At 66.3% G+C, this 55633-nt stretch carries 58 protein-coding genes, 1 tRNA gene and 1 pseudogene (2 of these 60 running past the window's edge); 27 read left to right on the top strand and 33 right to left on the bottom strand.

Features of this window, described 5'->3' with window-relative positions:
* Positions 1-84 carry the 3' portion of an SMP-30/gluconolactonase/LRE family protein gene (locus tag NYR55_RS07670; protein ID WP_260020608.1) on the top strand. Its footprint begins 939 nt before the window's first position, so the window shows 84 of its 1023 coding nt (coding positions 940-1023); its start codon lies off the left edge, out of view; its stop codon occupies positions 82-84.
* A gap of 13 nt (positions 85-97) precedes the next feature.
* Here NYR55_RS07670 and NYR55_RS07665 read toward each other — a convergent pair whose 3' ends face one another.
* The 17 genes and pseudogenes from NYR55_RS07665 to NYR55_RS07585 form a co-directional block, all read right to left on the bottom strand.
* Positions 98-2653, bottom strand: a complete 2556-nt coding sequence (locus tag NYR55_RS07665; RefSeq protein ID WP_260020607.1) for a glycoside hydrolase family 3 protein — start codon at positions 2651-2653, stop codon at positions 98-100.
* Between the two features lie 109 nt (positions 2654-2762).
* Positions 2763-4016, bottom strand: a complete 1254-nt coding sequence (locus NYR55_RS07660) for an MFS transporter (protein ID WP_260020606.1) — start codon at positions 4014-4016, stop codon at positions 2763-2765.
* Positions 4017-4026: 10 nt separating this feature from the next.
* Positions 4027-5046, bottom strand: coding sequence for a LacI family DNA-binding transcriptional regulator (locus NYR55_RS07655; RefSeq protein WP_260020605.1), 1020 nt, complete (start codon positions 5044-5046; stop codon positions 4027-4029).
* Between the two features lie 36 nt (positions 5047-5082).
* Complete coding sequence (locus NYR55_RS07650; protein WP_260020604.1) at positions 5083-6498, bottom strand: UdgX family uracil-DNA binding protein; 1416 nt, start codon at positions 6496-6498, stop codon at positions 5083-5085.
* Positions 6495-7742, bottom strand: coding sequence for a putative DNA modification/repair radical SAM protein (locus tag NYR55_RS07645; RefSeq protein WP_260020603.1), 1248 nt, complete (start codon positions 7740-7742; stop codon positions 6495-6497). The genes NYR55_RS07650 and NYR55_RS07645 overlap by 4 nt, the downstream gene beginning before the upstream one ends.
* Before the next feature lie 56 nt (positions 7743-7798).
* Positions 7799-8200 (bottom strand): hypothetical protein, encoded by a 402-nt coding sequence (locus NYR55_RS07640; RefSeq protein WP_260020601.1) that lies wholly within the window; start codon positions 8198-8200, stop codon positions 7799-7801.
* 52 nt (positions 8201-8252) lie between these two features.
* Positions 8253-8786: a demethoxyubiquinone hydroxylase family protein gene (locus NYR55_RS07635; protein WP_260020600.1), complete on the bottom strand. Its 534-nt coding sequence runs from the start codon at positions 8784-8786 to the stop codon at positions 8253-8255.
* Complete coding sequence (locus tag NYR55_RS07630) at positions 8783-9256, bottom strand: disulfide bond formation protein B (protein ID WP_260020599.1); 474 nt, start codon at positions 9254-9256, stop codon at positions 8783-8785. The genes NYR55_RS07635 and NYR55_RS07630 overlap by 4 nt, the downstream gene beginning before the upstream one ends.
* A 19-nt stretch (positions 9257-9275) precedes the next feature.
* Positions 9276-10664: a S41 family peptidase gene (locus NYR55_RS07625; protein WP_260020598.1), complete on the bottom strand. Its 1389-nt coding sequence runs from the start codon at positions 10662-10664 to the stop codon at positions 9276-9278.
* Between the two features lie 96 nt (positions 10665-10760).
* Positions 10761-11174 carry a DUF3035 domain-containing protein gene (locus NYR55_RS07620; protein WP_260020597.1) on the bottom strand — a complete coding sequence of 138 codons (414 nt, stop codon included), beginning with the start codon at positions 11172-11174 and terminating at the stop codon, positions 10761-10763.
* The gene (gene lspA / locus NYR55_RS07615; protein ID WP_260020596.1) at positions 11167-11700 is read right to left on the bottom strand and encodes a signal peptidase II; all 534 of its coding nucleotides are present in this window, start codon (positions 11698-11700) and stop codon (positions 11167-11169) included. Before lspA ends, NYR55_RS07620 begins: the two co-directional genes overlap by 8 nt.
* A complete protein-coding gene (ileS, locus tag NYR55_RS07610) occupies positions 11697-14663 on the bottom strand; it encodes an isoleucine--tRNA ligase (protein WP_260020595.1) in 2967 nt (988 codons plus the stop codon). The genes lspA and ileS overlap by 4 nt, the downstream gene beginning before the upstream one ends.
* 209 nt (positions 14664-14872) lie before the next feature.
* A complete protein-coding gene (locus NYR55_RS07605) occupies positions 14873-15799 on the bottom strand; it encodes a bifunctional riboflavin kinase/FAD synthetase (protein WP_260020594.1) in 927 nt (308 codons plus the stop codon).
* An 84-nt stretch (positions 15800-15883) separates the two neighbouring features.
* Entirely contained in the window at positions 15884-16576 is a 693-nt protein-coding gene (locus tag NYR55_RS07600; protein ID WP_260020592.1) for a hypothetical protein, read from the bottom strand.
* Positions 16545-16799: a helix-turn-helix transcriptional regulator gene (locus NYR55_RS07595; protein ID WP_347709659.1), complete on the bottom strand. Its 255-nt coding sequence runs from the start codon at positions 16797-16799 to the stop codon at positions 16545-16547. Before NYR55_RS07595 ends, NYR55_RS07600 begins: the two co-directional genes overlap by 32 nt.
* A gap of 340 nt (positions 16800-17139) precedes the next feature.
* Positions 17140-17904 (bottom strand): DUF3800 domain-containing protein, encoded by a 765-nt coding sequence (locus NYR55_RS07590; protein ID WP_260021595.1) that lies wholly within the window; start codon positions 17902-17904, stop codon positions 17140-17142.
* A 199-nt stretch (positions 17905-18103) separates the two neighbouring features.
* Positions 18104-18262: pseudogene (locus NYR55_RS07585) on the bottom strand (IS1595 family transposase); the annotation flags it as partial.
* A gap of 165 nt (positions 18263-18427) precedes the next feature.
* Between NYR55_RS07585 and NYR55_RS07580 the strand changes: the two are divergent.
* The 3 genes from NYR55_RS07580 (at position 18428) to map (ending at position 20289) form a co-directional block, all read left to right on the top strand.
* Positions 18428-19234 carry a Coq4 family protein gene (locus tag NYR55_RS07580; RefSeq protein WP_347709658.1) on the top strand — a complete coding sequence of 269 codons (807 nt, stop codon included), beginning with the start codon at positions 18428-18430 and terminating at the stop codon, positions 19232-19234.
* Positions 19235-19304: 70 nt separating this feature from the next.
* Positions 19305-19511, top strand: coding sequence for a ParD-like family protein (locus NYR55_RS07575; RefSeq protein WP_260020591.1), 207 nt, complete (start codon positions 19305-19307; stop codon positions 19509-19511).
* Position 19512: 1 nt separating this feature from the next.
* Entirely contained in the window at positions 19513-20289 is a 777-nt protein-coding gene (map, locus tag NYR55_RS07570) for a type I methionyl aminopeptidase (protein WP_260021593.1), read from the top strand.
* Between the two features lie 13 nt (positions 20290-20302).
* Here map and NYR55_RS07565 read toward each other — a convergent pair whose 3' ends face one another.
* Positions 20303-20641 carry a hypothetical protein gene (locus tag NYR55_RS07565; RefSeq protein WP_260020590.1) on the bottom strand — a complete coding sequence of 113 codons (339 nt, stop codon included), beginning with the start codon at positions 20639-20641 and terminating at the stop codon, positions 20303-20305.
* Positions 20642-20750: 109 nt separating this feature from the next.
* On the opposite strand from NYR55_RS07565, the gene recF reads away from it, so the two are divergent.
* A complete protein-coding gene (gene recF / locus NYR55_RS07560; RefSeq protein WP_260020589.1) occupies positions 20751-21797 on the top strand; it encodes a DNA replication/repair protein RecF in 1047 nt (348 codons plus the stop codon).
* A complete protein-coding gene (locus tag NYR55_RS07555; protein WP_260020588.1) occupies positions 21794-23011 on the top strand; it encodes a phosphatidylserine/phosphatidylglycerophosphate/cardiolipin synthase family protein in 1218 nt (405 codons plus the stop codon). Before recF ends, NYR55_RS07555 begins: the two co-directional genes overlap by 4 nt.
* Here the strand turns inward: NYR55_RS07555 and NYR55_RS07550 are convergent.
* Positions 22973-23698, bottom strand: coding sequence for a cytochrome c biogenesis protein CcdA (locus NYR55_RS07550; protein ID WP_260020587.1), 726 nt, complete (start codon positions 23696-23698; stop codon positions 22973-22975). The genes NYR55_RS07555 and NYR55_RS07550 overlap by 39 nt on opposite strands.
* A 3-nt stretch (positions 23699-23701) precedes the next feature.
* The gene (locus NYR55_RS07545) at positions 23702-24118 is read right to left on the bottom strand and encodes a thioredoxin family protein (protein WP_260020586.1); all 417 of its coding nucleotides are present in this window, start codon (positions 24116-24118) and stop codon (positions 23702-23704) included.
* 181 nt (positions 24119-24299) lie between these two features.
* Between NYR55_RS07545 and NYR55_RS07540 the strand changes: the two genes are divergently transcribed.
* Both NYR55_RS07540 and NYR55_RS07535 read left to right on the top strand, forming a co-directional pair.
* Positions 24300-24824 carry a sigma-70 family RNA polymerase sigma factor gene (locus NYR55_RS07540; protein WP_260020585.1) on the top strand — a complete coding sequence of 175 codons (525 nt, stop codon included), beginning with the start codon at positions 24300-24302 and terminating at the stop codon, positions 24822-24824.
* A 2-nt stretch (positions 24825-24826) separates the two neighbouring features.
* Positions 24827-25465 carry a DUF1109 domain-containing protein gene (locus NYR55_RS07535; protein WP_260021592.1) on the top strand — a complete coding sequence of 213 codons (639 nt, stop codon included), beginning with the start codon at positions 24827-24829 and terminating at the stop codon, positions 25463-25465.
* A gap of 6 nt (positions 25466-25471) precedes the next feature.
* Here NYR55_RS07535 and NYR55_RS07530 read toward each other — a convergent pair whose 3' ends face one another.
* On the bottom strand, positions 25472-25906 hold the full coding sequence (locus tag NYR55_RS07530) for a CoA-binding protein (RefSeq protein WP_260020584.1): 435 nt from the start codon (positions 25904-25906) through the stop codon (positions 25472-25474).
* A gap of 3 nt (positions 25907-25909) precedes the next feature.
* Entirely contained in the window at positions 25910-26899 is a 990-nt protein-coding gene (locus tag NYR55_RS07525; RefSeq protein ID WP_260020583.1) for an Mrp/NBP35 family ATP-binding protein, read from the bottom strand.
* Between the two features lie 48 nt (positions 26900-26947).
* Between NYR55_RS07525 and NYR55_RS07520 the strand changes: the two genes are divergently transcribed.
* The 5 genes from NYR55_RS07520 to NYR55_RS07500 all read left to right on the top strand — a co-directional run bounded on the left by NYR55_RS07520 (position 26948) and on the right by NYR55_RS07500 (position 32782).
* The gene (locus tag NYR55_RS07520; RefSeq protein ID WP_260020582.1) at positions 26948-28075 is read left to right on the top strand and encodes a protease modulator HflK; all 1128 of its coding nucleotides are present in this window, start codon (positions 26948-26950) and stop codon (positions 28073-28075) included.
* Complete coding sequence (locus NYR55_RS07515) at positions 28072-28935, top strand: protease modulator HflC (protein WP_260020581.1); 864 nt, start codon at positions 28072-28074, stop codon at positions 28933-28935. Before NYR55_RS07520 ends, NYR55_RS07515 begins: the two co-directional genes overlap by 4 nt.
* Before the next feature lie 96 nt (positions 28936-29031).
* Complete coding sequence (locus NYR55_RS07510) at positions 29032-30549, top strand: Do family serine endopeptidase (protein WP_260020580.1); 1518 nt, start codon at positions 29032-29034, stop codon at positions 30547-30549.
* A 58-nt stretch (positions 30550-30607) separates the two neighbouring features.
* Entirely contained in the window at positions 30608-32251 is a 1644-nt protein-coding gene (locus NYR55_RS07505) for a DUF853 domain-containing protein (protein WP_260020578.1), read from the top strand.
* Between the two features lie 213 nt (positions 32252-32464).
* Entirely contained in the window at positions 32465-32782 is a 318-nt protein-coding gene (locus tag NYR55_RS07500; protein ID WP_260020576.1) for a hypothetical protein, read from the top strand.
* 114 nt (positions 32783-32896) lie between these two features.
* Here NYR55_RS07500 and NYR55_RS07495 read toward each other — a convergent pair whose 3' ends face one another.
* Together NYR55_RS07495 and NYR55_RS07490 are read right to left on the bottom strand one after the other, a co-directional pair.
* Positions 32897-34276, bottom strand: coding sequence for a PhoX family protein (locus NYR55_RS07495; RefSeq protein WP_260020574.1), 1380 nt, complete (start codon positions 34274-34276; stop codon positions 32897-32899).
* Positions 34277-34426: 150 nt separating this feature from the next.
* Positions 34427-36484: a S9 family peptidase gene (locus tag NYR55_RS07490; protein WP_260021591.1), complete on the bottom strand. Its 2058-nt coding sequence runs from the start codon at positions 36482-36484 to the stop codon at positions 34427-34429.
* Positions 36485-36638: 154 nt separating this feature from the next.
* Between NYR55_RS07490 and NYR55_RS07485 the strand changes: the two genes are divergently transcribed.
* Entirely contained in the window at positions 36639-38432 is a 1794-nt protein-coding gene (locus NYR55_RS07485; protein ID WP_260020572.1) for an aminopeptidase P family protein, read from the top strand.
* 78 nt (positions 38433-38510) lie between these two features.
* Here the strand turns inward: NYR55_RS07485 and NYR55_RS07480 are convergent, their stop codons facing one another.
* The 4 genes from NYR55_RS07480 to NYR55_RS07465 all read right to left on the bottom strand — a co-directional run bounded on the left by NYR55_RS07480 (position 38511) and on the right by NYR55_RS07465 (position 41010).
* Entirely contained in the window at positions 38511-39350 is an 840-nt protein-coding gene (locus NYR55_RS07480) for a TorF family putative porin (RefSeq protein WP_260020570.1), read from the bottom strand.
* 255 nt (positions 39351-39605) lie between these two features.
* Entirely contained in the window at positions 39606-40076 is a 471-nt protein-coding gene (locus tag NYR55_RS07475; protein WP_260020568.1) for a RidA family protein, read from the bottom strand.
* Positions 40077-40108: 32 nt separating this feature from the next.
* A complete protein-coding gene (locus tag NYR55_RS07470; protein WP_260020567.1) occupies positions 40109-40735 on the bottom strand; it encodes an HAD family hydrolase in 627 nt (208 codons plus the stop codon).
* On the bottom strand, positions 40732-41010 hold the full coding sequence (locus tag NYR55_RS07465) for a DUF3572 domain-containing protein (RefSeq protein ID WP_260020566.1): 279 nt from the start codon (positions 41008-41010) through the stop codon (positions 40732-40734). Before NYR55_RS07465 ends, NYR55_RS07470 begins: the two co-directional genes overlap by 4 nt.
* Before the next feature lie 41 nt (positions 41011-41051).
* Between NYR55_RS07465 and NYR55_RS07460 the strand changes: the two genes are divergently transcribed.
* On the top strand, positions 41052-41417 hold the full coding sequence (locus tag NYR55_RS07460; RefSeq protein WP_260020565.1) for a response regulator: 366 nt from the start codon (positions 41052-41054) through the stop codon (positions 41415-41417).
* A gap of 120 nt (positions 41418-41537) precedes the next feature.
* Here NYR55_RS07460 and rpmG read toward each other — a convergent pair whose 3' ends face one another.
* On the bottom strand, positions 41538-41705 hold the full coding sequence (gene rpmG / locus NYR55_RS07455; protein WP_066483558.1) for a 50S ribosomal protein L33: 168 nt from the start codon (positions 41703-41705) through the stop codon (positions 41538-41540).
* Between the two features lie 181 nt (positions 41706-41886).
* Between rpmG and NYR55_RS07450 the strand changes: the two genes are divergently transcribed.
* The 4 genes from NYR55_RS07450 (at position 41887) to NYR55_RS07435 (ending at position 43752) form a co-directional block, all read left to right on the top strand.
* Complete coding sequence (locus tag NYR55_RS07450) at positions 41887-42228, top strand: hypothetical protein (protein ID WP_260020563.1); 342 nt, start codon at positions 41887-41889, stop codon at positions 42226-42228.
* 10 nt (positions 42229-42238) lie between these two features.
* Positions 42239-42802, top strand: a complete 564-nt coding sequence (locus NYR55_RS07445; RefSeq protein ID WP_260020561.1) for a hypothetical protein — start codon at positions 42239-42241, stop codon at positions 42800-42802.
* A 128-nt stretch (positions 42803-42930) separates the two neighbouring features.
* Complete coding sequence (locus NYR55_RS07440; RefSeq protein ID WP_260020560.1) at positions 42931-43428, top strand: DNA starvation/stationary phase protection protein; 498 nt, start codon at positions 42931-42933, stop codon at positions 43426-43428.
* Between the two features lie 144 nt (positions 43429-43572).
* Positions 43573-43752 carry a DUF1328 domain-containing protein gene (locus NYR55_RS07435; protein ID WP_260020559.1) on the top strand — a complete coding sequence of 60 codons (180 nt, stop codon included), beginning with the start codon at positions 43573-43575 and terminating at the stop codon, positions 43750-43752.
* Between the two features lie 2 nt (positions 43753-43754).
* On the opposite strand, the gene NYR55_RS07430 is transcribed toward NYR55_RS07435, so the two are convergent.
* Positions 43755-44582, bottom strand: a complete 828-nt coding sequence (locus tag NYR55_RS07430; protein WP_260020558.1) for a metallophosphoesterase — start codon at positions 44580-44582, stop codon at positions 43755-43757.
* 47 nt (positions 44583-44629) lie between these two features.
* Between NYR55_RS07430 and NYR55_RS07425 the strand changes: the two genes are divergently transcribed.
* Positions 44630-46207, top strand: a complete 1578-nt coding sequence (locus NYR55_RS07425; RefSeq protein ID WP_260020557.1) for a cisplatin damage response ATP-dependent DNA ligase — start codon at positions 44630-44632, stop codon at positions 46205-46207.
* An 8-nt stretch (positions 46208-46215) separates the two neighbouring features.
* On the opposite strand, the gene NYR55_RS07420 is transcribed toward NYR55_RS07425, so the two are convergent.
* Positions 46216-46289 (bottom strand) — tRNA-Gly (locus NYR55_RS07420).
* 118 nt (positions 46290-46407) lie between these two features.
* Between NYR55_RS07420 and hisS the strand changes: the two genes are divergently transcribed.
* From hisS to NYR55_RS07390, 6 genes are all read left to right on the top strand, one after another.
* A complete protein-coding gene (gene hisS / locus NYR55_RS07415) occupies positions 46408-47679 on the top strand; it encodes a histidine--tRNA ligase (RefSeq protein WP_260020556.1) in 1272 nt (423 codons plus the stop codon).
* The gene (gene prfA / locus NYR55_RS07410; protein WP_260020555.1) at positions 47676-48752 is read left to right on the top strand and encodes a peptide chain release factor 1; all 1077 of its coding nucleotides are present in this window, start codon (positions 47676-47678) and stop codon (positions 48750-48752) included. The genes hisS and prfA overlap by 4 nt, the downstream gene beginning before the upstream one ends.
* On the top strand, positions 48749-49564 hold the full coding sequence (gene prmC / locus NYR55_RS07405) for a peptide chain release factor N(5)-glutamine methyltransferase (RefSeq protein ID WP_260020554.1): 816 nt from the start codon (positions 48749-48751) through the stop codon (positions 49562-49564). Before prfA ends, prmC begins: the two co-directional genes overlap by 4 nt.
* Before the next feature lie 249 nt (positions 49565-49813).
* On the top strand, positions 49814-50557 hold the full coding sequence (locus tag NYR55_RS07400; protein WP_260020553.1) for a DUF4167 domain-containing protein: 744 nt from the start codon (positions 49814-49816) through the stop codon (positions 50555-50557).
* Positions 50558-50717: 160 nt separating this feature from the next.
* Complete coding sequence (locus NYR55_RS07395; RefSeq protein WP_260020551.1) at positions 50718-52196, top strand: DUF4139 domain-containing protein; 1479 nt, start codon at positions 50718-50720, stop codon at positions 52194-52196.
* 12 nt (positions 52197-52208) lie between these two features.
* Complete coding sequence (locus NYR55_RS07390; protein WP_260020550.1) at positions 52209-53750, top strand: hypothetical protein; 1542 nt, start codon at positions 52209-52211, stop codon at positions 53748-53750.
* A 7-nt stretch (positions 53751-53757) separates the two neighbouring features.
* Here the strand turns inward: NYR55_RS07390 and NYR55_RS07385 are convergent, their stop codons facing one another.
* A complete protein-coding gene (locus tag NYR55_RS07385; RefSeq protein ID WP_260020549.1) occupies positions 53758-54063 on the bottom strand; it encodes a hypothetical protein in 306 nt (101 codons plus the stop codon).
* Between the two features lie 65 nt (positions 54064-54128).
* Here NYR55_RS07385 and NYR55_RS07380 point away from each other — a divergent pair, with 65 nt between their 5' ends.
* Positions 54129-54557, top strand: a complete 429-nt coding sequence (locus NYR55_RS07380) for a CBS domain-containing protein (RefSeq protein WP_260020548.1) — start codon at positions 54129-54131, stop codon at positions 54555-54557.
* Between the two features lie 6 nt (positions 54558-54563).
* Here NYR55_RS07380 and NYR55_RS07375 read toward each other — a convergent pair whose 3' ends face one another.
* Positions 54564-55633, bottom strand: the 3' portion of a protein-coding gene (locus NYR55_RS07375) for a lipopolysaccharide biosynthesis protein (protein WP_260020547.1). Its footprint extends 418 nt past the window's final position; the window shows 1070 of its 1488 coding nt (coding positions 419-1488); its start codon lies beyond the right edge, outside the window; its stop codon occupies positions 54564-54566.

Below are 55633 nucleotides of genomic sequence, written 5' to 3'. Positions count from 1 at the left end.
GCGCTGGCGCCGAACGGCTGGCTCTACCTTACCTCAAGCGACATGGTCGCGCGGGTCAGGACCCGGGTGCGCCCCGCATCCTGACCCGCCAGCGGGATCAGCCCGCGCACTTGACCGTCACGTCGGCCACGGTGCCCAGTGCGACCCGGCCCAGGCTGAACGTCACGCGGCCCGCCGTTTCCAGCTGGAACGGCGTGCTCACCCGGCTCATGTCAGCACCGCCTGCCCGGAAGCATTGCAGCGGCACGGCCACGGTCTTCCACTCGCCGACCGGCAGCGCAGCCAGTTCGGGCGCAGCGACGGTCGCCGTCTTGCCATCCGCGCTGGTCAGGCTGAACTGCATGGCGGATGCGGGCTTTTCATCGATGCGCAGCGTAGTCAGCAACAGCACCTCGCCATTCGTTTCCCGCGATACGTCGACCGGTGTGAAATTGTTCAGTTGCACCACCTGACGCCCGCCGCCAGCCATGACGAAACGCCGTGCCCCTTCCTGGATCCCGTAATCGACCGGCGTCACGGTCACGCGGCCGTCCAGCGCGCTGGCCGATCCCGTCGTGATGCGCGTGCCGCCATCGGACCCGCCGGCAACGATCAGCGACCAGCTGGACGCGGGCACGCCGCGGGCGAAATAGACGCCGTTTTCCGCCGTCTCCCGGATCCCGGCATCTTCGGACAGGGGCTTCCACGTCGGTTGCGCCGTCCGTGCGGACAGGCCGTAGCCAAAGGGATAGAGGGTCGGGCCGCCATGCACCGCATTGGCCGGCCATGCGGTCGGCAGCTTGCCGGTAAAGTCGCGCTTTGCCTGACCATTACGGCCCGCCACCATTACATCGGCGACACCTGCGCCCTCCGACCCCGGCAACCAGGCGACGACGAATGCGTCAGCCGCGTTGAGCGCCGGATTCATGTAGAGTGGCCGGCCCGTGATCATCACGGCGACCACGGGAATGCCCTGTGCCTTCAGCTTTTTCATCGTTTCGATGGGACCGGTCAGCTCCGCCTTGAGCTGCAGCGACTGAATGTCGCCCTGAAACTCGGCATAGGGGGTTTCGCCGAACACGACGACGGCGACATCCGGCTTTTTGGTATAGCTGCCATCGGGCGACAGGGACGCACTGCCCCCGGCATCCTTCACAGCGGTTTCCAGCCCCTTCCAGATGCTGGTCGCGCCCGGAAACTGACTGTTATTGAGGCCGGTTCCCTGCCACGTCAGCGTCCAGCCGCCAGCCTGCCGCGCGATATCGTCCGCCGCGTCGCCAGCGACCAGCACATTCGCGCCCGGCTTCAGCGGCAGAAGGGAGCCCTGATTCTTCAACAGGACCAGCGACTTGGCAACCGCCTCCCGCGCGATGGCGCGATGTTCGGGCGCGCCGAGCAGGTTCCACTGGCCAGAATAGGGACGCGATGACGGCTTGCCCGCCTCGAACAGGCCAAGCCGCATCTTGACGCGCAGAACCCGGGCCACCGCCTCGTCCAGCCGTGCCATCGGCACCTCGCCCGACTTCACCTGTGCGGTGAGCGAGGCATAGAGGTCCTTCCACGTGTCCGGCGCCATGTACATGTCGATGCCGGCATTCACCGCCGTGGCGCAGCTGGCGTTGGTGCACCCCTTCAGCTGTCCATGCGCGTTCCAGTCGGTCACGATGAAGCCGCCAAAGTTCATCCGGTTCTTCAGCACATCGGTCACCAGCCCGCGATGGCCGGCAATCTTGACGCCGTTCCAGCTGGAAAAGCTGGTCATCACCGTTTCAACGCCCGCCTCGATCGCCGGGACATAGGGGGCCCCATGGATGCGGATCAGCGTATCCTCATCGATCGCGGCGTCGCCCTGATCCCGGCCGTCGGTCGTGCCGCCATCGGCCAGAAAATGCTTGGTGCTGGCAAGGACATAAGGCCCTTTCAGCATCGGGCCGCCATCGACGGGGCCCTGCAGCCCCTTGATCATCCGGCCGACATAGCTGGCGACCAGCGCGGGATCGGATGAATAGCCCTCATAGGCGCGGCCCCACCGATAATCCTGCGGCACGGTGATCGTGGGGGCAAAGGTCCATTCCTGACCGGTCACCCGGATTTCCACGGCGGTCGCCTTGCCGATCTTCTCGATCAGGTCCGGATCCCGCATCGCGCCCAGGCCGACATTGTGCGGAAACAGCGTCGCCCCGATGATGTTGGAATGGCCGTGCACGGCATCGGTCCCCCAGACGATCGGGATGCCCTGCTTACCGTCGCGTTCGTCCATGGACGCGGCGTAGAATTCGTCCGCCAGCTTCAGCCAGTCCTGCGCCGGGCCAAGATCATTGCCATAGGGGCCGGAATTGCCGCCGTTCAGCACCGATCCCAGGTGATATTTGCGCACATCCTCGGGCGTGACCGCCGCCAGGTCGGCCTGAAGGATCTGGCCGACCTTTTCCTCGACGCTCATCCGCGCGATGAGCGCCTTGATGCGGGCTTCGTGATCGGCATTGACCGGCACCTTCCATTGCGGCGCGGGCCACTTTTCCGGATGCACCTGCGCTGCGGCCGGAACGGCCAGCGGATCGGCACCAGCGGCGGCAGCGTTGCTCTGTGCCGTGTTTGCCTGTGTCACAGTGGCCGCGCATCCCGCCAGCAACATGCTGGCCGATGCGGCCAAACCGGCGCGTGCGAACATCATCCTCTCCCCCATCGGCTCCATTGTCGCGCCTTCCATGCCTCAGCCTGACAACGCTGACAAGTTCCTGTTGCCTGCGTTCCCGCTGCTGCACCTTTTGTCGTGCAAACGATCAACGAGCGGCCTCGCGCAGCGATGGCGTCGATCCGGACGGGCGAAAGACGACGATGACGATCAGCGCAACGATCGCACTCACGATGATTGCCGGAATGACGGAGCGCGTTCCGGTAAGGCTGAGCGCGATCAGCTGCGGTGCAATCGCCTGCGCCAGTTTCCGGGCGATGGAGCACAGCGCATAGGTGCGCGCGGCAAAGCCCGTTCCCTGATCGCCCGATCGTTCGACCACCACCGGGACCAGCGCCCAGAACATGACCGACATGCCGTTCCCTGCCGTGATCGCCAGCGTGATCGCCCCAAGGTGAAAGGGCAGGCCAAACGGCAGGATCAGCGCCAGGACAGCCGCAACATTCAGCACGCCCGCAATAACCAGCACGGCGACACGTCCCCGCCGCCTTGCCGCGGCGGCCCATAGCGGCGTTGCAAGCAATAGCGTCAGGCCGGGCAGGAACGTGGCAAGATAGCCCGCACGCAGCGATCCCTGTTCCTCGAATAGCAACAGCAGCGTCTTGTTGACCACCGTCACGGCGCATCCCGCGACCAGGATGGTGGCAAGCAGCCGGCGCAGCACGGCCGATCCCCGCAGCATGACGGGCAGGGCGGCCATGGTCGCCATCAACGACCGGCTTTCTGGTGCTGCGGCGGTGCTGATCCGTTCCCGCACGCCGATCACCGTCGCCAGAAAGGCGGGCAGGGCCAGCACCGCCAGCAACAGCGCGCCGCTGCGGAAATCGGCAATCCCGCTGCCATTGGCCGGCATCGCGAAATAGACGCCGGCCGCGATCATCCCGCCGATCGCCGCACCCTGCATCCGGGCGCCGGTCAGTGCCAGATGGTCGAGCGGCCGGTCCGAAATTCGCGCGGTCAGCGCGGCATAGGGGATGTTGCCAAGGCTGTAGCAAAAGCGCAGCGCGACATGGATCGCCAGCACGGCGGCGAACAGCGGCCATCCGTCCAGCGGCAACGGCATGAACGCCAGTGCAAGCAACAGGCCGGACAGCGGGCCGCCAATGCCGACCCAGATGCGCATCGGGCGCGTCCGGCTCATCCGGTCTGCAACCGCACCGACGGTCGGATCGGCAACCCAGTCGATGACCGAACCGATCAGAAATATCAGCGATGCCGCCCCTGCGGACAGGCCTAGCCCGCGCAGGTAGAAAAAGAGCAGGAACAGCTCCATCGACTGCCAGACGAAATTGAAGCCCAGATCGCCCGCGGCATAGGCAATCCGTTCCCGCCGCGTGATCATGCGGCGACCATCACCGGCGCGGCGGCGCCACCGAATCGCGCAGCATCAGCGTGTGGGGATGCACGACGCTGTCGGCACGTTCGCCCTGTTCCAGCTGCTGGATCAGCATCTCTGCGGCGCGAAAAGCCATGTCGTACACTGGCTGTTTCACGGTCGTGATCCGGGGCCAGGTGATCCGGGAAACCTCGGAATCGTCAAATCCGACGATTGAAACATCGCCCGGCACGTCCAGCCCCAGATCCCGGGCGGCCATCAGCGCACCGACTGCCATGTCGTCATTCTGCGCCAGAATGGCCGTGGGTCGCGGCTTGGCGGACAGCAATGCCTGCGCCGCCTCGAACCCGGATTCAAAGGTGAAATAGCCCTGGCCGCGCGGCGTCTCTGCCATGTCCAGGCCATGCTCGGCAAAGGCCTGTCCGAACCCTTCAAGGCGGGCCTGGCTGGCGGAATGGGTCGGATCGCCCAGGATGATCGCGACCCGCCGGTGCCCCTGTGCAAGCACGTGATCGGCAATGCCGCGCGCCGCCGCCACATCGTCCAGCAGGTTGTTGTTGCCCAGTTCCAGCATTTGCGTTGGCGCAATGCGGGCAAAGGGGAGCTGCGCCGATGTCAGTTCGCGCAGGATACGGGGATGATCCGATGCCGGCGGGGCCAGCACGACGCCGTCCAGCGCCGCCGACCGCAACAGTCCCGTCACCTCATGCGCGCGCGTGGCGATCGAGTGAACCGGCAGCACGATCAGGCGATACCGCTCCTCCCGCAACCGGTCGAGCACGCCCATCTGAAGGTCGACGACATAGCTGGGGCTGGGCTTTTCATAGACCAGACCCAGCAGATAGGAGCGACGCCGCACCAGCCCCTGGGCCAGCATATTGGGGTGGTAATCCAGTTCCCGTGTGGCGGCGTTCACGCGTTCGCGTACTGCCGCGGTCACATGGGGTTCGTTGTTCAGGACGCGCGACACCGTCTTGGTGGAAACGCCAGCGCGCTCCGCGACCTCCCGGATCGTTGTCCTCTTTGCCCCTGTCACTCCGCAAGTCCTGACGGCAAAGCACTGGATCGTCAATCATCCTGACGCACCGGCCCCGGCCTCGACCCAGGCCCGGGCAGCGGCCAGTTCCTCGACGAATCTGCGCCGCTCCCTTTCGGCAAGCTCTGGATCGGGCAGGCGCAGCAGATAGCTGGGATGCACCGTGATCCAGCCCGCACCCCCGTCCGCAAACTGCACCGGCCGTCCCCGCTCTCGCCCAATGGTAACGGCCTTTCCGGCAAGTGCGCGCGCCGCCGTTGCACCCAGCGCGATGGTCAGCCGCGGCCGCACGATCGCCCGCTCCTGATCCAGCCACCATTGGCATGCCCGGATTTCGTCCGTGACGGGCGATTGATGGATCCGCCGCTTGCCGCGCGGCTCGAACTTGAAATGCTTCACCGCGTTGGTGACATACAACCGCGCGCGATCCAGCCCGGCCTGGGCCAGCGCGGCGTCCAGCACCTGACCCGCCGGGCCGACAAAGGGATGGCCGGCCAGATCCTCCTGATCGCCCGGCTGCTCGCCGACCAGCATGATGTCCGCATCCGGCGGCCCTTCGCCGAACACCGTTTGCCTTGCGGGTTGCCACAGGGGACAGCGGCGACAGCTTGCCGCCTCTTCCCGCAGGGCGGCGATGGCGCCGGCGGCGTTGCCGGATGGGGATGGCTGCGCGGCGGTGTCGATCATGCGGCTTTCCCGTTGATGCGCCCCCGCAATCAACTGTCCGATCAACGCGGTTTCGGCCATGTTGTGCCAGTATTTGCGCGGCATTTCCTTCAGCATCGCGCCGATCTTGACGCGCGCGGGATTGAAGATCGCGCCGTAATAGGTCTTCCAGATCGCCTCGACCGGGTCGTCCGCGGGCGCATCGGCGCGCGTTGCGCCGGGCCCTTCGACCAGCGTCGATCCGTCCCAGTGGATCGACAGCGCCGGTGTCAGGATCGACCAGCGCATCGCGGCAAAGCGATCGACGAAGAACCGGGCATTATGCCGCACGATATGATGCTGCGGTTCGAACCACGCGACGAACCGTTCCCCGTCCTGATCCATCACGGTGCGGAAGCGGACAAAGGCGCGCATCTTGTGAATGTCCCGCCGCACCGCCTTGGCCATGTCCTCCAGCTGGCGAAGCGACGGGTCCGCCCGGTCCTCGATCGCCCCCGGTTGCCGCTGCAGCCGGATCAGCAGGGCATAGAGGCGCGCGAACCGGCTGGGGTCGCTATGCTGGATGGCGCTTCGGGCAAGGTCGAGAAACGCCCGGGGCACGCGCAGATTGACGGGCGGATCGGATGGCGGCGGCAGCGGAGCATCGGCGCCGAACAGATCACCCGCATCGCCCGCCACGCGCCAGACCGCGCCATCGGGCGCAACGCGGGCCAGCGCCAGCGCCCGGGCCGCCTGTCGCCAGCCGTCGAAATCGTCCGGCTCATCCAGCGTGATCTGATGCGTCAAGCCGGAAACAGCTCCAGCTGCTCGCGCTGCGGCCGGAGGCTGTGTTCGATCGCCAGGCTGTCGCTGAGCATCACCGGGCGCCAGTCCGCCGCGACAAGGAACGGTCGAAGCCTGGCAATGGAAACCGTCAGCCGGGCGACATCCTCCAGCCGAAGACGCCGATGGCGCCGCGCCGCAAGGATGGCGTTGACCGCCTTGACGCCCAGACCCGGTACCCGGAGCAGCATTTCGCGCGGTGCCCGGTTGATGTCGACCGGAAACCGTTCCCGGTGCTTGAGCGCCCAGGCCAATTTGGGGTCGATGTCGAGCGGCAGCATCCCCGTTCCGCTGTCTGCCGCATCGGCAACCTCGGCTGGCGCAAAACCGTAAAACCGCATCAGCCAGTCCGATTGATACAGGCGATGTTCCCGCATCAGCGGCGGCCGTTTCAGCGGCAGGACCGTGCTGGCCGACGGGATCGGGCTGAACGCCGAATAATAGACGCGGCGCAGCGCAAACCGGTCATACAGCGTCGCTGCCCGGCCCACGATGTCGCGGTCGGACGCGGCGTCAGCGCCGACGATCATCTGCGTCGACTGACCCCCAGGGGCAAAGCGCGGCGCCGATCGATAGCGTTTGCGCGCATCGCGCGCGTCCAGGATCGACCGGGCCATGCCGCCCATCGCGCCTTCGATCTGCCCCTCCGACTTTTCCGGAGCCAGGCGCTTCAGGCCCGCAGCGGTCGGCAATTCGATGTTGATCGAAATGCGATCGGCATGTCGGCCCGCCGCCGCGATCAGTTCCGGGTCCGCGTCCGGGATCGTCTTCAGGTGGATATAGCCGCGAAACTGGTGATCCTCGCGCAACGATCGGGCAACCTCGACCAGCTGTTCCATGGTATAGTTGGACGAGTGGATGATGCCGGAGGACAGGAACAAGCCCTCGATATAATTGCGGCGATAGAAATTCAGCGTCAGATCAACCACTTCGCGCGCGGTAAAGCGGGCGCGGCGCACATTGCTGCTCTTCCGGTTGATGCAATAATGGCAATCAAACACGCAGCTGTTGGTCAGCAGGATCTTCAACAGGCTGATGCACCGACCATCGGGGGTGTAGGCGTGGCAGATGCCCGACCCGGTGGTCGAACCCAGCCCTTTTCCATCGCGCGAATGGCGCTTGGTCGTGCCCGATGACGCGCAGCTGGCATCATATTTTGCCGCGTCGGCAAGGATTTCCAGTTTCTGCCGCGTATCGAGCTGTGCCATTCGTTCCTTTTATGTTCTGTTGCCGCAAAGGGCAAGCGGAACGCGGGCGGGGCGGGTTATTCCAGCGGCAGATCCGTCTCTGCTTCACGCCGGGCGCGCGAATCGGCCTTGGACGCGCGGGCGGCGCGGGCGAAGCACCCGGTGCCACCGCCGGCACCGACGGTCGAGCAGCTGCCCGTGCCGAAATCGCCGACACGCAGCGCATCTTCCTGCCGCACGGCCCAGCTTTCCTTGCTGGGTGCGATTTCCGGGTCGCGCAGTTTCTGAGGGATGCGGAACCGCTCACCCTCGGGCAGGCGACGGCAGACATAAATCTCTTCGCCATCCGAATTGGTCGGGCATTTGTCATCGCCAAAGATGTCGAGCACGCCGCCGCGCACCGTCTGCGCGCTGGCAGGGGCGGGGATCGTTGCAAGGCCGGCAAGGGCCGCCAACGCGATCAGTGCAGTGCGGGTCATCCTGTTAAGCTCCTCTCTCTGCACCATTAACGCATGACGAGGGCGAATGGCATCAAATTCGCTTCGACAGCGCGATGGCGGCGCGGCAGCCCAGGCGGATCACGCCGGACAGCACGGGATAGGCGACGGCCTGTTCGGCGCCGGCCTCTAATGCCGCGTCCTTGTGCTCCAGCTCTTCGGCCCGAAACTCCGCCACCGCCGCCGACAATTCGGGGTCGGTATCGCCCAGTTCGTCCAGCTGATCGCGATAATGGCGGTCAATCTCTGTTTCGACCGCGACGGTGCAGGCCATCGCCGCCTTCGGGCCGATCGCCGCGGTGACAGCACCCAGCGCAAACCCCGCCGCGTCCCACAGTGGATGCAGGATGGTCGGCCGCACACGCCGTTCCGCCATCATCCGGTCGAAAAAGGCGCGGTGGCGCTCTTCCTGCCGGGCCATGCCGGCGATTGCGCGGGCGGCCTCACCGCGATCGCCCATCACGGCAAGCTGGCCGGCATAGATGCGGGTCGCGCCATATTCGCCCGCCTGATTGACGCGAATCATCGATTCGATGTTCGGGGCGGAGCGGGGGGCTGCGATGGTCATAGCGGCTTCCTCTTGAACAACAGCGCCAAGATGGTGAGGGCGCCGCCCAGCGACAACAGCGCATTGAACCCGGCAAGGGAAATACCGGCAAAGGTCCATTGCGGCTGGTCGCAGGAAATGACCGGCATCGCCAGGATATCCTCGATGGTGCCCGCACCGGTCATGGTCGATGCGCAGGGCGCAAGGTTGGGCCACCAGTGATATTCGACCCCGGCATGATAGACGCCGATCATGCCGCTGATCAGGATGGCCAGCATCGCCAGCGTGACCAGGCCGGTCCGCTGGCTGCGGCCCGGAATGACAAAAGCCAGTCCGGCCAGCACGATCGCGGCATAATGCGGCCAGCGTTGCCAGTGGCACAGCTCGCACGGATACAGCCCGCCCAGATATTGCGACGCCAGCGCCCCCAGGATCAGGGACAGCGGCAGCAGAAACGCGATCCAGCGCGCCAGCCGGAGGGACGGGCTCATGCGGCGGTGCTACCGGGGATCAGCGGCCGCCCGCGGGCTTGCCCGCCGCCGCCTTTTCCGTCGCGGCCTGTCGCACGTTCGGGCCAAGGCGGCCGATGGTCTGCAGCGCGTAATGCAGCTGGAAATCCTCGATGCCCTGCTTCTTCAGGTCCTCTGGCTTGGCGGAAAAGCGGGGATCGTCCTTGGCATCGTCTTCGAGCAGCTTGTCGTCGACCTTTGCCTCGTTGACCAGATGGCGGCGCAGGTCCGCCTCGCGGATTACGCGGCGGCTGCGCCGGTCCGGATCGCTGATCTGGGGCACGGCAAGGTCGGGGCTGATGCCGCCTTCCTGCACCGACCGGCCGGACGGCGTGTAATAGCGCGCCGTCGTCAGGCGCAGCGCCGATTGCGGGCCGACCTGAATCAGGGTCTGCACCGACCCCTTTCCAAAGGTGGTTTCGCCCATCACGAGGCCGCGATGGTGATCCTGAACCGCGCCGGCGACGATTTCGGATGCAGAAGCGGTGCCGGCATCGACCAGGACGATCAGCGGCAATCCGCCGGTCAGATCGCCCTTCACCACGGTGCGGCCTGACTGGTACCGATCCGGCTGATCGGCGAAATAGCGTTCGATATCGCCCTTTTCCCGGCCGCGCTGGGACACGATTTCGCCATTGGCCAGAAAGATGTCGGATACCTCGACCGCCTGGGACAGCAGGCCGCCGCCATTGTCGCGCAGGTCGATGACATAGCCGAGCGGCTTTTTGCCCAGCGTCTTGTCGATCGCCGCGATCGCGGCACGGGTTTCGGCGCCGGTGGTGCCGGAAAAGGTGTTGATGTTGATGATGCCGATGCCGTCCTTCACCTCCCACTTCACCGCCTTTTGAACGATGGTTTCGCGGGTCAGCTGAACGTCCATCGGCTTTTCGCGGCCGGGGCGGACGATGGTGATGGTGATCTTGCTGCCCGGCGGACCGCGCATCGAGGTGACCGCGGCGTCGAGCGTTTCGCCATAGATCAGCTTGTTGTCGATATGGGTGATGTAGTCGCCCGCCTTGATCCCGGCGCGGAAGGCGGGGGTGTCTTCGGTCGGGGCAATCACCTTGACCACCCCGTCCTCCATCGTCACCGACAGGCCAAGGCCGCCATAATTCCCTTCGGTCGCGATGCGCATATTCTCGAAATCGAGCGCATCGACATAGGAGCTGTGCGGATCGAGCGCGGCCAGCATCCCCTGGATCGCGCCCTTCATCAGCGTCTTGTCGTCCACCTGATCGACATATTGGGCGCGCACGCGGGTGTAGACGTCCATAAAGGCGTCCAGCTCGCGATAGCTTTCGGTATCGACCTGCGCCATCGCGCCGGTGGCGACCGGGACCATCGCCAACGCGCCCACCAGGGCAGTGGCTTGCAGCAGGGGACGGATCATCGGGCGGATCGCTTTTGAAGTGGCCATGGCACCAGACTAGCGGCTTAAATCGCCACTAGCAAAGGCCTGCCGCGATGAACGCCGGATGAAGCGCAATCAGGGGGTAACGACGCGGGCCGTTTCGCCATCGCCCTGCGGCGCGGCGATGATGTCGCGGGTGGTCGTGCCCTTGTTCACCACGCTGGTGTCGGGATCACCGACCGAGGAGCGCACGCCGACCTCTGCACCCGAAGCGCCTGCGGCTTCCAGCATCGAGGTTTCGGTGGCGCTGCGCGGTGCAGGCTTGCCGAACAACGCCTCCAGCGCCTCTTGCTGCGGGCCGTTTTCCTGCGGGCGGGCGGCGCCGGGCTGCGGCGGCACGAGCGCGAAATCGGGCGGGATCACCAGCGGCGCCTGACGCGCGACGGCAAATTCGTCGGGCCGGTTGCGGTCGAGACCGCCACGGCCGCCACAGGCAGCGGTGCTGAGCACGATGCCGGCAAGTCCGGCGGCAAGGATGGCCTTACGCATTCACATTCTCCGTCGCGGAATCGCTGGGTCCGCCCTGTTGCTGCGGCTTGTCGCGCACAAGCAGGGCGCGCGCAAGCAGGATAACGACGCCGATGCTGATCGCGGCATCGGCCACGTTGAACACCAGAAACGGCGACCAGTCGCCGAAATGCAGGTCGGCATAATCGACGACATAGCCAAAACGGATGCGGTCGATGATGTTGCCGATGGCCCCGCCCAGCACCAGGCCAAGCGCGAACAGATCCGGGCGGCTGGTTTCCCGCGTGATCCACCAGGCAACGGCAATGGCGATGGCGCCGGTCATCGCGACCAGGGCCCAGCGCATCAGGTCATTTTCCGCCTGAAGCATCCCCATCGACACCCCCTCGTTCATCACGAAGCGCAGGGTAAAGATGGGCAGGACGGCGATTTCCTGTCCCTCCTGCGTCAGGCCGAGCGGGCCGGTGACGACATATTTCACCACCTGATCGGCGATCAGGACGAGAAGGGCGGTGATGCCGCCAAGGCCGGTCAGGTTGCGGATCATGCAATCACCTCTGCGCACCGGTCGCACAGCGCGCCGTCCTCGACAACCTCGGGCAGCAGACGCCAGCAGCGGCCGCATTTGTGATGTGCGGTACGGGCGACGGCGATGCTGTCATCCGACCCGTCATGCACGGCGGCGACGATGAAGATTTCGGCCAGTTCGGCGGCGGGACGCAGCAGGTTCGGCACCGTCACCTCCGCCTCCAGGCTGGAGCGGACGATCTTTTCGCGGCGCAGCGGCTCGATCGCCTCGGTTACCGCTTCGCGCTGGCGGCGGATATCGGCCCATTCGGTCATCATCGGATCGTCGCCGGGAAGCGCAGGCAGTTCCGGCCATTCAAGGAAGTGGACCGAGCCGTCGTCCGACGGGAAACGGGCCTGCCACACTTCCTCTGCCGTGAAGCACAGGATTGGCGCGGCATAGCGGACAAGGGCGTGGAACAGCACGTCCATCACGGTGCGGCAGGCGCGGCGCTTCACGCTGTCGGCCGCATCGCAATAGAGTGAATCCTTGCGGATATCGAAGAAGAAGGCCGACAGATCGTCCTGTGCAAAGTCGATCAGGGCGCGGCTGTAGCGGTTGAACTCGAACGCCTCGGCCGCTGCGCGCAGTTCGGCATCCAGCGCGCCGAGGCGGGTCAGGATGTACCGCTCAAGCTCCGGCATCTGTTCGACCGGCAGCTTTTCGGCATCGGTGAACCCGGCCAGCGCGCCAAGAAGGTAGCGGAAGGTATTGCGCAGTTTCCGGTAGGCATCGCCCGTGCCGGCCAGCACTTCCTTGCCGATGCGCACATCCTCGAAATAATCGGTCTGCGCGACCCAGAGGCGGAGGATATCGGCGCCCGATTCGTCGATCACCTTGAGCGGATCGACGACATTGCCCAGCGATTTCGACATCTTGCGGCCCTGGCCATCAAGGGCGAAGCCGTGGGTCAGGACGGCATCATAGGGCGCGCGGCCGCGCGTGCCGCAGCTTTCCAGCAAGCTGGACTGGAACCAGCCGCGATGCTGATCCGACCCCTCCAGATACAGGTTCGCGCGGGTGCCAACACCATAGCGTGCCTCGACCACGAAGCTGTGGGTGGAACCGCTGTCGAACCAGACGTCGAGGATGTCGGTGACGACGTCATAATCCGCGAGATTGTGGTCGGGGCCGAGCAGCGCCTGATGATCGGCGACGTACCAGGCGTCCGCCCCGCCGGTGCGGAAGGCATCGAGGATGCGGGCGTTGACGGCCGGATCGCGGAGGTAATCGCCCGTCTGGCGATTGACGTAGAGCGCGATAGGCACGCCCCAGGCGCGCTGGCGGCTGATCACCCAGTCGGGGCGGCCCTCCACCATCGACCGGATGCGGTTGCGGCCCTTTTCCGGAACGAAGCGGGTGCGGTCGATGGCGTCGAGCGCAAGGTTGCGCAGGGTGGGGGCGTTGGCCGTGTCACCCTCACCCTTCCGCGCCTCCGGCGCTCCCTCCCTCTCCCATTGGGAGAGGGAGTTGCGGTCCATCGGGATGAACCATTGGGGGGTGCAGCGGAAGATGATCCGCGCCTTGCTCCGCCAGCTATGCGGATAGCTGTGCTGGAAAGGGGCGGCGGAGAGCAGCGCGCCAGCGGTGCGCAGGTCGGCGCAGATCGGGCCTTCGGGGGCGTTGAACTTGGCGTTGATGACGCTGAGGCGGCGTTCGTCCGCACCGCCCAGCCACGCCCAGTCGTCGCGGTAGCGCCCATCGTCCATCACCGCAAAGACGGGTTCGATCCCGTTCGCCTTGCACAGGGCAAAGTCGTCCTCGCCATGATCCGGCGCCATGTGGACAAGGCCGGTTCCCGCATCGGTGGTGACGAAATCGCCCGGCAGGAAGGGGCGCGGCTTGGCGAAAAAGCCGCCCAGTTCGTGCATCGGGTGACGAGCGGTGGCTCCGGCGAGTGCGGAGCCCTTCAGAACTTTCGTCTCATCGAGCCAAACCCAAGCTTTGGAGATGCCGAAGCCGCTTAGGTCAAGCTTTGCCAACTCTGCGTTTATGCGGTCCTCGAAAGCGCCTTGGAGATGGCGTGCGATTAGCACGTTCTGTTGAGAGAGCAGCGGATAAGTGCTCTCGATATAGGAAAACGCACCTTCATAATCGCCGCCGGCGTCGGTTGCCAGATAGCAATGGGCCAGACAGTACTCAACCTCCGGCCCATAGGCCAAGGCCTGGTTCACCGGGATGGTCCAGGGGGTGGTGGTCCAGATCACCGCGTGAGCGCCGACCAGTTCGGGGGCGTTGGGGGCTTCCACGATCTCGAAGGCGACGTCGATCTGGGTCGAGGTGACGTCTTCATATTCCACCTCGGCCTCGGCCAGGGCGGTTTTTTCGACGGGGGACCACATCACCGGCTTGGCACCGCGATAGAGCTGACCGCTTTCCGCGAACTTCAAAAGCTCGCCCGCGATCGTCGCCTCGGCCTCGAACTTCATGGTCAGGTAGGGGTCGGTCCAGTCGCCCATGACGCCGAGCCGCTGGAACTGCGCGCTCTGCACGCCCACCCAATGCTGGGCATAGGCGCGACATTCGGCGCGGAATTCGGACGGGGGCACCTCGTCCTTCGACTGCTTTTTCTTGCGATACGCCTCCTCGATCTTCCATTCGATCGGCAGGCCGTGGCAATCCCAGCCGGGGACATAGGGTGCGTCCTTGCCCATCAGCGACTGGCTGCGGACGATGATGTCCTTCAGCACCTTGTTCATCGCATGGCCCATGTGAATGTCGCCATTCGCATAGGGCGGGCCGTCGTGCAGGATGAAGCGTTCGCGCCCGGCGCGCTGTTTGCGCAGGGCATCGTAAATGCCGATCCGCGCCCAGCGATCGAGGATCTGCGGTTCCTTGCCCGCAAGCCCGGCCTTCATCGGAAAGTCGGTGACGGGAAGGAAGACGGTGTCGCGGTAATCCACCTGATTCGTGGCGCGCTTGGGATCGGTCGTGTCGGTCATAGGAACTGCGCGCATTAGCGCGGGCAGGCTGGGGTGACAAACCGTTTGCGCTAGCGGGGTGGCGGGCGGTTGACGGGCGAGTTTTGACAGTTTTGACACAATGACCCGGTTTACGAGCGACGTCGACCGGCCATGCGGGGGTACAGGCGGGCGAGGCGGACGCGGTCATGGCGCCAGCGAAGCAGACGAAATCCTACATTTCCAGCGGTTTAGCGGGCGAGCGCCGCGCGGGCCGCATCGCAATCGCGCGCCATCTGATCCTTGAGCGCATCAAGGCTGTCGAACCGCCCCTCCGGCCGGATGAAGTCGATGAATTCAACCTCGATCCGCTGTCCATAGAGGTCGCCCGAAAAATCGAAGAAATAGGGTTCGAGCAGCTCTGTGGCCTGACCCTCGATCGTCGGGCGGATGCCGAGATTGGCCGCGCCGTCCAGCACGCGCCCGTCGGCAAGATGGCCGCGCACGGCATAGATGCCATAGGCCGGGCGCAGATACTGGCCCATCGACAGGTTGGCGGTGGGATAGCCGAGTTGCCGCCCCAGCTTTGCGCCATGTTCCACCACCCCCTCGACCGCGAAGGGGCGGGTGAGCAGGCGCGTGGCTTCCCGCGGATCGCCCGCCTGAAGCGCGGCGCGGATGCGGCTGGAGGAAATGACCTCGCCATCGCTGACCGGGGCGACGATGCGGGCGGAAAAGCCGAGGGTTTCGCCCAGCATCGCCAGCACATGGACATCGCCGTCGCGGCCCTTGCCAAAGGTGAAGTCAGCGCCGGTGACGACCCCCGCCGCCCCGGCATGGGCGACCAACCGTTCGCCGCAGAATTGCCGGGCGGACAGGCCGGCAAGCGCGGCGTCAAAGCCGAAGACGAGCATCGCATCGGCCCCGGCCTGCGCGAACAATCGCTGCCGCTGATCCAGCGTGGTCAGGCGGAAGGGCGGGGTGTCGGGGCGAAAGAAGCGGACGGGATGCGGATCGAAGGTGGCGATGATCGCCGGGCGGCCAAGCGCGTGCGCCCAGCGGATCGCCTCATCCGCCACGGCCTGATGCCCGGCGTGAAACCCGTCGAAATTGCCCAGCGCGACGATGCCGCCGCGAAACGCCGGGGGCAGCGCCGAGCCGCCGTCAAGCCGCTCCATGGCGCCGGGCTATAGGGGCGGCGGACCCGGAAGCCAATGCCGTCGGCGGGCGGTATCTGGAGGGGCGGTTTCGTGCCGCGCCCGTTACTGTACCAGACCGCGCCGCCAGCCGACCCAGATCGAGGCGAGCAGATACCCGGCCATCAGCACGGTCAGCATCGTCCAGCTGGACACGTCGGGCACCAGCGCCAGCTTGGCCAGCGTCGCCCAGATGAACAGGGCAAGCTGCATCGTCCAGAAACAGACCGCGCCTGTTTGTGCGATGATCGATCGGTTCAGCTCGTCCGACCGCCGCCACAGACGGATGTTGAGCCAGCTTTCCACCGCCACCAGCGCCAGGATCGCGACGGCAGCGGGCACGCCGATGGCGGACAGATCGGCCAGGTTGGCGAGCAGCGGCGGGGCGGCGAACAACAGGCCGGCCAGCGTGCACAGCGCGGCCTGCATCCGCGCGGACCAGATGGCGTCGGGATCGACCGTTTCGCCCGGTTCCATCGTCTTGTCGATCATCCGGGCATAGCGCGCCGGGCTGGACGCGGCGAACCACGTCATGACGCCTGCAAAAATGAGGATCGCGGCGATGGCGAGCGAGGCGATATCTTCCCCTGGCCAGGGGGCCGCGCCATCGAGCCGGCCCGACGCCTTCAGCCATTTGCCGAACAGAAAGCCGACCAGCCCGCCCACCACCGCACCGGCCAGAAGCTTAAGGCCGATGCCGACCAGTTTCTGCCGCCAGCCTGCCACGTCATTCGCCATCGTCGCCGTTCCCGTCATCACCCGTTGCTCCCGTCAGCGGTTCGGGGGGCGTCCAGTCGTCGAGAAAGATCGAATCGACACCCGTGCCGAACAATCTGGCCAGCCTGAGCGCGAGCGGCAGGCTGGGGTCGTATTTGTCGGTTTCGACCGCGTTGATCGTCTGACGCGACACGCCGAGCATCCGGGCCAGATCGCCCTGACTGATCCCCGCTTCGGCGCGCATGACGCGCAGCCGGTTCTTCACGCCCGCACCTGACAAACACTCTGGTCCATATGACAAGATTTCTTGTCATGATTCGGCCCGGATGTAAAGAGTGTTGGACATGATATGCATGACCAAACGAATTTTTCGTCGATGAGCTTGGGCGGATGTCGACGGGAATTTTGACGCACAGAAGCACAAGACCGAAAAATCGAATCTGCACAATAGCTTACGAAGTCACTGATTCGCTTGACTTTTTGGGAAGATTTTTGTATGTCAAGTCGGTCAGTGAAAGTCTGTTCGCGACGGACTAATCAGGCACTGCCCGCCCGATGATGTGGCCCAGCTAGAGTGCGGACACTGAGGGCGGGCAGATAGTCTATCACAAAAGCTTGTTAAGCCTCTGCGCGGTTTCGCGCATAGATTCGTCAGGGAATAATTTCAGCCCGAAGCGCTTGCCGTATCGCGTGTAGATGGTGGCAGATAGATTTCTCAAAAAGCGGTCGTCGGTCATACCAAACATTTTCGGTTCGATAGCCATTGCAAATGATGACGCTGCAATGTCAGCTAAATGGACAGGCGTTTCATCCTCGTGTTTGGTCACGATGGGATCATCATTAGAAATCGCGGACCATTCAGCGCTACAGTTGTGTGCACACCGACGAAGACGGCGGAAATAATCGAACATCTCTGGATATGGATACATTCGCTGCTCGGAGAGCACCAATTTGCAAGGGCCATTTGCTCGATCTGGCAGCGTTTTAGCATCGCGCACAGCCCACGACACCCTTTCGACCAGCATCTTCAAGAGATAGTTGTATTCGTTTGAATGATTATCGCGGATGTATGTACCGCCCATGGATGGCTTGTGAGCCGCGACGAACACAGTAGCAACCTTCGCTCGCCCAAGCTGCTGACTCAGAAGAAACCGATTTTTATCTGATTCTCTGGAAAACTTTTGATAGCGCCGGTCGCTGCTAGCTGCATCGCGGCACTCTCTAAAAATGCTAGTGGCCTGGCCTAGCCAATCATCGCGCACAATGACTGCCGTCATAGCCAAAAATTGGCTAGAGCCTTCGCCAAACCTGTTTCCGGAGCATCCGCTTTCATCAATGAAAGCTGTAAAGTTCGAAGGCGGAACTGACATGGCCGATACCAAGAACGAAGACGACGTACTTCGCAAGATGTTGAACACGCCTTCAAAGCCGCACGACAAGCGGAAAGAGTCAAGCGAGCCACCGTTTTGAAAGGAAGCATGGCTAGCCTGATTGCTGCTCCCAAGGCGGTTTGTATTCCATAGGTCTTATTTCGCCTGTCTCTGTCGATTTCTGCCCAGCGGCGGATGCTTAGGCTGTGCCTGGACCAATCCGCCGATAGGTGAGGCGCTTGCCAGCAATTCTACGCAGCGCGATTTCAGCGCGGCTGTCGTCATTCACGCCAAGGGCAACGCGGTTCGTGCAGCGGAAATCGAATTCAGCCAAATAGCGCTTGAGATGCGATCGTCCGTCACCCCGGCCTTGTGGCGGGGTCAAGGGCACCGCTGTGAGGTTTGGACGCCGATGCACGCTGGATGCCGGAACAAGTCCGGCATGACGAAGGGGATGGCGCACCCCCTCTTGATTCCGCAGTGCACACAGACTATTAACACTGGTGTAAGTAGGAAGGTGGCGATGGCGACCCAGGCTGAATTGATCCGTATTGACCCCGCCCCGGCCCCCGGCGTCGAGGCAGCGCAGCCGCAGCACAATCCGGGCGTGCCGATGCGGCGCAACTGGCGGGCGGCATGGACCGCGACGCGCGCGCTGTTGGCGAATGGCGACGATACGGTGCAGGTGTTCCGCATCATGCGGGCGCTGAACGGCGATGTGACGCTGCGCAATTACCGCCGGATGCTGGCGCACCCCCAGGGCGGGCGGCTGGCCTATCACCGGACCGAGCTGTCCGAGCGGTTTTGCGACCGGGCATGGCTGGACGCGCTGCCCGAAGGGACGGTGGGCGCGCATTACCGCGCGTTTCTGGACCGCACCGGATTTTCGGCCAAGGGGCTGGCGGAGATTTCGGTGGCCGACAACGAGGGCTGGCAGTCGATCGAGCATCCCGTTGCATGGATGGGGCGGCGCGAGCGCGACATTCACGACATCTGGCACGTGCTGACCGGATACACCGCCGAGGAGCATCTGGGCGAGGCGTGCCTGGTCGCGTTCTCCTATGCTCAGACCGGCGGGCTGGGCTGGGCCGCGATCGGCGTGGCGGCGGCGCTCAAGAGCCTGAAGGTCACGGGCGAGCGGCATTTCGCGGCGGCGGTGATCGAGGGATATCGCAACGGCAAGCGCGCATCCTGGCTGCATGGCGAGGATTATGAGGCGCTGCTGGCCGAGCCGCTGGACGCCGCGCGCCGCCGCCTGAACATCGCCGAGCCGGTGAAGTACAAGGCAGCGCAGGCGCGGCTTCGCGAACAGGGCATTCAGGGCATCTGAACCCCGGCACGATTGACCCCGGAATATACGGATCGTATATGGTTCGTATATTCATGGAGGATGGCGGCGCATGGGCATCGTAAAGATCGAGGACGAACTGCACGAGGCGGTGCGACGGGCGAGCGCAGTCATGTGCCGGTCGATCAACGCGCAGGCCGAATTCTGGATGAAGATCGGGATGCTGGCCGAGGCCAATCCCGCGATGAGTTTTACCGAGATCGTGCAGATGGAGATGCAGCGGGCGCGGATCGAGCCGGATCACGCCCGTGTCGCCTGATCTGATCAAGACGCCCGCCGAACTGGAGCTGATGCGGATATCGGGCCGGTTGCTGGCGCAGGTGTTCGAGATGCTGGACGGGATCGACCTGACCGGCCTGTCCACCCTGGCGATCAACGACCGGGTCGAGCGGTTCATCGTCGAGGAGTTGCAGGCGCGACCGGCGAGCAAGGGGCAGTATGGCTTTGCCTATGTCCTCAACAGCTCGGTGAACAATGTGGTGTGCCACGGCGTCCCCGATGCGGCGACGATCATCCGCGATGGCGATATCGTCAATCTGGACATCACGCTGGAAAAGAACGGGTTCATCGCCGATTCCAGCAAGACATACATGGTCGGCAATGTCGCGCCGCACGCCCGGCGGCTGGTGCAGGTGGCGCAGGAAGCGATGTGGAAGGGGATCGGCGCGGTGCGCGCGGGCGCGCATCTGGGCGATATCGGCCATGCCATCGAACGGCACGCGAAGAAGCACGGTTATTCGGTAGTGCGCGACTATTGCGGCCACGGCATCGGGCGGGAGATGCACGAGGAACCATCGGTGCTGAATTTCGGGCGGCCCGGCACCGGCATGATGCTGCGCGAGGGCATGGTGTTCACCGTCGAGCCGATGATCAATCAGGGGACGCGGCGCGTCTCGACACTGGGAGATGGCTGGACGGTGGTGACCGACGACGACCGGCTGTCGGCACAGTTCGAGCACACGGTAGCGGTGACGCGCACCGGAGCCGAGGTGCTGACGCTGCGCAAGGACGAGCGGGTGGCGAAGGCCGCGGCGTAGCGACCCGAAGCCGTTACTGCGCCAGAATTGCGCTTGCCTTTGCCTCGCCCTCTGCCTTGATCGCGCGGGCCTTTGCTTCTGCCTGTTCAGTGACGACATCGGCCTCGCGCTTCAGGGCGTCGGCGCGGACCTGAAGCCGCTTGGCCTCGTACGTGCCCATCTGCCCTGCCTCGTTCATCAGCGCCTCTGCCTGGCTTTCCATGCCGGCGGTGACGTTGCCCGCCTCTGCCATCACCGATTCGGCACGGGCCGCAGCCTCGTCGCGCAGCTGATCGGCCTGTTTCTCCTGCGGCGTCTGAGGCGAGCAGGCGGCCAGCGTCAGGGTGGCGAGGATCAGGGCGGTGCGGATCATGCGAAGTTCTCCTGTCGGCGCAGCTTTAGTCGATGCGCCGGGGAAATGAAAAGCGCGCTGATGCGTTTGGGGTTCCCGATGAAATGAACGAGGCGTAACGCTGCCCCCCGTGCTGTCCCGCCTGACCCTGACCGATTTTCGCAATCATGCCGCGCTGGACCTGGATCCCGGTGCCGGGTTCGTCGTGCTGACCGGCGACAATGGCGCGGGCAAGACCAATGTGCTGGAGGCGGTGAGCCTGTTTGCGCCCGGCCGGGGGCTGCGCCGGGCCGCGCTGTCCGCCATGGCGCGCGACGGGGGGCCGGGCAATTTCGCGGTGACCGCCGAACTGGATGGCGGGACGCGGGTCGGCACCGGCACGGCGGCCAGTGCGCCCGAACGCCGGATCGTGCGCGTGAACGGGGCCAATGCGCCCGCCGCCGCGCTGGCCGAATGGCTGAGCGTCCTGTGGCTGACCCCGGCGATGGACCGGTTGTTCGTCGAGGCGGCATCGGAGCGGCGGCGGTTTCTGGACCGGCTGACGCTGGCGCTGGCCCCGCGCCACGGGACGGAGGTGACGCGGTACGAGGCGGCGATGCGCCAGCGCGGGCGGTTGCTGGCGGACGAGCGGCCGGCCGATCCGCAATGGCTGGATGCGCTGGAGGCGCGGATGGCCGAGCATGGCCGGGCGGTTCACGCGGCGCGGACAGCGACGGTGGCGATGCTGGGCGAGCGGCTGGCTGAGGCACCGGCCGACCGGTTTCCGGCGATGTCGGCGGTGCTGGAGGGATGGGACAGCCAAGCGGACCTGGCCGCGATCCTGCGGCGCGGGCGGGCGCGCGATGCGGCGGCGGGCCGCGCGATCGAGGGGCCGCACCGGGTCGACCTTTCCGTCACCCATCTGGGCAAGGGGCAGGCGGCGGCGAATTGTTCGACCGGCGAGCAAAAGGCGCTGCTGCTGTCGATCATGCTGGGCCATGCCGCGCTGGTCGAGGAACGGCGGGGCGCGCCGCCGGTTCTGTTGCTGGACGAGGTGGCGGCGCACCTGGACCCCCATGCGCGCGCCGCTTTGTTCGAGCGGCTGGCCGGGCGGGGGCAGGTGTGGATGACGGGGACGGAAACCGCGCCATTCGCCATGCTGGGCGATCAGGCAAGCTGGGTGCGGATCGGGGGATGACCGAGCCGCCGGAGCAGCCGGAGTTCGTGGTGGCGGGGCATCGGCTGCGCCTGCTGGATACCGGCCCGCGCCGCTATGCCGCGCTGATCGACCTGATCGATGGGGCCAGCGAGCGGCTGGACGTGCTGTATTACATTTACGAGCCGGACGATGCGGGCGCGGCGGTGCTGAACGCGATGGTGCGCGCGGCCGGGCGGGGCGTGGCCGTGACGCTGATCGTCGATGGCCTGGGCAGCGATCCGGCAGCGGACCGTGATTTCTTTCGCCCGCTGATCGCGGCGGGCGGCGTGGTTCGGTTGTTCATCCCCAAGCTGGGCCGCAAATACCTGCTGCGCAATCATCAGAAGTTCGCGATTGCCGACCGGGCGCGGGTGATCGTCGGCGGGTTCAACATCAAGGCGGATTATTTCGGGCTGGCCGACAAGGGCGCGTGGCGCGACCTGGGCCTGTGGGTCGAGGGGCCGGCGGCGGCGCGGCTGGCCGATTATTTCGCGGGGCTCGCCGAATGGACCGCCCGGCCGCGTGCGCCGATCCGGGCGCTGAACCGGCTGCTGGCCGACTGGAGCGAGCCGCAGGGGGCGGTCCGCTGGCTGATGGGCGGGCCGACGCGGCGGCTGTCCCCCTGGGCGCGGATGGTGAAACGCGGGATGCGGCGGGCAAGGCGGGTGGACATGATCGCGGCCTATTTCGCGCCGGGTCCGGGGATGCTGCGACGGCTGGGCAAGGCGGGCAGGCGGGGCCGGGTCCGCATCGTCCTGCCGTCCGTCACCGACAACTGGGCCGCGATCTGGGCGTCGCGCTTTACCTATGCCGGGCTGCTGCGGCGGGGGGTGCGGATCTTTGAATATCGGCGGACCAAGCTGCACACCAAATTGCTGGTCATCGACGATGCGGTGCATATCGGATCGGCCAATTTCGATTTCCGCAGCCTGTTCCTGAACCTTGAGGTGATGCTGCGCATCGAGGATGCGGCGTTTGCCGCCCATGTCCGCGCCTATATCGACGGTGAGGTTGCCGATTCGGCGGAGGTGACGGCGGCGATGCACAAGGCGCGATCCACGCTGCCCCGCCGGATCGGGCAGGCCATCGCCTATTTCGGGATGAGCGTGCTGGACCCCATCGTGTCGCGGCGGCTGGTCGGGTGGGGCGAGCGCACGCGCGCCCGCCTGTCCCGCTCAGATCGAGGAGGAGGCGGCGATCAGCCAGTCGGGTGAGATCGCGATGATCGCCGATTCGAGCGCCTTGTCGAGGCCGGTCAGGATCGCCAGCCCGACGCCGAGCAGCAGCCAGCCGAGCACGCGGCGGCCACCGGAACCCGCCCCCATCAGCCGCCCGCGCCAGCGCGCCATGACGCTTTGCCCGGCAACGGCGATGAGGACGAGCACGCTGGCGATGCCGAGACCGAAGGCGAACATGACGGCCGCGACCGCGCCAAGGCTGTCCCCCTGCGCCGCAAGCAGGGTTGCCGCGCCAAGCGTTGGGCCGACGCAGGGGCTCCAGACCAGGCCGAGCAGCACGCCGATCGCCGCCTGTCCGGCAAGGCCCCGCTGTTCAAGGCCCGCCTGTCGATCGCTTGCCCAGCCGGAAAGCGGCCCGGCCGCCGTCGCCAGCACAGCCTGGGCACGGGGCACGAGCAGGAACAGGCCGAACAGCGCCAGCATCAGCGCGCCGGACAGGCGGAACAGATCGCCGTCCAGCCCGGCCGATACGCCTGCCGTCGCCAGCAGGAAGCCGGTGCCGGTGAACGAGACGACCAGCCCGCCGGCCAGCGCAAGCGGCCCCAGCCGCCCGGCCTGTGCCGCGCCGCCCAGCACGATGGGCACCAGCGGGAGGACGCAGGGCGACAGGATCGTGAGTGCGCCCGCCGCATAGCCGAGCAGGGGATTAAGGCCGCTTGCCATCGATCAGCCCACCGTGCCGGCGATGACGGCGCGGACTTTTTCCGGGTCGGCGGTATAGGCGAGGCGACCGGTTTCGCTGGCACCGCGATAGCCGATCAGGGTCGATTGCTTTTGCGCGCCCAATGCCTTCCACACCGGTTTCTGCGTGTCATAATCGACGCGCAGGATCACGAGATCCTTGTAGCGGGGATCGGCAGTGACGGAGGCGATCACCTTTTGCTGTGCAGCGCAGACGGGGCACCAGGGGGCATGAACGTCGATCAGGATCGGCTTGCCCGCGCGCTTTGCCGCATCGAACGCGGCCTGGGTAAAGGGGCGGGGCGCAACCGCCGGGGCTGCAGCGACGGGCGAGGCGAACAGCGCAGGCAGTGCGGCGGTACCCGCCACGCCAAGCGCGGCGGCGATCAGAGGGGCTTTCATCTTCTGTCTCCGGACGGGTGCGTCATCCCGCCATCCGGGTGCGCTGACCGGCAGTTCGGTCGGGATTCGCGGAAAGTTACCGGCACGGGATGGAAACAGGCCGTTTCCCCCGGCGCTGTAACCGATCCGGCGATGCGGCCGAATGGCGTGCGACTGATCGAATACGGACCATGGAATACCGATGACCGCCGATGACGAGACGCTGGCGCGGCTGATGGCGCTGGCGCAGGGCGGCGACAAGGCAGCGTATCGGGATGTGCTGATGGCCAGCCAGCGCTGGCTGGAGCGGTATTTCGCGCGGCGGATCGCGCCCGCGCTGCTCGACGACCTGGTGCAGGAGACGCTGATGTCCGTGCACCGCAAGCGGGCGACATACGACCCGGCGCGCCCGTATCTGCCGTGGCTGGCTGCGATCGCGCGCTATCGCTGGGTCGATCAGTTGCGGCGCAGCTATCGCGCCGACGAAACCGAATTGCCCGCCGACCTGTCGGTGGCGGACCATGAGGAGGCGGTGATGGCCGCGATCGGCATCGACCGGTTGCTGGCGATGCTGCCCCCCGGCCAGGCGCTGGCGATCCGGCTGGTCAAGATCGACGGCCTGTCGGTCGCGGAGGCCGCCGAACAGGCGGGCCAGTCCGTGCCGCTGGTCAAGGTGAACATCCATCGCGGGCTGAAACGGCTCGCCATACTGATCGAGAGCGAGTGACGATGCGTGAGGCGTTGAACATCGAGACACTGGTCGACGGGCTGACCCCCGTCCGGCGGATGCGGCCGGGGCAGGGGATGATGCTGGGGCTGATGCTGGCGGCCGCCGTGGCGGTGATCATCGCGCTGACCAGCGGCATCCGGGCCGATATCGCGGCGATGCGGCCGCTGCCCATCGTCGTGCTGCGGTCGGGCACGCTGTTGCTGCTGGGCCTTGCCACGCTGAAGGCAGTGACGGCGATGGCGCGGCCGGCGATCGGAGGCGCGCAGCGCGGATGGATGTGGATGCTGGCGGCGGCGCTGCTGTTCCCGCTGGCCAGCATCATCGGCATGATCGACGAGGGCCGGGTGCCGATGGAAGCGGTGATGAACGGCGCGGCGCGCGACTGCCTGAGGCTGAGCCTGTCGGGTGCACTGGCCATCGGCACGGCGATGATCCTGTGGCTGAGGCAGGGAGCGGTGGTCAATCCGGCGCGGGCGGGATGGCTGACCGGGCTGGCGGCGGGTGCGTTCGGCACGCTGGCCTATAGCCTGCACTGCGGCGAGAACTCGGTGCATTACATCGCGATCTGGTACGGCGCGGCGGTGACGGCGAGCGCGGTCGCCGGGCGGATCGCGGTGCCCCGGCTGATCCGGTGGTAGGGGCGGTCAGCGGCGGTTGGGGACGGTCACTCCGGCGCGGGGGACGGCGCGCATCGGGCAATCGTCCATGACCACGGCCAGTCCCGCCGCCTCGGCCCGGGCGGCGGCTTCGTCATTCACGACGCCCAGCTGCATCCACACCGATTTCGCGCCGATGGCGATGGCTTCGTCCACCACCGCGCCGGCGGCTTCGGCGTTGCGAAAGATTTCGACCATGTCGACCGGCCCGGCAATGTCCGCCAGGCTGGCGACGACCGGCTGATCATGGATCGTCTGGCCCGCCAGGCCGGGATTGACCGGGATGACGTGCCAGCCCCAGTCGATGAGCGCGCCCATCACGCCATAGGCGGCGCGATCCGGCTTGTTCGACGCGCCGACCAGCGCAATCGTGGTGACGCCGTCGAGCAGCGCCTTTTTTCCCGCATCATCGGTGATCGGCATGGTTCATTTCCCCTGCTGGGCCAGCCAGTCGCTGACACGGGCGGCCAGTTGGTGAAACACCGCGCCCTCCGCCCCGGTTCCGGCGGCCGGGGGCTGGCCCGCATCGGAGCCGGTGCGGATGGCGAGCGTCAGGGGGATGCGGCCAAGGAACGGGATGCCCAGCCGCTCTGCCGCCGCCTGTGCCCCGCCAGAGCCGAAGGGGTCCGACACGTCGCCGCAGGCCGGGCAGGCATAGCCGGCCATGTTTTCGACCAAGCCGATGATCGGCACATTCGCCTTGTTGAACAGGTCGATCGCGCGGGTCGCGTCGATCAGCGCCAGATCCTGCGGCGTGGAGACGATCACCGCGCCGGCCGGGCGGTGCTTCTGGATCATCGTCAGCTGAACATCGCCGGTTCCGGGCGGCAGGTCGAGGATCAGCGTGTCGGTGCCCGCCCAGTCGCCATCGGCCAGCTGACCCAGCGCGCCGCCCGCCATCGGCCCGCGCCAGGCGATCGCCTGCCCCTCTGCCACCAGCTGGCCCATCGAAAGGAGGGGCACGCCATAGGGGGTGGGAACGGGGATCAGCGTCTTGTCGCGCGCCTGCGGCTTGATGCCGTCCACGCCCATCAGCCGGGGCTGGGACGGGCCATAGATGTCGGCATCGATCAGGCCGATGCGATGCCCCGCCCGATGCAGCGCGATGGCAAGATTGGCCGAAACGGTGGATTTGCCGACCCCGCCCTTGCCGCTGGCCACGGCGATGAGGCGGCGGTTCACGCGTTCTGCGGTTTGCAGCACGCGCACATCGTCGATGCCCGGCGCTCCCAGCGCGGCGGCGCGGACATCGGCGGCCAGCGCATCGCGCGTGGCGGGATCCAGCCCGGTGACGTCGAGGACGATGTTCGCCCGCGCGCCGTCGATCCGGACGGTGGCCCGGCCGGCGGCTAGGGGGGCGATCAGGGCGGAAAGCGCAGCGGTGTCGGTCATGTCGGCGAGCAGATAGTCGGTCATGTGCGTGTTGCCACTGTAATTCGCCGCAAGCCTGCCTATAAAGGAGGAATGAAGACCATTTTCGGCTGGAAGCCGCGCTTCGGAATCCTCAACAATGACGGCGGCAAGAGCCCGTGGGGCGGAAATGGCGGCGGAAGCGGCGGTTCCGGCGGCGAGCCTCCCCGCAATCCGTGGAGCCCCCCGCCCGGCGGCGGACGCCCGCGCGGCAATGCAAGCTCGCTCGACGAGTTCCTGAAGCGGACGCGCGGCGGCGGGGGCGGCCCGAAACTGCCAGTGACGATCACCCGCAATATCTGGGTCCTGATCGCTGCGCTGGTGCTGGGCCTGTATGTCGTGTTCACCAGCCTGCATTCGATCGGGCCGCAGGAGCGCGGCGTGGTCACGCTGTTCGGCAAATATTACGAGACGCTGACCCCCGGGGTGCAGGTGACGGCGCCGGCGCCGATCATGCTGGTCGAGACGGTGGACGTGGACCGGGTGCGCGAGGAACGCTTTCCCGAAGGCACGGCCGAGAACCTGATGCTGACCGGCGACCAGAACATCGTCGATGTGACCTATACCGTCCGCTGGCGCATCAAGAGCGCCGAGAACTTCACCTTCCAGATCGCGGATGCCGAGGGCACGGTGAAGGCGGCGGCGGAAAGCGCGATGCGCGCGGCGATCGCCAATGTCTCGTTGAACCAGGCGATCGGTGACGGTCGTGGCGCGATCGAGGTCGATGTGCAGAACCGGATGCAGGCGATGCTGGACGAATATCGGTCGGGCGTCGAAGTGCTGGGCGTTGCCGTCAATCAGGCGACTGCCCCGGCGGCGGTTGATGACGCGTTCAAGGAAGTGACCGCATCGCAGCAGCAGGCGCAGGCCAATGTCAACAACGCCCGCGCCTATGCCCAGCAGGTGATTGCCCGCGCCCAGGGCGATGCCGCGCAGTTCGACAAGATTTACGAACAGTATCGCGCCGCGCCCGAAGTGACGCGTCGCCGCATCTATTACGAGACGATGGAGGAAGTGCTGGCGCGATCGAACAAGACGATCGTCGAGACGCCGGGCGTCGCGCCCTACCTGCCGCTGCCCGCGGTGAAGGGGCGGCAGAACAACCCGCCGCCAGAGGCGCAGAACCCGGCTCCCGCTGCGGCCCCGGCCCAGCCTGCCCAGCCGCAGGGAGGCGCACAATGACCGCCTGGTATCGCAATCCCGTCGCCATCGGCATCCTTTTGGTGCTGGCCGCGGTGCTGCTGTTCGGATCGGTCGCGGTCGTTCCCGAATCCAAGCAGGCCGTGATCCTGCGGCTGCAGCGGCCGGTGGGCGTCGTGAACCCCTATCGCGAGGGACAGCCGCTGGGCGCGACCGGCGCGGGTATCTTTTTGCGGATGCCGTTCCTTGACCGGGTTGTGTGGGTCGACAAGCGCGTCCTGTCGATCGACCTCGACAACCAGCCCGTGCTGTCGATCGATCAGCTGCGGCTTCAGGTCGATGCCTTTGCCCGGTTCCGCATCGTCGATCCGTTGCAGATGGTGGTTTCCGTGCGGACCGAGGATGGCGCGCGGCAGCAGCTGCGCACCATCCTTGCCTCGTCGCTGCGCAACGAATTGTCCAAGCGGCCCTTTGCCACGCTGCTGAGCCCCGAACGGGGTCAGGTGATGGAGAATATCCAGGTCGCGCTGAACCGGCAGGCACGCCAGTTCGGTGCGGAGATCGTGGACGTGCGCATCAAGCAGGCGGAACTGCCGAGCGGCAGCCCGCTGGACAGCGCGCTCAACCGGATGCGGTCCGCCCGCCAGCAGGAAGCCCGCACCATCGAGGCGCAGGGGTTCAAGCAGGCGCAGATCGTGCGGGCCGAGGCCGAGGCGCAGGCCGCGCAAATCTATGCCCAGTCGTTCGGCAAGGATGCGCAATTCTATGACTTCTGGCGGGCCATGCAGTCCTATCGCCGCACGTTCGGCGCGGACGGCAACACCACCAGCGGCGAGACGGCGATCATCCTGTCGCCCGACAACGAGTATCTTCGCCAGTTCGAGGGCCGCGGCCAACGCTGACGAACCGTTCATATTCAATCGCCGTTCAGCGACGATTGGCTTAACCGTACAGTGACCGGTTCCCCAGACCGGTCCAATTGAGAGGAATAGCGAACCGTGCGTTACACATACGCCATCACTTCTGCCCTGTTGCTGGGCGGCGCGGCCGCGACGCTCGCCATGCAGAGCCCGGTCGGCGCGCAAACCGCCCAGAACGAACCCGGCGCAATCCAGGCCCAGGCCCCCGCGGCCGGCGCCCCGATGAGCTTTGCCGACATGGTCGCCCGGCTGCAGCCGGCGGTCGTCAACATTTCCACCACCCAGCGGGTGCAGGTGAACGCCAACCCGTTCGCCGGCACGCCGTTCGCCGACCTGTTCGGCGGCGGGCAGGGCGGCCGCCCGGTGACGCGCGAGGCGCAGTCGCTGGGATCGGGATTCATTATTTCCGCCGACGGGTATGTCGTCACCAACAACCACGTCATTTCGGCCGAGGGCAATCGCAACGCGGCGGTCGAATCGATCACCGTCACGCTGAACGACCGCAAGGAATATACCGCGCGCGTCGTCGGCCGCGATCCGGCATCCGACCTGGCGGTGCTGAAGATCGACGGCACCAACCTGCCGTTCGTCCGGTTTGGCGATTCCACCCAGTCGCGGGTCGGTGACTGGGTCGTGGCGATCGGCAACCCGTTCGGCCTGGGCGGATCGGTGACCGCCGGTATCATTTCGGCCGTCAACCGCGTCGGCGCGGGCAATTACGACAAGTTCATCCAGACGGACGCGTCGATCAACCGGGGCAATTCCGGCGGCCCGCTGTTCGACCTGCGCGGCAATGTGATCGGCATCAACAGCCAGATCCTGTCGCCGACCGGCGGCAATGTGGGCATCGGTTTCGCCATTCCGGCGGAACAGGCCAGCCCCATCGTCCAGACGCTGATGAAGGGCCAGTCGGTGCAGCGCGGCTATCTGGGCATCGGTATCCAGCCGCTGACCCCCGACATCGCCGATGCCATGGGCCTGCCCAAGGATCGCGGCGAGCTGATCCAGCGGGTCGAGCCGGGCGAGGCCGCCGACAAGGCCGGCATTCGCCAGGGCGACGTGATCGTCAAAGTCGGCAGCAAGGACGTGACGCCCGAGCAAAACCTGTCGTCGCTGATCGCGGCGGTGAAGCCGGGCGAGCGCGTGCAGCTTGAGCTGATCCGCGACGGCAAGCGCCAGACGCTGACCGCCACGGTCGGCACCCGTCCGCCCGAAGATCAGATCGCCGGGTTCGATCCCGATGCCGAGCAGGGCGGGATGCCGGACGAGGGCGCGCAGCAGGACGGTTCGGCGTCGCTGGGCCTGAACGTCACCCCGCTGACGCCTCAGATCGCGCGCAGCATCGGCGTTCCGGTCGAGGCAAAGGGCGTGGTGGTGGTTTCTGCCGACCCGTCCAGCGATGCCGCGTCCAAGGGCCTGCGTCGCGGCGACCTGATCGTCACGGTCAACCGCACGCCCGTCGCCTCTGCCGCGGACATCACCCGCATCGTCAACGAAGCCAAGTCGGCGGGCCGCAACAACGTGCTGCTGTATGTGCAGCGGCGCGGCGGCGTGACCGGATATATTGCGGTGAACATCGGCCGCTGGTCCGGCTGACGCAGCAGAAAATTCGCGCTAGACCCCTTTCCATCCACCGATGGGAAGGGGTTTTGCCATGAGCGATGCGGGTGTTCTGTTCATCGGGGCCGGGCCGGGGGGCGCGGATCCGCAATCGCTGGTGCTGAAGCGCGCCAATCGCCACGGGTTGATCGCGGGCGCGACGGGCACGGGCAAGACGGTGACGTTGCAGGGCATGGCCGAGGGGCTGAGCCGGGCGGGCGTGCCGGTGTTCGTGTCCGACGTTAAGGGCGACCTGTCCGGCATGGCGATGGCGGGATCGCCCACCGCCAAGACCCATGCGCCGTTCACCGCGCGCGCGGCGGAGATTGGCATCACCGATTATGCCTATGCCGACAATCCCGTCACCTTTTGGGACCTGTTCGGCGAACAGGGGCACCCGATTCGCGCGACGGTGTCGGAGATGGGGCCGCTGCTGCTGTCGCGGCTGATGGGCCTGAATGAAACGCAGGAAGGCGTTCTGACCATCGCCTTCACCCTGGCCGACGAGGAAGGGTTGCTGCTGATCGACCTGGACGATCTGCAGGCGATGCTGGTCCATTGCGGGGAGCGGGCGGACGAGCTGACCACCAAATATGGCAATGTGAGCAAGGCGAGCCTGGGCGCGATCCAGCGCCAGCTGCTTCAGCTGCGGTCGCAGGGCGGGGCCAATTTCTTTGGCGAACCGGCGCTGGACCTGAATGATTTCATGAAGGTGGATGACACCGGGCGCGGCGTCATCAATATCCTGGCCGCGGACAAGCTGATGGCGTCCCCGCGGCTCTATGCCACGTTCCTGTTGTGGCTGCTGTCCGAACTGTTCGAGACGCTGCCCGAGGTGGGCGATCCCGACAAGCCGAAGCTCGTCTTCTTCTTTGACGAGGCGCATCTGCTGTTCGACGATGCGCCGGATGCGCTCGTTGACAAGATCGAGCAGGTCGTGCGCCTGATCCGGTCAAAGGGGGTCGGCGTCTATTTCGTCACGCAGAACCCGATCGACGTGCCGGACAGCGTGTCGGGCCAGCTGGGCAACCGGGTGCAGCACGCGCTGCGCGCCTTTACGCCCAAGGAGCAGAAGGCGATCCGGGCGGCGGCAGAGACGTTCCGCGCCAATCCCGGCGTGGATGTGGAAACGGCGATTACCGAGCTGAAGGTCGGCGAGGCGCTCGTCTCCCTTCTCCAGCCCGACGGGTCGCCCAGCCCGGTGACGCGCACGCTGATCGCGCCGGCCCGGTCGCGCGTCGGGCCGCTGGATGCCAAGGAGCGGGCGATCATGCTGACCGTCGATCTGGTCGGCGACAAATATGACACGCCCATCGACCGGGAATCGGCCGCCGAGTTGCTGGATGCCAAGATGGCGGAGGCCAAGGCCGCCGCTGCCGCCGCCAAGGCCGAGGCGGAAGCCGACAAGGCCGAGGCAGAGCGGGCCAAGGTCGAGGCGCGAATCGCCAAGGAGCAGGAACGCGCCCGCATCGCAGCGGCAAAGGAGCAGGAGCGGGCAGAGCGCGCCGCCGCACGCGAGGCAGCGAACAGCCCGTGGACCAAGGCCGTCACCAGCGCGACGCGATCCGCCAGTTCGACCGTGGGACGGCAGGTGGCGAACGAGGTGACCAAGGCGATTTTCGGATCATCCCGGTCCAAGAGCGGCGGGATCGTCGGCGGGCTGGTCCGCGGCGTGCTGGGCGGGCTGTTCCGGGGATAGCGGCGCGCCTGCGCTAAACGCGGGGATTGGTGCGGATTCGGGGCCGTCGGGGCGACCTGGCGGCGTGAGCCGGGATCGGCCGGGGGCGTCCATCCCCGTTCCGGGTCGCATCGGCCCGCGGGCGACCGATTTTGACGACAGGGCGTGGATGAGAATCCGGTCGGCAGCCGTTGGACCATCAGAAAGTTCAGCGAACGGCGAAAGGAGCACGCCATGAAGAGTCTGATGACCGCCGCTGCGACGGCGACGATGCTGATTTCGGTTCCCGCACTGGCGGGCGGGCATGAGCGGGGCGACCGCCATGCCGCGATCTTCAGCGACAGCAATTCGCATTACCTGGATTACCAGACGGACCTGTCCGAGGCGAAGCGCGAGCTGCAAAACGACCTGCGCAGTGCGGACAGCGATTCGGACCGGATCGAGGCCTATGCCGAATATGAGCGCGAGGTTGCCGATGCCGAGGGCGATTTCCGCAAGGAAATGGCGGAGCGCGGCGTCCTGTTCCGGCGTGGCACGGTGACGGTCGAGTAGGATCTGGCCGCGGCCATTCCATCGCGACACCGGGGCGCGGGCGGCGACTGATCCGCCCGGCCGACCCGGCCCGTCAGCAAGAACGGCCGCCCCCCCGCAGGGGCGGCCGTTTTGTCATGCGCGAAAGCTGTTCCAAGGACCGGTGATCGCCAGCGTTTTGGCCGGGGAATAGATGTTCACGAACAGCGTCCGGCCATCGGGCGAGAAACAGACGCCGGCCGGTTCGGTGTCGATCCGCACCTGAGCCAGCGCATAGACCTTGCCCTCTGGCGTGATGCCGCGCAGGCAATCCATCGGGTTTTCGACATATTTGTCCTCGCACACCACCAGATGCCCCCAGGGCGCAAGGGTGATGTTGTCGGCGAAATCGAGGACGGAAGGGTCGGTCGATTCGACGAACAGCTGGATCATGCCCGGATCGTCGCGCTCGCCCGGCTGGCCTTCGTGGCGGCTGGGGACATAGCGCATGATCTGGCCGCATTTGCGTGTGCCGCCCGACGTGCAGGTGAAATAGAGTTCGTCCTTGCCGAAATGCACCCCTTCGAGCCGGGCCATGCGGGCGGCACCCGCCTTGTGCATCCGCAGGCGCAGGTCGCCATCGGGATTGTCCGGCCCGTCGACATCGATCCACACCGCGCGTTTCCACGATCCCGGCGTCCAAGGCCGCGATCCCGCCCAGTTGCGGCCATCGCCGCCCTGGGGCGCATCGGCAAAGCCCATCGCCTGAAGCCGGCCGCCGGCGGACAGCCGCCCGCGCACATTGGGCAGGAAGCGGTAGAACAGCCCCTCCTGCTCATCCTCGGTCAGATAGACGATGCCGGTGCGTGGATCGACGGCGGCGGCTTCATGCTTGAAGCGGCCAAGCCCCGTCAGCGGCACCGCGTCGGACAGGCCGCGCGCATTGGCCGGAACCTCGAACGCCCAGCCATGATCGCGTGTCCGCCCGCCGCCCGCGCGCGCCACCGTTTCCTCGCAGCTGATCCAGCTGCCCCAGGGGGTGACCCCGCCCGCACAGTTCACGGCGGTGCCGGCTAGGCTCAGATGCTGGCTGACCAGCCGGTTGGTGCGGGTGTCGACGATCAGGGTGGAGGTGCCGCCGGGCAGCGTGCCGTCATAGGTGGACAGGCGGGCCAGCCGGTCGATCAGCGCCTTGTCCCCGCCGGTCGGGCCGCGTTCGATCGCGCTGTCCTTTAGCTCGTGATTGCGGATCAGGGCGACGCGGCCAGCGGCGAGCGGGACAAGGCCCATGCCGTCGGCGGCATCGGGCACGCGAAACCCGTCGTCCATCCGCTGGCCCAGTTCGGACAGCACCCGATAGGAAAAGCCCTGCGGCAGATCGAGCAGCCCGGCGGGATCGCGGACCAAGGGGCCGTATCCCGTCACCTCGCTGCGATAGCGGACATCCTGGGCAAGGCCGGTACGCGCGGCAAAGCCGGCAAAGGCCAGAGAGGCAAGGCCGGCCCCGAACTGCCGGCGGGAGGGCGTGAAGGTCATGGGAGTGGATATCGCCGTAAACAGTGACAAAAGGATGACGGGAAAGCCCTGATCACCCTGACCCTTCCCACCGCCCTTCGGCGGCGGGCCCCTTCCCCCTCCCGATGGGAGAGGGAGGGAGGCGCGACCGCGGCGGAAGGGTGAGGGGGGTCAGTTGGTCAGGCCGAGCTGCCACAGCAGGAATGCCTGTTCCTCCGCATCCTCGCGCAGCGATTCGAAGCGGCCCGACTTGCCGCCATGGCCAGCGCCCATGTTGGTCTTGAGCAGGAGGACGTTCTGGTCCGTCTTGGTCGCGCGCAGTTTTGCCGCCCATTTGGCCGGTTCCCAATAGGTGACGCGCGGATCGTTGAGGCCGCCGGTGATCAGCAGCGGCGGATACGCCTTTGCCGTCACATTGTCATAGGGGCTGTAGCTGCGGATCAGTTCGAACGCCGCCTTGTCGGTGATGGGGTTGCCCCATTCCGGCCATTCGCCGGGGGTGAGCGGCAGGCTTTCGTCCTGCATGGTGTTGAGCACATCGACAAAGGGGACGTGCGCGGCGACCGCGCCGAACAGTTCCGGCGCCTGATTGACCACCGCGCCCATCAGTTCGCCGCCCGCCGAGCCGCCCGAAGCCGTCAGCTTGCCCGTCGAGGTATAGCCGCGATCGATCAGGCCACGCGCCACATCGACGAAGTCGTTGAAGGTGTTGGTGCGCTTTTCCAGCTTGCCGTCGAGATACCATTGATAGCCAAGGTCGTCGCCGCCCCGGATATGCGCGATGGCATAGGCAAAGCCGCGATCGAGCAGGGACAGCCGGCCGGTCGAAAAGCCGGGCGGGATGGCATAGCCATAGGCGCCATAGGCATAGAGGTGCAGCGGCTGGCTGCCGTCGCGCTTGAACCCCTTTTTATAGACGATCGACACGGGCACCTGCGTCCCGTCGCGGGCGGGGATCATCAGCCGTTCGGTTTCATACTGGCTGGCGTCATAGCCGGACGGGATCTGCTGAACCTTCAGCACCGTCTTTTCGCCGTCCGACAGGCGATAGTTCATCACCGTGCCGGGCGTGACCATCGACTGATAGTTCAGGCGCAGCGTGTCGACGTCATATTCGGGGTTTTCATCGAGGCCGGCGACATAGCTTGCCTCGTCAAACGCGATCCGCGTCGGCGCGCCGCCGGAATAGCGGTGGAGATCAATCTGATCGAGGCCGTTTTCGCGCCCCTCCACCACGAAGAAGTCGGCAAAGGTGCTGACGTCGGTCATGTAGAAGGTCTTTGACGGGGCGATCAGTTCCTTCCACTCGCCGGGCTTGTCGAGGCTGGCGGTGACCAGGCGGAACTGGGTGTCGGTATCGTTGGTGTGGATGAACAGCGTGCCGTCATGCTCCTCCACCGAATAGCTGACCCCCGGCTGGCGCGCACGGACCAGGATCGGCTGGGCATCGGGCTTGTCCACCGGGATCAGGCGAATCTCGCTGGTCACCTGATCGCCGGTTTCGATGAGGATGAACCGGCGGCTGTGGGTCATGCCGACGCCGGCCTGAAACCCGTCATCCGATTCCTTGTAGACCACCCGGTCATTCTTTGGATCGTCGCCGAGGCGGTGGTAGAAGATCGTGTCGGTCCGCCAGCTGTCATTGGCGTTGCCGTAGAAGAAGCCCGACGAATCGGCCGACCAGACGATGGCGGATTTCATGCCCGGAATGACGTCCGGCAGATCCTGTCCGGTGGACAGGTCGCGGATGCGGACGGTGTAGCGTTCGGAGCCGTTGGTGTCGGTGGCATAGGCCATCAGCCGGTCGTTGGGCGCAACCTCGATCGCGCCCAGGCTGAAATATTCCTTGCCCGTCGCAAGCGCCGGTTCGTCGAGGATCAGTTCGTCCGCACCGCCCGCCACCGGCCGGCGCCACCATTTGCGATACTGCGCCCCTTCCTCGAACGCGCGCCAGTACAGATAGGCGCCGTCCTTGGCCGGAACGGAGCTGTCGTCTTCCTTGATGCGGCCCTTCATCTCCTCGTACAGCGTGTCGACCAGCGCCTTGTGCGGGGCCATCTGCGCCTCGAAATACGCGTTTTCAGCCTTGAGATACGCCAGCACATCCGCGTCATCGACGGTCGGATACCCCTGATCCTTCAGCCAGTGGTACGGATCGCTGATCGTGATACCGTGGCGTTCGTAGCTGTAGGGGCGCTGCTGCGCGACGGGCGGCTTTACGTCGGTCATGGTCACTTTCTGGGCTGATGCAGGGGTGGCGGCGGAGAAGATCAGGGCGATGCCGGTCAACAACTGGCGCATGGATGGCTCCGGTCTGGGCGCTGGCCGTGCAACGCCCGGCCGCCTATGTTAGGCCCGTCATCTTCTAAACGGGAACCTGCTCATGTCCACCACCGCCGATCGCCTGAAGGCGCTCCGCGACCAACTCGCCGCCGTTTCGCTGGACGGTTTCGTCGTGCCGCTGACCGATGAGCATATGAGCGAATATGTCGGCGATTATGCGCAAAGGCTTGCCTGGCTGACCGGGTTTCAGGGGTCGGCGGGCAGTGCCGTGGTGCTGCCGGCCGAAGCGGCGATCTTTACCGACGGGCGCTATACGCTGCAGGTGCGCGAGCAGGTATCGGGCGAGCATTTCCAGTATGTGCAGGTGCCGGATACCAGCATCGCCGACTGGCTGAAGGACCATGCCGGGCAGGGCGCGCGGATCGGATACGACCCGTGGCTGCATACTCGCGCCTGGGTGAGCGAGGCGCGCGATGCGCTGGCGGCGCGGGGCGCGACGCTGGTGCCCGTTACCGACAATCCCATCGATGCGATCTGGGCCGACCGGCCGCGGCCGTCGGACGAGCGGCTGGAGGCGTATGACGATGCGCTGGCGGGCGAAAGTTCCGCCACCAAGCGGCAGCGGATCGCCGACTGGCTGACCGATCGCGGGGCCGATGCGGTGGTGATTGCCGCGCTCGATTCGATTGCCTGGACGCTGAACGTGCGCGGCCGCGACGTGGCGCATACACCGGTCGCGCTCGCCTATTCCATCGTTCATGCCGATGGCACCGCCGAGCTGTTCGTCGCGCCGGACAAGGTGGACGATGCGGTCCTTCGCCATCTGGGCAATGGCGTGCGGGTGCGGGACCGGGCGGCCTTTGCCGAGGCGCTGGGCGGATTTGCCGGCAAGGCGGTGGTCGCCGATCCGGGGTTCTGCGTGGCCGCCATATTCGACGCGCTGGAGGCGGGCGGCGCGCGGGTGATCGCGACGCGCGATCCCGTGGTGCTGGCCAAGGCGGTGAAGAACCAGGCCGAGATCGACGGCCACCGAGCGGCACAGGCGCGGGACGGCGCGGCGCTGGTCCGGTTCCTGAAATGGTTCGAGGAGACGGCCCCTGAGGGCGCGCTGACCGAGCTGTCGGCGGCGGCGAAGCTGCTGGAGTTCCGGCAGGCGACCGGCGTTCTGAAGGACACGAGTTTCGACACCATTTCCGCCACCGGCGCGCACGGGGCCAGCCCGCATTACAAGGTGACGGAGGAAAGCGACGCGCCGATCCGGCCGGGTCAGCTGTATCTGGTCGATTCGGGCGGGCAATATGCCGATGGCACCACCGATGTGACCCGCGTGATGCCGGTGGGCGAACCGACGGCGGAGATGCGCGACCGGTTCACCCGCGTGCTGCAGGGCCATATCGCCATCGCCACCGCCGTGTTTCCGGAAGGGACGACGGGCGGTCAGCTGGACAGTTTCGCGCGCCGACCGCTGTGGGACGCGGGGCTGGATTTCGCGCATGGCACCGGCCACGGCGTCGGCGCCTATCTGGCGGTGCATGAAGGGCCGCAGCGGATCGCCAAGCCCAATTATCCGGGCGGCGGACCGGCCGAGCCGCTGCGTGCGGGCATGTTCCTGTCCAACGAGCCGGGATATTACAAGGCCGGCGAATATGGCATCCGCATCGAGAATCTGGTGCTGGTCGAGCCGCGTTCGATCGCGGGCGGCGAACAGGCGATGCTGGGGTTCGAGACGCTGACCTTTGCGCCCATCGAGCGGACGCTGATCGAACCGGCGCTGCTGACTGTGGCGGAGCGGGCGTGGCTCGACGCCTATCATGCCGAGGTGCTGGCGCGGATCGGGCCGCAGCTGGACGATGCCGACCGGGCGTGGTTGGCGGAAAAGTGCGCCGCGATCTGAACGCCGGGTGCGCCGCGCGGCGGGCATGAGAAAGGGGGCGGCCCGGCGGACCGCCCCCCTTTTTTTACTCCGGGCCGATCAGAAGGCGGCGCTGACCGAGAAGACGATCGTCGCATCCGCGATCTGGCCGCCATCGACGGTCAGGAAGTTCGGGGCCAGATAGGCGCCGTCCGACGCGCTGATATCGGTATCGATGTACGACACGCCCAGCGTCAGGCCGGAAACGGCAACGTCCGCGCCCAGCGACCAGTCGAAATATTCGCCGGTCGGTGCAACCGAGGTGCCGTTCGGGCCAAGGCCGGAATTGCCGTTCGAATAGCCGACATGCCCCTTGAGCGTGATCGGCGTTTCGGGAAGCGCATAGGTGGCGTCGCCGGAGACGTAGAGATTGTCTTCCTTGTCACCCGGATTGTTGAACACGCCGGCCGCCGCATCGGCACCGGTATTGTACCACTTGCCCAACGCTTCCTGAGCCGGGGCGTAGGCGACGCCGGCGGTCAGGCCGAGCGGGCCGACCGTGCCGGACAGCTTGGCATAAAGTTCGGCAAAGTCGGTTTTGTCCGCGCCGCCCGGATACATGTACCACACAAGGCCGGTGTCCAGCGTGCCTTCGCCAACCGGGAACTTGAAGCCGCCGAACAGGTCGAGTTCGGTGTTGGAGCCGCCGAACGTGCCCCAGCCGGCCAGGTTCGACGCCCAGGTGCCGACATAGAAGCCGCTGTCATGGCTGACGGTCACGCCGCCCTGAACGGCCAGTTCCTTGTCCGACTGCGACACGCCGCGGAAGCGATAGTCGGAAACCAGAGCAACGCTGCCCGAAACGGTGAGTTCGGAAGGAGCCTCGGTTTCTTCCTGCGCATAGGCCGGCGCGGCTGCAACGAGCGCTACGGCGCCCAGCATGAGGTGAGAGAAGCGCATCGTATCCCTTTCGTCTTGTCCATACGTAAGGCTCCGCCTGCGCTGCGCTTCGTCACATCTGTTCCGCGAAAATGCGGCCGTGTGATCCTGCGCGACGGCAACAAGATTGCCGATTCGCGGCTTGCTACGCAATAGAATTAAGACAGCATGGGTTACGTTCGCGATGCGGGTGTTGCATCGCAGCAACAAGACCGGCGGGCGAAACATGCGTCACCGGGAGATTGTGCTGACTAGAAAGGTCCGATGCGGACCTGTTCAGGCGTTGAGGGCGAGGATGGCATCCACCTCGACCGCCGCGCCGAGCGGCAGGGTGGGCACGCCGACCGCCGAACGGGCATGGCGGCCCGAATCGCCGAGCAGCGCGACCATCAGTTCCGATGCGCCGTTCGCCACCTTTGGCTGATCGGTGAAGCTGGCGGCGGAATTGACGAACACGCCCAGCTTCACGACGCGGGCGATGCGGCCCAGATCGCCGTCCAGCGCGGCACGCGCCTGGGCGATGATCATCAGGCCGCAGCGCCGGGCCGCTTCCTGACCGAAGTCCAGATCGCGATCCTCACCCAGCCGGCCGGTCATCAGCGCGCCATCGGCGGCGAACGGCAGCTGACCCGACAGGTGCAGCAGGCCGCCCGCGATCACGGCGGGGACATAGGCGGCAACGGGGGCCGCCGGAGCGGGCAGGGTGAGGCCGAGTTCGGCCAGGCGGGCTTCGATGCGCTGCGTCATGGGCGCAGCCACACCATGCCGCCCGCCGCGCGTCAAGCCGGGACGGCGTGCCCCATCGCAAAGCGCGACCGGATCCACGGCAGTGCATCGTCCCAGCGGTCGATCCGCGCATGGGCATGGGGCGCGGGCAGGGTGGTCGAGGCGACGTCGTGACACCCGACAAGGTGCAGCCGGTGGGCCAGCGGCGCGTGTTCGGCGACCGATTGGTGATGCACGGCCAGGTCGTCGACGAACACCGTGACCGGATCGCCATGTTCGCGCATCAGGCGTCGCACGGGATGCCCCTTGCCACCCTGATTGGTTTCGACGCGGTGGAGCAGGCCGTGACGGGCCAGCTGATCGATGCGGCGGTCGCGATGATCGTCGATCAGGTTGGTCAGGATGACGATATCCGCCTCCTTCGCCAGTGCCTGGATAGATTCGATCGCGCCGGGGATCGGCGTCTGGCTGTGGATTTCGGTGGTGAAGAAGCCGCCGAGATAATCCCATGCCTGTTCCTGCGGCACCAGCATCCCGTCCGACCGGCGACGCATGGCGCGACCGAATTCGCTGTTGTGCAGGACGAAATCGATCTGATGCGCGCGATCGAGCCAGTCGGCGAAATGGCGGACCATGTGCAGCAGCACTTCGTCACAATCACAGATCAGCAGCGGTTTCATGCGGATTTCAGGTCCCTGCCCGCGCGGATCAGCGCATCGGGCGATTGGTGGATGGCATCGGCGCAGGCGACCAGATCGGGTTCATGGGCAGCGAGATGATCGATCACCGCGGCCAGCAGCGCGGGGTCGCCGGCCCGTGCCCGCATTGTTTCCGGGTCGAGCCCCGTCAGGTCGACAAACCGTGTGGCCCGGCCCGAATCGCCCAGCACCCAGGCCAGCGCATGAAGCGCGATGATGCTGGAATCGCTGGCAGGATTTGTTTCGGGGGGCAGCATGGCCTATTGCCTGTCCGTCAATGAACCGGGAAGGGGCCCCCGTGACAAAAAGCGTGGTGATTGTCGAGGATAACGAGCTGAACCTGAAGCTGTTCACCGACGTGCTGCGCGCCCATGGCTTTGTCGTCGATCCGGTCAGCGACGGCCGCGACGCGATCGAGCGGCTGAAGGCGGTGATCCCCGACCTGATGGTCACGGACATGCGGCTGGGGACGGTCAACGGGCTTGATCTGATTGCAGAGGTGAAGCGCGACCTTGTCCTGCGTCACATCCCGGTGCTTGCCCTGACCGCCTATTCCGGGCCGGACGAGGAAGACCGCGCGCGGGAGGCGGGGGCCAGCGGCTATCTGTCCAAGCCGGTGTCGATGATGCGGTTCATCGAAGAGGTGCGCGCTCTGGCCGGGTAAGGGGCGGGATGACTCTGCCCGTCCGTCAGCGATCTTCGCCGGACAAGCAAAAACCCGCCCCCGGCTGGCGGGAACGGGCGAATGCCGTCCGGGCGGGGGCCGCGGGTGCGGCCGCCGGGATTACTTGATCTTCGCTTCCTTGAACTCGACATGCTTGCGCACGACGGGATCGTACTTGCGGAAGCTCATCTTTTCCGTCTGATTCCGGGGATTCTTCTTGGTGACATAGAAGAACCCGGTGTCAGCGGTGCTGACAAGCTTGATCTTGACGGTGGTCGGCTTGGCCATGACCGTAATCCCTGTGAGTCTGAATAAAGGAACAGCGGCGCGCACGGGCGGCCGCTGGCAGGGGAGCGCGATTGGCGGATTCGGCGGCCGATGTCAAGGCGCGTGCCCCGTATACCGCGCGTTAACCATGGCCGGGTGATGCTGAACCCCGGGGCAAACCTGCGCAAAAGGGGCGGTGACCATGCAGCAGACGGCCATGACGAGCGGACCGGGCGGCGAGGCGGTGGCCATCGTGCTGACCCGCATCGACGGGATTGCGACGACGCTGGGCAATCGCGCGCCGGGCGAGCTGGCCCGCGCGGTCGAGGCGATCCGGCGAGAGGCGATTGCGCTGGGCCTGCACCCGGCATTGCCGGTCATCCATGCGATCGAGGCGGCGCTGGCCCGCGGCGAACATGGCGCGGGCCTGAATGACTGGATGCTGTTGCTGCGCGATGCGATCGGTTGTGGCCGGGCGGATGCCGAGGCGGAGCAGTTGTTTGCCGCAGCCTGTTCGGTGCGCGCGATTCGCGGGCGATCGTGAACGCCGCCGGATGAGCGGCCTGTTCCCGGCCTTTGCCGCGTTACTGCTGCTGCACCTGACCGACCGGCCGCCGATGCTGGCGGCGCGGCTGGGCGAGCGATTCGGCAACATCCTGAGCGTGCTGGCCGGGCTGGCCGTGGCGCATGGCCTGGCCGCGTTCCTGAGCGCGCTGTTTGCTGGGGCGGTGCAGCCCGCGATGCCGGGCGCGGCGCGCGCCCTGTTGACGGGCATTGCGCTGATCGTCGCGGGGGTCGCCGGCCTGATCCCGATGCGGCGGCTGGATGCGCTGGACCAGTGGCGCACCGGCGGGTTCGTTACCGCGCTGCTGGGCGGGTTCAGCCTGATCTGGGGAGACCGGGCCTATTTCCTGTTGTTCGCGCTGGCCGTGGCAGCGCCGGTACCCTGGGTGGCGGCGGTCGGCGGATGGATCGGCGCGATGGGGGCGGCGTTCATCGCCATGGCCCTGGGCGAACGGGCATGGGACCGGGTGCCGCGCCGCTGGTTGCGCCCGGCGATTGCGATTGCCGCGCTGATTCCCGGCGGCGTGCTGACGGTTCGGGCGCTGCTTCCCTGAACGATCCGACCTGATCGACCCGAGCGATGGGGATGATTGCCGAAAAGTTTTGCGTTTCGGATGGAGCAAATCCGCGCCGGTTTCGTTATAGCGCCGAACCGAGTTTCCAATGCAGGATGGAGGATATCATGGCCGACGTCAGCCCCGCGCTCGACACGCCCACCGATCTGAAGGACAATGCCGCCAAGTCGGTAGCCGACGCGCTGAACGGCATCCTGGCCGACAGCTATGCGCTGTACCTGAAGACCAAGAATTTCCACTGGCATGTCAGCGGCCCGCATTTCCGTGACTATCACCTGATGCTGGACGATCAGGCGACGCAGATCCTGGCGACGACCGACGCGATTGCGGAGCGGGTGCGCAAGACCGGCAACACCACGCTGCGGTCGATCGGCGACATTGCCCGCCGTCAGACGATCAAGGACAATGACAAGGACTTTGTGAAGCCGGAGGACATGCTGGCCGAGCTGCGCGAGGACAACCTTGCGCTGGTCGCGTCGCTGCGCGAGGCGAAGGACATCGTCGACGAGGCCAAGGACAATGCGACCAGCGGCATCCTGGACGACTGGACGGACGAGGCCGAAGAGCGCGCCTGGTTCCTGTTCGAGGCCAGCCGCAAGGGCTGATCCCCGGCAGCCCGGATGGATAGAGAAACGCCCCGTCCGGTCGATCCGGGCGGGGTTTTTCTTTTCGTGCGACCAGCCGTTCGGTGGAACCGTCGGGACGTTCATCCGCTGTTGCTGCGGGGGTACCAACGACGGGAGATTATCATGTTACGCTGGGCCCTGATCTTTTTGATCGCCGGACTTGTCATGGCGCTGCTCGGTTTCGGCGGCATTGGCGGCGCCTTTGTCGAGATTGCCAAGATCCTGTTCTTTGTCGCCATCGCAGTGTTCGCGGTGCTGCTGGTGCTGGGCCTGTTCACCGGCAAGAAGATTGCGGGCGGCTGACGCTATCGCCCCAGGGTGATCAGCCACCAGTCGGGCGGGGCGCCAAAGCGGAGCGGAAGCCCGCTGTTGCCCCAGCCCGCGCCGGCAATCACGGTGCGCGCGCCGTCGCGGATGACGCCGCAGCGATACCGGTCGCCATAGCGCGACGGCACCATGGGCGCCCCGATCAGCGGCAGGACGACCTGACCGCAATGGGTGTGCCCGACCAAGATATGGCGCCATCGCAGCGGCAGGTTCGGCACCACGTCCGGACTGTGCGTCAGGACCAGGGGCACGCCGCCCAGCCGATCGGCCGCGGCAATCGATGCGGGAATGTCGTCATGATGGCTGTATTCGTCATCGATGCCGATCAGCGTCAGCGGCCCGATAGGCGCGGCTTCATTGGACAGCACGGTGACCCCCCGTCGGCGCAGTTCGGCAACCAGCGCGCGCGGCGTGCGCCAGTGATCGTGATTGCCCAGCACGACGAACACGCCGTGCGGCGCACGAAAGGCGGCGATGGCATCCGCAATCGCTGCATCGTCGTACCAGCGCGTTGCCACCAACCGGTCGCCCACCAGATCGCCCGCGATCAGCACCGCGTCGGGCCGCGCGGCATTCACCCGTCCGGCCAGGCGGCGAAGGCGATCGGGCGGCATGTCCGGCCCCTGCACATGGACATCGGACAACAGGGCAACCCGCAGCGGCGGCGCATTGGCCGGCCAGCCGGGCAGCGACAGCCGGGCGGTGCGCGCAACCGGATCGGCAATGCTGTTGATATAGCCCCAGGCGGCAAGCACCGCCCCCAGCACGGCGAGGAACAGGGCAAGGCGGAACAGGCGGCGCAGCATCGCGCCCCTCTAGCGGCGGCGGGGCGGACACGCCATCTGTTCGGATAATGCGCGCCTTTGCCGACCTGATTGACCGGCTGGTCTATACCCGGTCCCGCAACCAGAAATTGCGGCTGATCGCGGAGTATCTGCGCGCCACGCCCGACCCCGATCGCGGATGGGCGCTGGCGGCGCTGACCGGCGAGGTGGATATCAAGGGGGTGAAGCCCGCCGTTGTCCGCGCGCTGATCGAGGAACGGGTCGATCCCGTGCTGTTCCGGATGAGCCGCGATTATGTGGGCGATACGGCCGAGACGGTTGCCCTGATCTGGCCGGCGCGAGGCGGCGATGCGGGCCAGCTGGGCGTGGCGGCGGTGATCGAACGGCTGAACAGCCTGAGCCGGGCGGAGGCACCGGCGGAACTGGCGCGGATGCTGGACGCGCTGGATGCGGACGGCCGCTATGCGCTGCTGAAGCTGGCGACCGGGGGGCTGCGCATCGGGGTGTCGGCGCGGCTGGCCAAAACGGCGTTCGCCCAGGCATTTGGGCTGGACGTCGATCAGGTCGAGGAACTGTGGCACGGCATCGCGCCGCCATACGCCCCGCTGTTCGATTGGGCCGAGGGCCGCGCGCTCGCCCCGCGCGTCGAGGACGTGCCGGTGTTCCGCCCGTTCATGCTGGCCCATCCGCTGGAGGACGGGACGGTCGACCTGACCGACTATGCCGCCGAATGGAAATGGGACGGCATCCGCGTGCAGATCGTCCATGCGGGCGGCGAGACGCGGCTGTACAGCCGGGGCGGCGACGACATCACGGGCAGTTTTCCGGAAGTGGCGGCCGATTTTCGCGTGCCCGGCGCGGTCGATGGCGAATTGATGGTGCGCGGGACCGTGCAGGGCGGCGAGGAGGGCGGCGCGGCCAGTTTCAACGCGCTGCAACAGCGGCTGGGGCGAAAGACGGTGTCGGCCAGGATGCTGGCCGATTATCCGGCGTTCGTCCGCCTGTACGACATCCTGTTCGATGGAAAGGCGGACCTGCGCGAGATGGGCTGGGCCGAGCGGCGCGCCCGGCTGGAGGCGTTCGTGCCGCGCCTGCCCGCCGAACGATTCGACCTGTCGACAGTGATCGATGCGGCGGATTTCGATGCGCTGGCGGAAATCCGCGCGGGTGCGCGCGATGCGGCGATCGAGGGGGTGATGCTGAAACGGCGCGATGCCCCCTATGTCGGCGGGCGGCGGGTCGGCCTGTGGTACAAATGGAAGCGCGATCCGCTGACCGCCGATTGCGTGATGATGTACGCCCAGCGCGGCAACGGCAAACGGTCGAGTTTCTACAGCGATTATACCTTTGGCTGCTGGACCGAGGATGGCGAATTGCTGCCGGTGGGCAAGGCCTATTCGGGGTTTACCGACGAGGAACTCAAATGGCTCGACCGGTTCGTTCGGGCGAATACGGTGAACCGATTTGGTCCGGTGCGCGAGGTGGAAAAGACGCTGGTGCTGGAGGTGGCGTTCGATTCGATCCACGAAAGCAAGCGGCACAAATCCGGCTTGGCGATGCGCTTTCCCCGGATCGCGCGGATCAGGCGGGACAAGCCGGCGGCGGAAGCGGACCGGATCGAGACGCTGCTGCGGATGGTGGGATAAGGGCGGAGTGGAGCGGGTAACGGGAATCGAACCCGTGTATTCAGCTTGGAAGGCTGCTGCACTACCATTGTGCTATACCCGCCCGGCCCATGGGGCAGGCGCGCTATCTAGCGGGCGCGGGCGGGCTAGGCAAGCCGATGTGGCGATCGCGCTGCGCCTACTGGCATTTGCGGTGCTGCCCTTCTAGATAGCCGCCAGCCATGGCCAAGATTCAGACCCCGCAGCGGATACGCGGCACCCAGGATATTTTCGGCGAGGAGCAGCGGCGGTTTGCCGCGGTGCTCGATGCGTTCGATCGCGTGCGCCGGCTGTATTGTTTCCAGCGGGTCGATATTCCCGTGTTCGAGAGCACGGCGGTCTTTGCCCGGTCGCTGGGCGAGACGACGGACGTGGTGTCGAAGGAGATGTACACGTTCGAGGATCGTGGCGGGGATTCGATCACGCTGCGGCCCGAATTCACGGCCGGGATAGCGCGCGCATTCCTGACCGAAGGGTGGCAGCAATATGCGCCGCTGAAGCTGGCCACTAGCGGGCCGGTGTTCCGCTATGAGCGCCCGCAAAAGGGTCGGTTTCGCCAGTTCCATCAGATCGATGCCGAGGTGATCGGCGCGGCCGAGCCGATGGCGGATGTGGAATTGCTGGCGTTCGCGGACCAGTTGCTGCGCGAACTAGGGATCAGCGACGGCGTGACGCTGCAGCTCAACACGCTGGGCGATGCGGCGACGCGCGATGCTTGGCGGGCGGCGCTGGTCGAGCATTTCCAGAGCCATCGCGCCGAGCTGTCCGAGGACAGTCTGGCGCGGCTGGACAAGAACCCGCTGCGCATTCTGGATTCGAAGGATCCGCGCGATCGGCCGATTGCCGATAGCGCGCCGGATATCGACCAATTCCTGACGGCGGAGGCGGCCGATTTCTTTGGCGCGGTGACGGGCGGGCTGGACGCGGCGGGGGTGGCGTGGACGCGCAATGCGCGGCTGGTGCGGGGCCTCGATTATTACCGGCATACCGCGTTCGAATTTGTCACCGACCGGCTGGGGGCACAGGGCACCGTGCTGGCCGGCGGGCGCTATGACGGCCTGATCGAAAGCCTGGGCGGCAACCCCACGCCGGGCGTTGGCTGGGCCGCTGGGGTCGAGCGGCTGGCGATGCTGATCGCTGAGCCTGCCGTGGAGCGGGTCGATGTGGCTGTCATTTCTGACAGTCCAGAACTGGAGCCCGAAGCAAAGCGCCTGGCTGCGTTACTCCGGAACTGCGGTTATTCCGTTTATCAGAGTTACCGAAACGGCAGCAAAAAGCAGGCGGAAGCTGCTCGAAAAGCAAAGGCGACCGGCATAATCTATGTCAGGCCAGGCGATCAGTTGCATATGACGGTTGTCGATCACGATCGCTATTCGCGTGAATGGTGGCTTCGATTGCTAGCTGACATCGGCGATCCCTATGCCGCTATGCACGTGACATCGGATCAAGCATGACCCGCATCCCCGCGGACCGCATTCGCGCGATTGAGGCGCGGCGGGATGAGCTTGCCGCGATGATGGCGACGGGCGATCTGCCCGGCGAGCGGTTCGTTGCGGTGTCCAAGGAATATGCCGAGCTGGAGCCGGTGGCCAATGCCGCCGCCGAGGTGCGCCGCCTGCGTCAGGAGGCGGAATCGCTGGCGCATATGACGCAAGACGGCGACGAGGAACTGCGCGCGATGGCGGCGGAGGAACTGCGCGCCAACAGGCAGGCACTGGAGGGGGCGGAGCATCGGCTGGCCCTGTCCCTGTTGCCGCGCGATGTCGCCGATGAGCGGGCGGCGATGCTGGAAATCCGGGCGGGCACCGGCGGGGACGAGGCGGCTTTGTTCGCCGGCGACCTGATGCGGATGTACGAACGCTATGCCGCCAATCACGGCTGGCGGGTCGAGATGATCTCTGCCAGCCCGTCCGAGGCGGGCGGATACAAGGAAGTCGTCGCCAGCGTGGCGGGGCAGGGCGTGTTCGCCCGGCTGAAGTTCGAAAGCGGCGTCCACCGGGTGCAGCGCGTGCCGACCACCGAAAGCGGCGGGCGCATCCATACCAGCGCAGCGACGGTCGCGGTGCTGCCCGAGGCGCAGGAAGTGGACGTGCAGATCGAGGACAAGGATCTGCGCATCGACATTTATCGTGCGTCCGGCGCGGGCGGCCAGCACGTCAATACGACGGACAGCGCGGTCCGGCTGACCCACATTCCCACGGGCCTGGTCGTCATCCAGCAGGACGAGCGATCGCAGCACAAGAACAAGGCCAAGGCGATGCAGGTGCTGCGCACGCGCCTGTACGAGGCGGAGCGCGAGCGGCTGGCCAGCGAGCGGGCGGGCACGCGCAAGTCGATGGTCGGATCGGGCGACCGGTCGGAGCGGATCCGCACCTATAATTTCCCGCAAGGGCGCGTGACCGATCATCGGATCAACCTGACGTTGCACCGCCTGCCCGAAATTCTGGAGGGCGAGATGGACGAGCTGGTCGGCGCGCTGATCGCGGCGGATCAGGCGGACCGGCTGGCGCAGCTGGACCGGGAGTGACCGTTCGCGCGGCGCTGGCCGCCGCGACGGCGCGGCTGGGGGCGATCAGCGACACGGCGCGGCTGGATGCCGAATTGCTGATGGCGCACGCGCTGGGCGTTTCCAGGTCGGACGTGATGCTGCGGCATCTGGACGAGGCAGCGCCCGATGCGTTCGGCGCGCTGATCGAGCGGCGCATGGCGCTGGAGCCAGTTGCCTATATCACCGGCACGCGGGATTTCTGGACCATCACGCTGGCCGTGGGGCCGGGCGTGCTGATCCCCCGTCCCGATAGCGAGACATTGATCGAGGCGGCGGTCGAGTGGTTTTCCGGCGGGCCGGGGCCGCGCCATATCCTGGACCTGGGCACGGGGCCGGGCACGCTGTTGCTGGCCGCGCTGGCCGAATGGCCGGAGGCGACGGGCATCGGTGTCGATGCGAGCGAAGCGGCGCTGGCGTTTGCGCGGGCCAATGGCGCGCGGATCGCGCCGGATCGCGCGGCGTGGCGGCTGGGCAGCTGGACCGACGGGATCGAGGGGGCGTTCGACCTGATCCTGTGCAACCCCCCCTATATCGGCACGGGCGAGGCGATCGGGGCGGAGGTGCGGGCGCACGAACCGGCAGGCGCGCTGTTCGCGGGGACAGACGGGCTAGACGAGTATCGCCGGATCATTCCCGACCTTCCCCGGCTGCTGGCACCCGGCGGTGCGGCGGTGCTGGAGATCGGGTGGACACAGGGCGATGCCGTGGCGGCGATGATCCGCGATGCCGGGATGACCCCGGCGATGCGGCGCGATCTGGCCGGGCGGCCGCGCGCAATCATCGGCAATTGAAATAGGCGCATAAAGACATATTTCGCTTGGAGAATGGGATGGGACCGGCTAACACCGGCGCCGGGGAAAGCCTTTTCAGCCAAGCTGTTGAAATCAGGGCGTTGCCCATTCCAGTCATGGAAGCTGCTTTTGTCCGGTAGCCATGGCGCGCGGCACACGCGGCGTACCCACGGCGCGCGGCAGCGGGGTTTATGACCTCTCCGGGATCGGGTTTGGATCGGCGGACATTTTAAACAGGACCGAACTATCTTGATGAACAATCGTCAGGCCGGCCGCCGTCGCGGTCGTGGTGGCCAGCGCCCGAATGGCGGCGGCGCGAATCAGGGCAATGGCAGCCGGATCGACAACCGGGCACGCGGCAACGCGGCCCAGCTTCTCGAAAAATACAAGAACCTGGCACGCGATGCGCAGATGCAGGGCGACCGGGTGAACACTGAATATTACCTTCAGTTCGCCGACCATTATTTCCGCGTGCTCAACGAAAACCGTTCGCGGTTCGAGGAGCAGAACCGTCGCCAGCAGGGCGATGCGCAGGACGAGGATGGCGACGAGGACGGTTTCGAGCTGGACGGCGACGAGGCCGAAACCGAGGCGGAAGCCCGGCCGCAGCGCCGCGACGAGCGCCAGCCGCGCGAGGATCGTCCGCAGCGTGAGGCGCGCGGGCCCCGCGAGGATCGCCGCCCGCGTGACGACGGTCAGCCGCGCGAGGATGGCCGGAATGGCTATGCCCGGCCCGACCGCCCGGTCGATGCTGCCGACGCGGACAATGCCGCCGAGGGTGAGGATCGCGGCGCGCGCCGTCGTGGCCGTCGTCCCCGCAACGAAGCGGCCGAGGAAGCCGAGGCGCCTGCCGCGCTGGATGCAGCTGTGCTGCCGCCGTCGATCGGCGTCGTCGATACGGCCGAGGCCGGCGACGAGGGCGAGGCAAAGCCGCGCCGCCGGGGTCGCAAGCCGCGTGCAGAGGCGGGCGATGAAAGCGTCAACGCCGCCTGATCGGCGGACGTCCGAATGAGACAACAGCAAAAGGCTCCGGTCATCGCCGGGGCCTTTTTCTGTATTCGGGATCGCGCAGCGGGCATCGCGCTTTTCGCTTTCGCTTGTCCGGCAATCGATTAGGCTCCTCCCCCGAAGCCATCGGGCAGGGAGAGAGTCGATGCGTATTCTGGGTGTGGCGGCACTGGCGATGGTGCCCGGCGCGGCAATGGCGCAGACCGAACCACCCACGGCGCAGGGCGATGTTTCCATCACCATCTATAACAACAATATCGCGCTGGTTCAGGACCGGCGGCAGCTGACCCTGTCGAACGGGGTCAATCGTCAGGAGTTTCCCGACGTGTCGGCGCAGATCCGGCCGGAAACGGTGACGCTGGGCGTCGATGGCGCGACCATTGTCGAACAGAATTTCGATTACGACCTGCTGACGCCGGACAAGCTGCTCGACAAGTCGGTGGGGCGGACGATCACCGTGGTGAAGCAGAACCCGGCAAGCGGCGTCGAGACGTCGGATACTGTCGAGGTGCTGGCCAATAATGGCGGGACGATCATCCGCTCCGGCGGGCGGATCGAGGTGCTGCCCGAATTTGGCCGTCGCCTGATCTTTCCCAGCCTGCCGCCCAATCTGCGCGCGCGGCCGACCCTGTCCGTGACGCTGAATGCCGAACGGGCGGGGGCGCGGCCCGCGACGCTCGCCTATCTGACCGGCGGCCTGTCGTGGAAGGCGGATTATGTCGCGCTGTTCGATGAGGGCGCGGGCAAGATCGATGTGCAGGGCTGGATCACGCTGGCCAACAACAGCGGCACCACCTATTCCAACGCGCGTACCCTGTTGGTCGCGGGTGCGGTGGGGCAGGGCGGCAATCCGCGGGGCGGTTACCAGCCCCCGCGTCCGCGCCAGGTGCCCGGCAATCAACCCGGAACCCAGAGTGCCGACCGCGAACGGCTGGGCGATTTCTACCTTTATCCGATTGCCGGGCGCACGACGATCGCCAATGCGCAGCAGAAGCAGGTGAGCTTCCTCGACGTATCGGGTGCGGATGCCAGCAAGGGCTATCTGTTCCGCAATGACTGGCTGGGGCGACAGGACGATCCGGTCAGCGCTGACACCATCTTGCGCTTTTCTTCGATGAGTGGCGGGGGCGGGCTGGGCGATGCGCTGCCCGCCGGCACGATCCGCGTCTATATGCGCGATGCCAAGGGCGCGCCCCAGTTCATCGGCGAGAATCAGATCGGGCACCTGCCGATGGGCAGCCGTATCGCGATGAAGACCGGCGAGGCATTCGACGTGAAGGTGCAGCCGATCGTCGAGAAACGCGAGAAGATCACGACCGACGAATGGGAGCGGACCGCACGGTTCCGCATCAACGACAGCAAGGATGGCGAGCGGATCGTGACCGTCGACCGGACGGTCGATCTGTGGCGCACGACCATGCGATACGTCGTCACCAATGCGCGGCCCGCGCCGGTGACGGTGGAGGTCGTTCAATCCGGCCTTGGCGGTTATTATGCCGACACCCGCGTGCCGAGCGAGAGCATCAGGGGCGAGCAGCGGTCGCTGGACGAGCGGGCATGGATGGTGCCGGTGCCCGCCAATGGCGAGACGGTGCTGACTGTCACGTTCGACACGCGTTATTGATCCGGCCGGGCGATGCGCCTGTTCCTTGCCTTGCTGACGGCGCTGGCCGTTTCATGGGCGGCCCTGCCCGCTGCTGCGCAGACGGTGGTGACATCGGAGCGGCCGGATACGGTTGCGGTCACCATCTATCGCGCGCCGGACCGGGATGCGGATGAGGCGATCGATCGCGACTGGCTGCAAGGATATGCGCTGATTACCGAGGAGCGGGTGGTGAATGTGCCCGCGGGCCGGGCGGTGATCCGGTTCGAAGGGGTGGCGAGCGGGATGCTGCCCGAAAGCGCGCTGGTGACCGGCCTGCCTTCCGGGGTGACCGAGAAGAACCTGGATGCCGATCTGCTGTCGCCGCGCAGCCTGTTCGACCGCGCCTATGGCCGGCCGGTGACGCTGCGGCGGACCAACCGCGCCAATGGCCAGGTGAGCGAGGAGCGTGCGATCATCCGGTCCAGCCCCGATGGCGCGGCCATCCTGCAGACGGCAAAGGGGTTCGAGGCGGTGACGTGCGGGCCGCTGGATGACGCGCTGGTCTATGATTCGCTGCCTGCCGGATTGTCGGCGCGGCCGACCCTGTCGGTGGAAACCAACGCGCCGCAGGGCGGGCAGGTGCGGCTGAAGCTGAGCTACCTTGCCTGGGGATTCGACTGGCAGGCCAATTATGTCGTGACGCTGGATCAGACGCGGGCGGGGCGGGCGGAACTGTTCGCCTGGGTCACGCTGGCCAGTCAGGATGTGACGAGTTTCGAGGGTGCGACGACCGCTGTGGTTGCGGGCGAGGTCAACCGGGAGGATGAGGCGGGCTATCCGAGCGAGCCGGACGGAGAACTCGATTTCGAATGCTTCGCCAAACCGCCTCCGCCGCCACCTCCTCCACCCCCGGCACCGCCGCCGCCCGCGATGATGGCGGCGCCAATGGCCATGGTGGCCGAAGACATCGGCAGCATTGTCGTTACCGGTGCGCGTGCCAAGGCCGTGGCGGTAGCGCAGGAGGAACTGGGCGACCTGAAGCTGTATCGCATGCCGTTTCCGACCACGGTGGCCGCCAATGCGCAGAAGCAGGTGGGGATGCTGAACAAGCCCGGTGTGCCGGTGAAGGTCGTGCACACGACGGACATTTTTTCGGGCAATCCCGATGATGTGACCATCGAACTGCGGGCGATGAACAAGGCGAGCGAGGGGCTGGGCGTGCCATTGCCCGCCGGGCCGGTCGCTTTGTTCGAGCCGCAGGATGGCGAGCCGCTGTTGATCGGCGAATCCGCGCTGGCCGACAAGGCGGTGGGCGAGGAGGTGGAGATCGCGGTCGGCGATTCGACTCAGGTGACGGCCGAGGGGGAAGAGATCGGCGACGGCGATGACTGGTCCGAATATCGCGTGACCGTCAGCAACGCCAATCCGTGGCCGGTGCTGTTCGAAGGGCGAATAATCCTGGACGATGGTGAGCGCATTGCGCGCGCGTCCGCCCGGCTGGGCCGGAAGGAGGGGCAGCCGATCTGGACGCCGACGGTGCCGGCAAACGGGCGGGCCGTCCTGACCTATCGCGTGCGCGGGCCGAAGGACTGACGCACGGTCAGTCGTCTTCGATCAGCACTTCCTTTGACACCCGGTCCTCGACACGGGCGTCATGGCCGCTGCCGGACGACAGGAAGACAAGGCCCATCAGCGCCGCGGTCAGCGCGACGGTGCCGAATACGCCGAATGCGACGAAAATCGCCATCAGCAGCGGCAATTCGCCCATCGACCAATAGAGGATGCCCAGCATCACCGCCGCCAGCACGACGGACAGCCCCAGCATCCATGCCATGATCCGCCGATAGCGGCCCCACGCAAAGGCGGCGTAATCCGGATCGTCGAGGCCGTGGTCGGGAATGCTCATGCCCTTTCAATTGGGGCCGATTCATGGGATTCTCAACCCGATAAGAACAGGCAGGAGGGGAAGCCATGACGATTGCCGCGATTTTATCGACCAAGGGCGCCGACGTCGTGTCCATCGCCGCCGATCGCCCGGTCCGCGAGGCGGTGGCATTGCTGGCGACGCGCCGCATCGGATGCGTGCCGGTGATGACGGACGACCGGGTGGCCGGCGTCTTTTCCGAACGCGACGTGATCTATGCCCTGGAACGCGAAGGGGCAGGCGCGCTGGACCGGCCGGTCAGCGCGCTGATGACTGCGCCCGCCATCACGGTTGCGCCGGGCGATGCGGTGATCGCCGCCCTGTCGCTGATGACGCAGCGGCGAATCCGCCACCTGCCGGTGGTGGAGGACGGGGCGCTGATCGGATTTGTGTCGATCGGCGACCTCGTCAAATTCCGCATCGACCGCATCGAGCAGGAGGCCGATGCCCTGCGCAGCTATATCCAGCAGTCCTGAGCTGGGTCAGGTAGCGGCCCGGGCCTTGCGGTTGAGCACCAGCGTGATCGCATCGTTCAGCGTCGGCCGGGCGAACAGCATCAGCCAGACGGCATAGGCGGCGGCGCCCGACGCGACGAGCAGGATGAGGCGCGGCACGCTGTCCCCGATCATCGTCATCCGGTCGATCAGCGTCACGATCCCGGCCATGGCGATCGCGGCGAGCATCGGCGGGGCGGCAGCGGCGGCCAGCGCGCGGGGCGACAGGCCGATGACCGGCAGCGAGCGGCGCGCGCACCACGCCAGATAGAGCGGATGCGCCACCAGCCAGCTTGCCGCCAGACCGGCCACCCCGAACTGAATGCCGACAAGGAAGCAGACCGGAAAGAGCAGGGCGGCGAGTGCGCCGTTGCCGACGCTGATATCCGGGCGGCCCATGGCATCGGTGGCGGGAGAGAAGAGGACCTGCACCGTCATGAACGGCATGGCAAAGACGATGATTCGGATGACGTCCGCCGCCGCCAGCCATTTGTCGCCCAGAATGACCGCCACCAGCGGATCGGCAACCGCGAACAGGCCCATATAGAAGGGCGCACCGATCAGCAGGATCAGCCGCACCGACCGGGCAAAGCCGCCGGCCACCGCCGCGCGATCCTCCTGGATCCGGGCATAGGCGGAAAAGGCGACCTCATTCAGCGGCGGCACGAATTTGCTGACGAAGATCTGGGTGAGGAACAGGCTGGTGGTATAGATGCCCAGCGCGTGCGGATCGAGCACGCGGCCGGCAATGACGACATCTGCCTGGCTTTGCAGGAACCAGAAGAATTGGCTGGTCGCGATTAGCGCGCCGTAACGGGCCATCGCCCCGGACCCGGAAAAGCGGAAGCTGGGGCGCACCCATTGATTGGCCGCGATCATGCTGATCGTTGCATGGGTGCCGAACAAGGCGATCGGCGCCGCGATCAGGGTCCAGATGCCCCAGCCGGACAGGGCGCAGGTCAGCGCAGTACCGGCACCGGCAATAGCGGACGCCAGATTGGCCGCCGCCTGACCGCGAAAGTCCATCCGCCGGCACAGCACCGCATGACCATAGGCAC

This window comes from Sphingomonas sp. BGYR3 (assembly GCF_025153455.1).
In the GTDB taxonomy this organism is placed as follows: domain Bacteria; phylum Pseudomonadota; class Alphaproteobacteria; order Sphingomonadales; family Sphingomonadaceae; genus Sphingomonas.
Note: the sequence above shows the minus strand (reverse complement) of the source record. Positions and strands in the feature narration are given on the sequence as shown.

Excerpts from the sequence above, each read along its gene's own strand:
- hisS (WP_260020556.1), top strand. The coding sequence starts at position 46,408 with ATGGCCAAGATTCAGACCCCGCAGCGGATACGCGGCACCCAGGATATT.
- NYR55_RS07525 (WP_260020583.1), bottom strand. The coding sequence starts at position 26,899 with ATGACCGACTATCTGCTCGCCGACATGACCGACACCGCTGCGCTTTCC.
- NYR55_RS07590 (WP_260021595.1), bottom strand. The coding sequence starts at position 17,904 with ATGTCAGTTCCGCCTTCGAACTTTACAGCTTTCATTGATGAAAGCGGA.
- NYR55_RS07440 (WP_260020560.1), top strand. The coding sequence starts at position 42,931 with ATGGCCGACGTCAGCCCCGCGCTCGACACGCCCACCGATCTGAAGGAC.
- NYR55_RS07640 (WP_260020601.1), bottom strand. The coding sequence starts at position 8,200 with ATGACCCGCACTGCACTGATCGCGTTGGCGGCCCTTGCCGGCCTTGCA.
- NYR55_RS07495 (WP_260020574.1), bottom strand. The coding sequence starts at position 34,276 with ATGACCTTCACGCCCTCCCGCCGGCAGTTCGGGGCCGGCCTTGCCTCT.
- NYR55_RS07540 (WP_260020585.1), top strand. The coding sequence starts at position 24,300 with ATGACCGCCGATGACGAGACGCTGGCGCGGCTGATGGCGCTGGCGCAG.
- NYR55_RS07520 (WP_260020582.1), top strand. The coding sequence starts at position 26,948 with ATGAAGACCATTTTCGGCTGGAAGCCGCGCTTCGGAATCCTCAACAAT.
- NYR55_RS07490 (WP_260021591.1), bottom strand. The coding sequence starts at position 36,484 with ATGACCGACGTAAAGCCGCCCGTCGCGCAGCAGCGCCCCTACAGCTAC.
- NYR55_RS07665 (WP_260020607.1), bottom strand. The coding sequence starts at position 2,653 with ATGATGTTCGCACGCGCCGGTTTGGCCGCATCGGCCAGCATGTTGCTG.
- NYR55_RS07480 (WP_260020570.1), bottom strand. The coding sequence starts at position 39,350 with ATGCGCTTCTCTCACCTCATGCTGGGCGCCGTAGCGCTCGTTGCAGCC.
- NYR55_RS07515 (WP_260020581.1), top strand. The coding sequence starts at position 28,072 with ATGACCGCCTGGTATCGCAATCCCGTCGCCATCGGCATCCTTTTGGTG.
- NYR55_RS07630 (WP_260020599.1), bottom strand. The coding sequence starts at position 9,256 with ATGAGCCCGTCCCTCCGGCTGGCGCGCTGGATCGCGTTTCTGCTGCCG.
- NYR55_RS07580 (WP_347709658.1), top strand. The coding sequence starts at position 18,428 with ATGGCGACCCAGGCTGAATTGATCCGTATTGACCCCGCCCCGGCCCCC.
- NYR55_RS07475 (WP_260020568.1), bottom strand. The coding sequence starts at position 40,076 with ATGACGCAGCGCATCGAAGCCCGCCTGGCCGAACTCGGCCTCACCCTG.
- prfA (WP_260020555.1), top strand. The coding sequence starts at position 47,676 with ATGACCCGCATCCCCGCGGACCGCATTCGCGCGATTGAGGCGCGGCGG.
- NYR55_RS07445 (WP_260020561.1), top strand. The coding sequence starts at position 42,239 with ATGAGCGGCCTGTTCCCGGCCTTTGCCGCGTTACTGCTGCTGCACCTG.
- NYR55_RS07575 (WP_260020591.1), top strand. The coding sequence starts at position 19,305 with ATGGGCATCGTAAAGATCGAGGACGAACTGCACGAGGCGGTGCGACGG.
- NYR55_RS07465 (WP_260020566.1), bottom strand. The coding sequence starts at position 41,010 with ATGCTGCCCCCCGAAACAAATCCTGCCAGCGATTCCAGCATCATCGCG.
- NYR55_RS07660 (WP_260020606.1), bottom strand. The coding sequence starts at position 4,016 with ATGATCACGCGGCGGGAACGGATTGCCTATGCCGCGGGCGATCTGGGC.
- NYR55_RS07500 (WP_260020576.1), top strand. The coding sequence starts at position 32,465 with ATGAAGAGTCTGATGACCGCCGCTGCGACGGCGACGATGCTGATTTCG.
- NYR55_RS07425 (WP_260020557.1), top strand. The coding sequence starts at position 44,630 with ATGCGCGCCTTTGCCGACCTGATTGACCGGCTGGTCTATACCCGGTCC.
- NYR55_RS07625 (WP_260020598.1), bottom strand. The coding sequence starts at position 10,664 with ATGATCCGTCCCCTGCTGCAAGCCACTGCCCTGGTGGGCGCGTTGGCG.
- lspA (WP_260020596.1), bottom strand. The coding sequence starts at position 11,700 with ATGATCCGCAACCTGACCGGCCTTGGCGGCATCACCGCCCTTCTCGTC.
- NYR55_RS07470 (WP_260020567.1), bottom strand. The coding sequence starts at position 40,735 with ATGAAACCGCTGCTGATCTGTGATTGTGACGAAGTGCTGCTGCACATG.
- NYR55_RS07620 (WP_260020597.1), bottom strand. The coding sequence starts at position 11,174 with ATGCGTAAGGCCATCCTTGCCGCCGGACTTGCCGGCATCGTGCTCAGC.
- NYR55_RS07530 (WP_260020584.1), bottom strand. The coding sequence starts at position 25,906 with ATGCCGATCACCGATGATGCGGGAAAAAAGGCGCTGCTCGACGGCGTC.
- NYR55_RS07430 (WP_260020558.1), bottom strand. The coding sequence starts at position 44,582 with ATGCTGCGCCGCCTGTTCCGCCTTGCCCTGTTCCTCGCCGTGCTGGGG.
- NYR55_RS07395 (WP_260020551.1), top strand. The coding sequence starts at position 50,718 with ATGCGTATTCTGGGTGTGGCGGCACTGGCGATGGTGCCCGGCGCGGCA.
- NYR55_RS07550 (WP_260020587.1), bottom strand. The coding sequence starts at position 23,698 with ATGGCAAGCGGCCTTAATCCCCTGCTCGGCTATGCGGCGGGCGCACTC.
- NYR55_RS07485 (WP_260020572.1), top strand. The coding sequence starts at position 36,639 with ATGTCCACCACCGCCGATCGCCTGAAGGCGCTCCGCGACCAACTCGCC.
- NYR55_RS07450 (WP_260020563.1), top strand. The coding sequence starts at position 41,887 with ATGCAGCAGACGGCCATGACGAGCGGACCGGGCGGCGAGGCGGTGGCC.
- NYR55_RS07565 (WP_260020590.1), bottom strand. The coding sequence starts at position 20,641 with ATGATCCGCACCGCCCTGATCCTCGCCACCCTGACGCTGGCCGCCTGC.
- NYR55_RS07380 (WP_260020548.1), top strand. The coding sequence starts at position 54,129 with ATGACGATTGCCGCGATTTTATCGACCAAGGGCGCCGACGTCGTGTCC.
- NYR55_RS07645 (WP_260020603.1), bottom strand. The coding sequence starts at position 7,742 with ATGGCACAGCTCGATACGCGGCAGAAACTGGAAATCCTTGCCGACGCG.
- rpmG (WP_066483558.1), bottom strand. The coding sequence starts at position 41,705 with ATGGCCAAGCCGACCACCGTCAAGATCAAGCTTGTCAGCACCGCTGAC.
- NYR55_RS07505 (WP_260020578.1), top strand. The coding sequence starts at position 30,608 with ATGAGCGATGCGGGTGTTCTGTTCATCGGGGCCGGGCCGGGGGGCGCG.
- ileS (WP_260020595.1), bottom strand. The coding sequence starts at position 14,663 with ATGACCGACACGACCGATCCCAAGCGCGCCACGAATCAGGTGGATTAC.
- NYR55_RS07435 (WP_260020559.1), top strand. The coding sequence starts at position 43,573 with ATGTTACGCTGGGCCCTGATCTTTTTGATCGCCGGACTTGTCATGGCG.
- NYR55_RS07545 (WP_260020586.1), bottom strand. The coding sequence starts at position 24,118 with ATGAAAGCCCCTCTGATCGCCGCCGCGCTTGGCGTGGCGGGTACCGCC.
- NYR55_RS07635 (WP_260020600.1), bottom strand. The coding sequence starts at position 8,786 with ATGACCATCGCAGCCCCCCGCTCCGCCCCGAACATCGAATCGATGATT.
- NYR55_RS07555 (WP_260020588.1), top strand. The coding sequence starts at position 21,794 with ATGACCGAGCCGCCGGAGCAGCCGGAGTTCGTGGTGGCGGGGCATCGG.
- NYR55_RS07385 (WP_260020549.1), bottom strand. The coding sequence starts at position 54,063 with ATGAGCATTCCCGACCACGGCCTCGACGATCCGGATTACGCCGCCTTT.
- NYR55_RS07390 (WP_260020550.1), top strand. The coding sequence starts at position 52,209 with ATGCGCCTGTTCCTTGCCTTGCTGACGGCGCTGGCCGTTTCATGGGCG.
- NYR55_RS07535 (WP_260021592.1), top strand. The coding sequence starts at position 24,827 with ATGCGTGAGGCGTTGAACATCGAGACACTGGTCGACGGGCTGACCCCC.
- NYR55_RS07605 (WP_260020594.1), bottom strand. The coding sequence starts at position 15,799 with ATGGAGCGGCTTGACGGCGGCTCGGCGCTGCCCCCGGCGTTTCGCGGC.